At 72.2% G+C, this 57229-nt stretch carries 54 protein-coding genes (1 of these 54 cut by a window edge); 24 read left to right on the top strand and 30 right to left on the bottom strand.

Annotation, left to right across the window (positions count from 1 at the left end; translation table 11 throughout):
- Positions 1-482 (top strand): ABC transporter ATP-binding protein (locus BM339_RS44290; protein ID WP_143118840.1); only part of this gene is annotated, 482 nt, incomplete at its 5' end.
- A 4-nt stretch (positions 483-486) separates the two neighbouring features.
- Entirely contained in the window at positions 487-3081 is a 2595-nt protein-coding gene (locus tag BM339_RS44295) for an FtsX-like permease family protein (protein WP_143118841.1), read from the top strand.
- A 65-nt stretch (positions 3082-3146) separates the two neighbouring features.
- Here BM339_RS44295 and BM339_RS44300 read toward each other — a convergent pair whose 3' ends face one another.
- Positions 3147-3422, bottom strand: a complete 276-nt coding sequence (locus BM339_RS44300) for a DUF397 domain-containing protein (RefSeq protein ID WP_337959953.1) — start codon at positions 3420-3422, stop codon at positions 3147-3149.
- 164 nt (positions 3423-3586) lie between these two features.
- Positions 3587-4414, bottom strand: a complete 828-nt coding sequence (locus BM339_RS44305; protein ID WP_075024732.1) for a helix-turn-helix domain-containing protein — start codon at positions 4412-4414, stop codon at positions 3587-3589.
- Between the two features lie 567 nt (positions 4415-4981).
- Between BM339_RS44305 and BM339_RS44310 the strand changes: the two genes are divergently transcribed.
- The 3 genes from BM339_RS44310 (at position 4982) to BM339_RS44320 (ending at position 6434) form a co-directional block, all read left to right on the top strand.
- Entirely contained in the window at positions 4982-5389 is a 408-nt protein-coding gene (locus BM339_RS44310; protein WP_075024733.1) for a hypothetical protein, read from the top strand.
- A gap of 205 nt (positions 5390-5594) precedes the next feature.
- Positions 5595-5828 (top strand): hypothetical protein, encoded by a 234-nt coding sequence (locus BM339_RS44315; RefSeq protein WP_075024734.1) that lies wholly within the window; start codon positions 5595-5597, stop codon positions 5826-5828.
- Between the two features lie 243 nt (positions 5829-6071).
- Positions 6072-6434, top strand: coding sequence for a VOC family protein (locus BM339_RS44320; protein ID WP_177287923.1), 363 nt, complete (start codon positions 6072-6074; stop codon positions 6432-6434).
- A gap of 292 nt (positions 6435-6726) precedes the next feature.
- On the opposite strand, the gene BM339_RS44325 is transcribed toward BM339_RS44320, so the two are convergent.
- The 11 genes from BM339_RS44325 to BM339_RS44380 all read right to left on the bottom strand — a co-directional run bounded on the left by BM339_RS44325 (position 6727) and on the right by BM339_RS44380 (position 18723).
- Positions 6727-6936: a hypothetical protein gene (locus BM339_RS44325; protein WP_075024735.1), complete on the bottom strand. Its 210-nt coding sequence runs from the start codon at positions 6934-6936 to the stop codon at positions 6727-6729.
- A 354-nt stretch (positions 6937-7290) separates the two neighbouring features.
- A complete protein-coding gene (locus BM339_RS44335) occupies positions 7291-8526 on the bottom strand; it encodes an outer membrane protein assembly factor BamB family protein (protein ID WP_075024737.1) in 1236 nt (411 codons plus the stop codon).
- A 73-nt stretch (positions 8527-8599) separates the two neighbouring features.
- Positions 8600-9679, bottom strand: a complete 1080-nt coding sequence (gene bioB / locus BM339_RS44340; RefSeq protein ID WP_075024738.1) for a biotin synthase BioB — start codon at positions 9677-9679, stop codon at positions 8600-8602.
- Positions 9680-9789: 110 nt separating this feature from the next.
- Complete coding sequence (locus tag BM339_RS44345) at positions 9790-10311, bottom strand: Uma2 family endonuclease (RefSeq protein ID WP_143118842.1); 522 nt, start codon at positions 10309-10311, stop codon at positions 9790-9792.
- A gap of 31 nt (positions 10312-10342) precedes the next feature.
- On the bottom strand, positions 10343-11044 hold the full coding sequence (locus BM339_RS44350; protein WP_075024740.1) for an SDR family oxidoreductase: 702 nt from the start codon (positions 11042-11044) through the stop codon (positions 10343-10345).
- Positions 11045-11076: 32 nt separating this feature from the next.
- Positions 11077-11913, bottom strand: a complete 837-nt coding sequence (locus BM339_RS44355) for an SAM-dependent methyltransferase (protein ID WP_021597268.1) — start codon at positions 11911-11913, stop codon at positions 11077-11079.
- Between the two features lie 90 nt (positions 11914-12003).
- The gene (locus tag BM339_RS44360) at positions 12004-13521 is read right to left on the bottom strand and encodes a class I adenylate-forming enzyme family protein (protein ID WP_075024741.1); all 1518 of its coding nucleotides are present in this window, start codon (positions 13519-13521) and stop codon (positions 12004-12006) included.
- A 53-nt stretch (positions 13522-13574) separates the two neighbouring features.
- Positions 13575-14378, bottom strand: a complete 804-nt coding sequence (locus BM339_RS44365; RefSeq protein WP_021597270.1) for an SAM-dependent methyltransferase — start codon at positions 14376-14378, stop codon at positions 13575-13577.
- 138 nt (positions 14379-14516) lie between these two features.
- Positions 14517-15599: a TIGR03857 family LLM class F420-dependent oxidoreductase gene (locus tag BM339_RS44370; protein ID WP_021597271.1), complete on the bottom strand. Its 1083-nt coding sequence runs from the start codon at positions 15597-15599 to the stop codon at positions 14517-14519.
- Between the two features lie 9 nt (positions 15600-15608).
- Complete coding sequence (locus BM339_RS50460; RefSeq protein WP_177287924.1) at positions 15609-17753, bottom strand: hypothetical protein; 2145 nt, start codon at positions 17751-17753, stop codon at positions 15609-15611.
- A 64-nt stretch (positions 17754-17817) separates the two neighbouring features.
- Entirely contained in the window at positions 17818-18723 is a 906-nt protein-coding gene (locus tag BM339_RS44380; protein WP_075024743.1) for a LysR family transcriptional regulator, read from the bottom strand.
- A 99-nt stretch (positions 18724-18822) separates the two neighbouring features.
- On the opposite strand from BM339_RS44380, the gene BM339_RS44385 reads away from it, so the two are divergent.
- Genes BM339_RS44385 through BM339_RS44410 form a run of 6 tightly spaced genes read left to right on the top strand, consistent with a single transcriptional unit; the run spans position 18823 to position 24733 of the window.
- Entirely contained in the window at positions 18823-19764 is a 942-nt protein-coding gene (locus BM339_RS44385) for a fumarylacetoacetate hydrolase family protein (protein WP_244938669.1), read from the top strand.
- On the top strand, positions 19761-20723 hold the full coding sequence (locus BM339_RS44390; protein ID WP_021598725.1) for a cyclase family protein: 963 nt from the start codon (positions 19761-19763) through the stop codon (positions 20721-20723). The genes BM339_RS44385 and BM339_RS44390 overlap by 4 nt, the downstream gene beginning before the upstream one ends.
- A gap of 6 nt (positions 20724-20729) precedes the next feature.
- The gene (locus tag BM339_RS44395; protein ID WP_075024745.1) at positions 20730-21845 is read left to right on the top strand and encodes an FAD-dependent oxidoreductase; all 1116 of its coding nucleotides are present in this window, start codon (positions 20730-20732) and stop codon (positions 21843-21845) included.
- Complete coding sequence (locus BM339_RS44400; RefSeq protein WP_075024746.1) at positions 21842-22834, top strand: amidohydrolase family protein; 993 nt, start codon at positions 21842-21844, stop codon at positions 22832-22834. The genes BM339_RS44395 and BM339_RS44400 overlap by 4 nt, the downstream gene beginning before the upstream one ends.
- A gap of 2 nt (positions 22835-22836) precedes the next feature.
- On the top strand, positions 22837-23775 hold the full coding sequence (locus BM339_RS44405; protein ID WP_075024747.1) for a VOC family protein: 939 nt from the start codon (positions 22837-22839) through the stop codon (positions 23773-23775).
- A gap of 7 nt (positions 23776-23782) precedes the next feature.
- Positions 23783-24733, top strand: coding sequence for a fumarylacetoacetate hydrolase family protein (locus tag BM339_RS44410; RefSeq protein WP_075024748.1), 951 nt, complete (start codon positions 23783-23785; stop codon positions 24731-24733).
- Here BM339_RS44410 and BM339_RS44415 read toward each other — a convergent pair.
- From BM339_RS44415 to BM339_RS44425, 3 genes are all read right to left on the bottom strand, one after another.
- Positions 24718-25152, bottom strand: coding sequence for a YbgA family protein (locus BM339_RS44415; RefSeq protein WP_075024749.1), 435 nt, complete (start codon positions 25150-25152; stop codon positions 24718-24720). The genes BM339_RS44410 and BM339_RS44415 overlap by 16 nt on opposite strands.
- On the bottom strand, positions 25149-25643 hold the full coding sequence (locus tag BM339_RS44420; protein ID WP_021598719.1) for an RNA polymerase sigma factor: 495 nt from the start codon (positions 25641-25643) through the stop codon (positions 25149-25151). Before BM339_RS44420 ends, BM339_RS44415 begins: the two co-directional genes overlap by 4 nt.
- A gap of 106 nt (positions 25644-25749) precedes the next feature.
- Positions 25750-26670: a MerR family transcriptional regulator gene (locus BM339_RS44425; RefSeq protein ID WP_075024750.1), complete on the bottom strand. Its 921-nt coding sequence runs from the start codon at positions 26668-26670 to the stop codon at positions 25750-25752.
- A 144-nt stretch (positions 26671-26814) separates the two neighbouring features.
- Between BM339_RS44425 and BM339_RS44430 the strand changes: the two genes are divergently transcribed.
- Positions 26815-28107, top strand: a complete 1293-nt coding sequence (locus BM339_RS44430; RefSeq protein ID WP_075024751.1) for a cryptochrome/photolyase family protein — start codon at positions 26815-26817, stop codon at positions 28105-28107.
- A gap of 21 nt (positions 28108-28128) precedes the next feature.
- Positions 28129-29649, top strand: a complete 1521-nt coding sequence (locus tag BM339_RS44435) for an SDR family oxidoreductase (RefSeq protein WP_075024752.1) — start codon at positions 28129-28131, stop codon at positions 29647-29649.
- Here BM339_RS44435 and BM339_RS44440 read toward each other — a convergent pair.
- Positions 29646-30467 (bottom strand): SAM-dependent methyltransferase, encoded by an 822-nt coding sequence (locus BM339_RS44440; RefSeq protein WP_075024753.1) that lies wholly within the window; start codon positions 30465-30467, stop codon positions 29646-29648. The genes BM339_RS44435 and BM339_RS44440 overlap by 4 nt on opposite strands.
- Before the next feature lie 48 nt (positions 30468-30515).
- Positions 30516-31700: a cytochrome P450 family protein gene (locus tag BM339_RS44445; protein ID WP_075024754.1), complete on the bottom strand. Its 1185-nt coding sequence runs from the start codon at positions 31698-31700 to the stop codon at positions 30516-30518.
- A gap of 38 nt (positions 31701-31738) precedes the next feature.
- On the opposite strand from BM339_RS44445, the gene BM339_RS44450 reads away from it, so the two are divergent.
- Positions 31739-32179, top strand: a complete 441-nt coding sequence (locus BM339_RS44450; protein WP_024936455.1) for an SRPBCC family protein — start codon at positions 31739-31741, stop codon at positions 32177-32179.
- 16 nt (positions 32180-32195) lie between these two features.
- On the opposite strand, the gene BM339_RS44455 is transcribed toward BM339_RS44450, so the two are convergent.
- A complete protein-coding gene (locus BM339_RS44455) occupies positions 32196-35738 on the bottom strand; it encodes an alpha-N-acetylglucosaminidase TIM-barrel domain-containing protein (protein WP_143118843.1) in 3543 nt (1180 codons plus the stop codon).
- Positions 35739-36133: 395 nt separating this feature from the next.
- Here BM339_RS44455 and BM339_RS44460 point away from each other — a divergent pair, with 395 nt between their 5' ends.
- Positions 36134-36928: a GAF domain-containing protein gene (locus tag BM339_RS44460; RefSeq protein WP_143118844.1), complete on the top strand. Its 795-nt coding sequence runs from the start codon at positions 36134-36136 to the stop codon at positions 36926-36928.
- Between the two features lie 73 nt (positions 36929-37001).
- The gene (locus BM339_RS50465) at positions 37002-37160 is read left to right on the top strand and encodes a hypothetical protein (RefSeq protein ID WP_161791059.1); all 159 of its coding nucleotides are present in this window, start codon (positions 37002-37004) and stop codon (positions 37158-37160) included.
- Positions 37161-37200: 40 nt separating this feature from the next.
- Here BM339_RS50465 and BM339_RS44465 read toward each other — a convergent pair whose 3' ends face one another.
- From BM339_RS44465 to BM339_RS44500, 8 genes are all read right to left on the bottom strand, one after another.
- On the bottom strand, positions 37201-38412 hold the full coding sequence (locus BM339_RS44465; RefSeq protein WP_075024756.1) for an acetyl-CoA C-acetyltransferase: 1212 nt from the start codon (positions 38410-38412) through the stop codon (positions 37201-37203).
- The gene (locus BM339_RS44470) at positions 38405-39079 is read right to left on the bottom strand and encodes a 3-oxoacid CoA-transferase subunit B (RefSeq protein ID WP_075024757.1); all 675 of its coding nucleotides are present in this window, start codon (positions 39077-39079) and stop codon (positions 38405-38407) included. Before BM339_RS44470 ends, BM339_RS44465 begins: the two co-directional genes overlap by 8 nt.
- The gene (locus BM339_RS44475) at positions 39076-39765 is read right to left on the bottom strand and encodes a 3-oxoacid CoA-transferase subunit A (protein WP_075024758.1); all 690 of its coding nucleotides are present in this window, start codon (positions 39763-39765) and stop codon (positions 39076-39078) included. Before BM339_RS44475 ends, BM339_RS44470 begins: the two co-directional genes overlap by 4 nt.
- A gap of 26 nt (positions 39766-39791) precedes the next feature.
- Positions 39792-40799 carry a cyclase family protein gene (locus BM339_RS44480; RefSeq protein WP_083598531.1) on the bottom strand — a complete coding sequence of 336 codons (1008 nt, stop codon included), beginning with the start codon at positions 40797-40799 and terminating at the stop codon, positions 39792-39794.
- Positions 40796-41782, bottom strand: coding sequence for an LLM class flavin-dependent oxidoreductase (locus BM339_RS44485; protein WP_083598532.1), 987 nt, complete (start codon positions 41780-41782; stop codon positions 40796-40798). Before BM339_RS44485 ends, BM339_RS44480 begins: the two co-directional genes overlap by 4 nt.
- A 12-nt stretch (positions 41783-41794) precedes the next feature.
- Complete coding sequence (locus BM339_RS44490) at positions 41795-42892, bottom strand: ABC transporter substrate-binding protein (protein WP_218163925.1); 1098 nt, start codon at positions 42890-42892, stop codon at positions 41795-41797.
- An 84-nt stretch (positions 42893-42976) separates the two neighbouring features.
- Entirely contained in the window at positions 42977-44062 is a 1086-nt protein-coding gene (locus BM339_RS44495) for an ABC transporter substrate-binding protein (RefSeq protein ID WP_111831718.1), read from the bottom strand.
- Positions 44063-44105: 43 nt separating this feature from the next.
- Positions 44106-44996, bottom strand: a complete 891-nt coding sequence (locus BM339_RS44500; protein WP_021595097.1) for a DUF6282 family protein — start codon at positions 44994-44996, stop codon at positions 44106-44108.
- 302 nt (positions 44997-45298) lie between these two features.
- Between BM339_RS44500 and BM339_RS44505 the strand changes: the two genes are divergently transcribed.
- The 5 genes from BM339_RS44505 to BM339_RS44525 all read left to right on the top strand — a co-directional run bounded on the left by BM339_RS44505 (position 45299) and on the right by BM339_RS44525 (position 49996).
- The gene (locus BM339_RS44505) at positions 45299-46072 is read left to right on the top strand and encodes an IclR family transcriptional regulator (RefSeq protein ID WP_075024761.1); all 774 of its coding nucleotides are present in this window, start codon (positions 45299-45301) and stop codon (positions 46070-46072) included.
- Positions 46073-46094: 22 nt separating this feature from the next.
- Positions 46095-46895 carry an ABC transporter ATP-binding protein gene (locus BM339_RS44510; protein WP_021595095.1) on the top strand — a complete coding sequence of 267 codons (801 nt, stop codon included), beginning with the start codon at positions 46095-46097 and terminating at the stop codon, positions 46893-46895.
- A gap of 8 nt (positions 46896-46903) precedes the next feature.
- Entirely contained in the window at positions 46904-47791 is an 888-nt protein-coding gene (locus BM339_RS44515) for an ABC transporter permease (RefSeq protein WP_083598541.1), read from the top strand.
- A 92-nt stretch (positions 47792-47883) separates the two neighbouring features.
- A complete protein-coding gene (locus BM339_RS44520) occupies positions 47884-49116 on the top strand; it encodes an acetyl-CoA hydrolase/transferase family protein (protein WP_021595093.1) in 1233 nt (410 codons plus the stop codon).
- Positions 49117-49123: 7 nt separating this feature from the next.
- The gene (locus BM339_RS44525) at positions 49124-49996 is read left to right on the top strand and encodes a DMT family transporter (protein ID WP_075024762.1); all 873 of its coding nucleotides are present in this window, start codon (positions 49124-49126) and stop codon (positions 49994-49996) included.
- A gap of 32 nt (positions 49997-50028) precedes the next feature.
- On the opposite strand, the gene BM339_RS44530 is transcribed toward BM339_RS44525, so the two are convergent.
- The 3 genes from BM339_RS44530 to BM339_RS44540 form a co-directional block, all read right to left on the bottom strand.
- Positions 50029-51564: an APC family permease gene (locus BM339_RS44530; RefSeq protein WP_075024763.1), complete on the bottom strand. Its 1536-nt coding sequence runs from the start codon at positions 51562-51564 to the stop codon at positions 50029-50031.
- A gap of 128 nt (positions 51565-51692) precedes the next feature.
- The gene (locus BM339_RS44535; protein ID WP_256255838.1) at positions 51693-52946 is read right to left on the bottom strand and encodes a cytochrome P450; all 1254 of its coding nucleotides are present in this window, start codon (positions 52944-52946) and stop codon (positions 51693-51695) included.
- A gap of 10 nt (positions 52947-52956) precedes the next feature.
- Complete coding sequence (locus BM339_RS44540; RefSeq protein ID WP_021595089.1) at positions 52957-54315, bottom strand: glutamine synthetase family protein; 1359 nt, start codon at positions 54313-54315, stop codon at positions 52957-52959.
- A 167-nt stretch (positions 54316-54482) separates the two neighbouring features.
- Between BM339_RS44540 and BM339_RS44545 the strand changes: the two genes are divergently transcribed.
- The 3 genes from BM339_RS44545 to BM339_RS44555 form a co-directional block, all read left to right on the top strand.
- Positions 54483-55289 (top strand): acetoacetate decarboxylase family protein, encoded by an 807-nt coding sequence (locus BM339_RS44545; RefSeq protein WP_075024765.1) that lies wholly within the window; start codon positions 54483-54485, stop codon positions 55287-55289.
- Positions 55290-55406: 117 nt separating this feature from the next.
- Complete coding sequence (locus BM339_RS44550) at positions 55407-55979, top strand: MarR family winged helix-turn-helix transcriptional regulator (protein ID WP_021595087.1); 573 nt, start codon at positions 55407-55409, stop codon at positions 55977-55979.
- A 164-nt stretch (positions 55980-56143) separates the two neighbouring features.
- Positions 56144-57229, top strand: partial view of an amidohydrolase gene (locus BM339_RS44555; protein WP_075024766.1) — the 5' portion only. 783 nt of this gene lie beyond the right edge of the window; the window shows 1086 of its 1869 coding nt (coding positions 1-1086); its start codon is at positions 56144-56146; its stop codon lies beyond the right edge, outside the window.

Consider the following 57229-nt stretch of genomic DNA (forward strand, 5'->3'; position numbering starts at 1 on the left):
AGCTGCGCCGCGACCGGCTCGGGTTCGTGTTCCAGTCGTTCAACCTGCTGCCGATGCTGACGGCGGAGGAGAACATCCGGCTGACCGGCCGGCTCGGGAACCGCCGCGCCGACCGGGCCTGGTTCGACACCATCGTGGACGCCCTCGGCCTGCGCGAGCGGCTGTCGCACCGCCCCAGCGAGCTGTCGGGCGGCCAGCAGCAGCGGGTCGCGGTGGCACGCGCGCTGCTGACCCGGCCCGAGGTGCTGTTCGCCGACGAGCCGACCGGCAACCTCGACTCCCGCTCCGGCGCCGAGGTACTGGGATTCCTGCGCCGCGCCGTCGACGCCTACCGGCAGACCGTGATCATGGTGACGCACGACCCCGGCGCCGCCGCGCACGCCGACCGGGTGCTGTTCCTCGCCGACGGGACGATCGTCGACGAGCTGGCGGCGCCCACCATCGACGCCGTTCATGCCCGCATGCGCCGGATGGAGGGCTGACACCGTGGGGAACCCCTTGTGGCTCATCGCGCGCCGCTCCTTCGCCGAGGGCTGGCCCCGGCTCACCGCCACCCTTCTCGCGGCGCTGGGCTCCATCGCGCTCATCGCGGGCTCGCTCCAGTTCGCGCTGCGCGCGCAGGACGCGGTGGCGGGCAGCGACGCGAGCGAGTACTTCCGCGCGGACGTGCTCGTCCAGGGCGGGACGGTGGAGCCCGGCGACCCGGCCGCGGTGCCCGACGGCCGGATCCGCCTGGACCGGGTCGCGTCCCGGCCCGGGGTCGCGGCGGCCGCGGGGGACGCCGCGGTGGAGGTCACGGCCGCGCGCGCCGACGGGCGGGCGGTCACGGCGTCGGCCGAGGGCCGGACGCTGCTACGCCCCTGGGTGCACGAGTCCCGGCTGAACCCCTACCGGCTGGTGGCCGGGCGCGCGCCCGCGGCGGACGGTGAGGTGGCGGTCGTCCAGTACATGTCGCGTGCCGGGAAGGTGCGCGTCGGCGACACATTGACGCTGACACTGCCCCGCCAGACGCGCCGGGTGCGGGTCTCCGGGGTGGTCAGCGTGCAGGGCCGCGACGCCGTGGCCGCCGGGAACCTGGTGCTCGCCCCGCCCGAGACCGTCCGCCGTGCCGCCATGCTGCCCGCGGGCACCTGGCAGAGCGTCTGGGTGAAGGCCGCCCCGGGCGTGCCCGCCGACCGGCTGCGCGGCGAGCTGGCCCGGGACCTGGGCGGCGCGGCCACCGTCCGGACCGCGGCGTCGGTGCGGGACGCGCAGACGTCCGCGGCGGCGGGCGAGGGCGCCACGGTCGCCGGCATCATCGGCATGCTCTCCTCAGTGGCGATCTTCGTCGGCCTGTTCGTGGTGGCCAACACGTTCGGCACGCTGGTGCGGCAGCGGACCCGGCGGCTCGCGCTCCTCGGGGCGATCGGCGCCACTCCGCGGCAGATCAAGCGGCTGATCCGCCTGGAGGCGCTGGTGCTGGGCGCGATCGCCGCGGTGGGCGGGACGGCCGCGGGCGGGCCGCTGTCCGGGCTGATCATCCGGCTGTTCGCACGGGACGGCTTCGACGTCTCCGCCGCCGCCCCCCGGGTCGACTGGGTCTCGCTGGGCCTCCCGGCCGCGGCCGGAGTCCTGGTCACGCAGCTGGCCGCCTGGCGGGCGGCGCGCCGCGCCGCGGGCATCTCGCCCGTCCAGGCGCTGCGCAGCACCGTCGCCGAATCCCGGGAGCGCCGCTGGCCGCGAGTCCTGGGCGCCCTCGTGATCTTCGCCGGAGCGGGCTTCTGGTGCGCGGTCGGGGTAGCGGTCCGAGCGAGCGACCCCCCGGGCCAGGACCGCACCTTCGGGGTCTCACTCATGATCGTTTTCGGTGCGATGCTGGCCGTGACGGGGCTGGCCGTCCTCACCCCGTTCTTCGTCGGGCCGCTCGGCGGGTTCGTGGGCCGCGTCGGGACGCTGGTCGGCGGGGAGACCGGCCGGCTGGCGCACGCGACCATCACCCGCAGCCCGCGCCGGGTGTCCTCGGCCGCCTCGTCGCTGATGCTGGGCGTCGCGCTGGTCGCCTCGGTGGCGCTGGTGACACTGTCGGTGAACGACCGGTTCCGGGAGACGGGACGGCAGGTCATGGCCGCCGACCACGCGATCACCGCGACCGCCCGGACCGCCGAGGGCGCGCCCGCGCCGGTGGCCCGGGACGTGGCGGACCTGGTGGCGGGCACGCCCGGGGTGTCGCGGGCGACCGCCCTCACCCGGACCGAGGTCACGCTGGTGTCTCCGGACCGTGCCGATCCGGAGGAGGAACCCGAACCGTTCGAATTCCTCGTCACCGGCGCCGAGCAGATCGGGCTGCGGGACGTCCTGCGGCTGGGCGGTCGGCCGCCCGCCCTGCGCACTGGGCAGATCGCGCTGTCGTCGACCGTCCTGAAGGAGCGGGGCCTGCGGCGCGGGCAGCAGATCGTCGTGCGGGGCGCCCAGGGCCGGGTGACGCTCACCGTGGCGGACGCGTACCACGACCCGTCCCACCTGTTCGCCGAGCAGGCGCTCGTGGCGCCCGCCACGATGGACCGGCTCGACGTCAACGCCGCGACCCAGGCGGTCCTCGTGCGAGGCGGCTCCCAGCGGGACCTGGCCCGGGCCGTGGCCGGGGCGCCCGGCCTGCGGGTCCTCGACCGCGACGCCTACGTGGACGCGGCGTCGGACTCGCTCACCCGGGCGCTGCGGGCCACGTACACCTTCATCGGCATGGCGCTGCTGCTGTCGCTGTTCGGGATGGCGACCACGGTGTCGATGAGCGTCGCCGAACGCACCCGCGAGTTCGGGCTGCTCGGCGCCGTGGGCGCCACCGCGAGGCAGATCCGCTCGATCGTCCGCTGGGAGGCGGCCACCGTGGTCGTCCTCGGCACGCTCCTCGGCCTCGGCATCGCGATGGGAACCCTGGCGCTGCTGCACGTGACGACCGGCAGCTCGTTCCTGCGCCCGAACCCGCCGTGGTGGCTGTTCCCGGCCGTAGCGGCGGGCGCCGCGGTGGCGGCCTTGGCGACCTCGTCACTGCCCGCCCGCCGCGCCGCGGCCGTCCCCGTCCTGGAGGCCGCGAAGGCGGAGTGAACCCCCGACACACGAAACCCCCGGCCCGTGGACGTCGATCGGGCCGGGGGCCTGCCTCGCCGGGATCAGCCCAGGTCGAGGCTACCGCTCTTCACCCGGACCGCGAACGCCTGCCACGCGGACGGCCCGAACACCAGCTTCGGCCCATCCGGGTCCTTAGAGTCCCGCACCGCCACCGCCGCCCTCCAGTCCGCCACCTCCACGCACTGCCCACCGGTGTCGTCGCTCTTGCTGCTCTTCTTCCATGGGGCAGAGGAGATCGGTATCACGGACGCCACCTCGACGCACGCACCGCCGGTATCCGTACTACGGCTGCTCTTCTTCCACTCAGCAGCGGACATCGGCATCATCGGCGCAAGTTCGACACACTGATCTCCGGTGTGAGTGCTGTGACTGCTCCTCTGCCAGCAGCCTGACGGTCCCCAAGCAACCTCAACGCCCTCGGCGCCGACTGAATCGCTGCGGCTACTCATACGCCATTGCACAACCCGTCTGCGCTGCGCGGTCATTGACTCTCCAAGATCGTCCGGAGGAAAGTGAGGGAATCCTCGGCGGTCATCGCCGAAGCCCTGATCAAATCGAAACGTACCCCATACTTCCGGACAACCGCAGGGTGATCGATCAGCTGTGCTCCCGCATGACCCTCGACGTGCACGACATCCGGCTCGTCTTGAAAACTAAGGATCATGAACGCACCAGGCAAGCCCGCGTAGGCGCCCTTGGTACCCGCGACGATCTGGATCGTAACCTGAAAGAGGTCCGTCAAGTCGATAAGGTGCCGAATCTGCCCCTTCATCACCTCTGGGCCTCCGATGGGGCGGCGGATGGCGGCCTCGTCGAAGATTGCGACCACATGAGGCGGGTCCTCCCGCCCCAGAATTTCCTGTCGCTCCATGCGAGTTCTGACAAGTTGGTCTAGGGCGTCTGCCGTCCTCCCCAGCTTGAGCACCTCGTGCGCGTACTCCTGCGTCTGGAACAGCCCGGTGATGACCATGATCTCGAAGATGTAGATCACCTCGGCCTCTTGCTCCCGCGCGATGAAGTCGGGGAAGCCTGGAGGCAGGACGGCGAGGCGTCCGAAGTCTCGGATCCACCCCCAGAGGCGGTAGAAGGTCCCGTTCGTCTCGAAGTAGGTGTCGCACGCCCTGGCGAAGTCGTCGGACGGCGCCGAATTGCCCGATTCGACCTGACCGATCCACTGAGGCGTGAATCCTAGTCTTTCGGCGAACTGCGGTCGGGACATCTTGGATGCTTCGCGATAAGCCCGAAGTTCCGTACCGAAGTACTCGGTGGGCGAGGAGGGGACTCCGGGGTCGCGGGGGCGGCGGGGCATGGGGGGCCTCCATTCGAAAGCGGTGCGGATTTCGAACCGCACGCGGGGGTGTTTCTTTCTCCGGGCTTCTTGCTCTTCCAGAAGATAACGCGATCACAGGAAGATGTGGAGTGGTAACGGAGAGAAATCGCACTGAAAGTTCGAACCGATCATGAACACGCCCCGCAACGCCGCTGACCAGGCGTTGACCCAACTCCGGGAGGACTTCCGGGGTCACCGGATCTGGCGCGCGACACGCCACGACGGGAAGCCTGGCGACTGGGTCGCCACTCTGCACGACCCAAAGGCCGGTGTAGATCCGACCGTTGTACGCAGCACCGCAGAGGAACTCCGCAAGACACTCACCATCGAACGCAGTCGCGCCACCAATCGCACTACGCGCGAACCAAGTAAGTGGGTGCGCTGGTAATGGGATGGGTAGAACCGAAGAAACTGAACGCCGGCGCCCCAATTTCCTGTACTACGGTCTACCTTGACCAACTTGCGCATGAAATCATCCGGCAAGGCTGGAAGGCCGTCCCGCGCTACGACGGTCCGCACCCGCTGCTGCGCGTCTTCGATCCGGCCGTGCCGGATTTCGGGGAGAGCATCACGCTCGTCCCCGGAACAACTCCCGACGTGTGGTGGTACCGATCGAGCACGGGCGAGAACCTGGCCCCGCACACCAAGCCGGCCCGCGCAGCCGAGCGGATCACCCGGATCCTCCTCCCCTTCGTGACGGCCGCACTAGCCGCCCGGACCCACCAGCGGCAAACGAGCGAGACCGGACTCCCCACTCCCCCGTCCGCCCCGGACCCGATCCGCGCCCGGACGATCGCCGAGCTCCACGCACGCTTCGGCGTCATCTCCTGGTGGGGCACCCACACCAAGGAATGGTGGGCACTCCTCCCCTCCGGGACGCAATGGAGACTCCTCAACGCCCCCACCCCGGCAGCCCTCACCGAGGCCATCCTCCACGCCCGCGCGACCCGCTGACGCCCCAAGCCGCCGCGCGGCGGAAGGCCACTCCCGTCCCTCCCGCCGCGCGGCTTCACCCGTTGAGTGCGGAGACGGATACCCATATCGGACGGGCGGTCGCCGGATGTGGACAAATCCAGCTGACTGAACGGCGACCTACTCGACCAGGTTTACGCTGAGGCTCCTTTCCGGCACAGGGCGCCGCCGCATAAGGGGGAACTTCATGGCGTGGTACGAGCGGGTTCGGTGGCCGGATGGCGGCGTGCTCATGGTGATGCCATACGATCCCGAGCTTCACGCCTCGGGCAGCGCGGGGCGCCAGGGAAAGTGCAACTGGGCGGATCACAACATCGAGGCCCGCTGGTCGGTGGTGTGGCGGGGCGATCGCTGGGCGGTCTGCGACGATGACCTCGTCGCTTTCGCACGATACGAGCTCGGCGCGGAGGAGCCGCCCTAGGCGAAGTGTCCGATGGCCGACCTCGAATCACAATTCCGCGACCACGTGGTCAGCAGGTTGATGAAGCTGAAGGCGCGCAATAGGGCGTGTATCGAAGCGCCGGTCACAGTCACCCGTTGCTCTGAGGCAGGGGTAAACCGCTACTACGGCGGGGGATGTGGTGGGTACGGTGTAGCTGGTGGCCGGTGATCACATGCAGCGGCGGCTTACAGAGACAGACGCGCGGACACGAAGGAGCAAATGATGCCGGGCGCTGTACTGCGAGGGGTGACTTTGGACTGTGCCGACCCGCAGGTGCTGGCGGGCTTCTACGGTGCATTGACCGGGATGCGCGAGCTCTTCAGTACCGACGAGTTCGTCGCTCTGACCGACGACTCCGGCTGTGATCTGGGATTCCAGAGGGTCGACGGATACCGGGCTCCGCAGTGGCCGGGTCAGGACGTGCCACAACAGCTCCACCTGGATTTCCGCACTGACGACCTCGATGCGATGGAAGAGGTCGCGCTGCAACTCGGCGCCTCCAAACCTGCCCATCAACCCGGCGACAGACGCTGGCGGGTACTCCTGGATCCGGCTGGCCACCCCTTCTGCCTGACGTCTTCCTGACATCCCCGGCGTTGCCGGGTATCCCCGGTCAGCAACAACGGTTCCAATACCGCCCTTTGCGCGTCCGTCAGTTCTCCACGTGCCGCGAAACAAGATCATCCAACCGTCCAAGTTCCACATTCGACACACGCCCTAGGAGGACCGCGCGGCTGGGCGAGCGTGGCAGGGGGCGGCCGGTCCCGGCGGTGCTCTCGGCGGGATCGAAGGACTCAGGCGGCCGGTGTGCGGCGGTTACCAACGAACCTGGGGAAGGGCGGTCGCCCCGCCCCAGGCTCCTGGCACCGGGCCGGTGCTAGTGGCCGCGGCTGACGAGGACGATCCAGAAGACGCCGGCGGCCTGCCCGGCGGCGACCTTGCGATCCTGAGCCGCCAAGCGGACGGCCACGAACGTGGCGAAGGCCGCGGCAAAGGCGAGCCGAACGTCCAGGACGACACCGCCGGTAGTGCTGGGAGACGGCGCCAGCACGGCCGTCAGCAGGGAGAGAGTGTCGATCGAGGGCATGGTGCCTCCATCTCGTTCATGGACGAGGACCTCCCGTCCGCCCCTTCCGCGGCTCCGGCCGTGCTTTGACAGCAACGAGGTTCAAGAAATCCGCCCGATGGGGACGTCGTCTTCATCGGACGAGGTCTGACGGAGGACTACGCCGCAGACGTCTGCCCTCGGCGTCGACGGGCATTTCACCTCGTACCTGGCCGACGCCGACCTGATGCGCGAGGACGACTTCGACGCCTTCTTCATCGGCCGCCGGCGGGCCCTGCTCGGCAAGATCGTGACAGCGATGGGCAAGGTGATCGACGAGACCGCCGCGTCCCCGGACACGCTGGAAGGCGACAACGACACCGACGACCTGTGGGCTCAGTGTGGTAGGTCGAAGGCGAGGGTGAGGTTGTCTATCTGGGCGAGTAGGAGGCCGTCGCCGATCGCGAGGTTGTTCTCGAACGCCACGCTGTCGGTCTCGATCCTTGGTGGCGGCCAGGCGACGCTTGGCAGGGTCCGGCTCATCGTGCCCCGCTTCGTGTCGAAGACCTTCAACCCTCCGCTGGGGTCGGGCCCGTACAGGCTGGCGCGATGAAGTGGTGCGTATTCGGTGTCCAGGCCGCCTGGGACGTCGACCGACCAGAGTGGCGAGCCGTCGCTGAGGTTCAGGGCCTGGACGTGCGAGTCGGAGAGGAAGGTGTCGCCGACCAGCAGCCGGTCGTCCAGGAGCCGCCATCCCGGCATGCCCAACCCGGTGACTGGCCGCCGCCAGCGACGCTGTCCGGTGCCGAGGTCGTACGCGACGATCCAGGAGGAGTCGTTGGAGCCTTCCTCGACCAGTACCCGGCCGGCCCCGACACCTATGACCCTCTTGATCGGGCCGGTAGCGCGCCACAAGAGCGTCGCGTCGGGCAGCCGGCGCACATGCAGCCCGGCGGGAGCGGTGTTGGTGTCGTAGGCCAGCACGCCGGCTCCGGTCGCGGTGGTGTCGAGCTGCGCCGGGATGTGCCAGCGCGGCTTGCCCGTCCGCGCGTGGAGGCTGGTGATCGACGTGCCGATGTCGAGCACATCGCCGTGCTCGGTCACGACGGTCTCGTTGTCGAGTCCCTCGGGAAAGCGGCCGGACCGTTGGGCGCACCACAGGTTGCGGCCTGTGGTGATGTCGAACGCCGCCACATGGTCACTGCTGCTGAGATTGAGGATGCCGGGCGCGCCGGCGGCGCCCGGCGGTGTCGTCCCCCTCCGCTCCCACACGGTCGCGCCGTCGGAGGCTCGCATCACCCTGACGACCGGCCACTCACGGCCGTCGCCGCGCTCGGGGGGAAGGTTCACCGCGACCAAGCCGCCCTTGACCGGTCCTAATCGGACCTCATCGCCGGCCGGGTGGGCGGTCGCCCAGCGGAGTCGTCCCAGGTGCCGATCGCCTGGGAAGTTCCGGGCCTGGACGAGGGCGCGTTCCGCGACCGGGGTCGGACGGGCTGTGCCCTCGTCCGCCGGGGCGAAGTCTTCCAGGCATCGGTCCGGCTGGGCGGCCGTATCGGCCATGGGCACCACCGCGGCCAGTATGAGCGCCAGCGCGGCCCAGATCCGCGCGGGCCGCGCCATGCTGATCATGCGGCCGAGGCTAGGGACGCTCGCCCCTTCCCGCAAGCCGCCAGAGTCAGCTCATGAGCCGAGGTACGACCTGTCACGCATTGGGCGGCAGGTCGGTTCCGGCGCCGCGGTGGCGCATCGCCACCAGGTCGGCGCGGGCGTGTTCGCCGCTTCGGTGTTCGGGCAGCGTGGTCGTGTCCGTTTGCTCCACCTCGAAGCCGGCGTCCGCGATCATGTCCAGGTCGGCCTTGCCCGCCTGGCCTTCGCTGGTCAGGTAATCGCCCAGGAAGATCGAGTTGACCACGTGCAGCGCGAGCGGCTGGAGCGTCCGCAGGTGGATCTCCCGTCCTCCGGCGAGACGGACCTCCACATCCGGGCAGACGAACCGCACCATCGCCAGGATCCGCAGGCACCGCTGCGGGGTCAGGGCCCAATCCTCGGCCATCGGAGTTCCCTTGAACGGGATCAGGAAGTTCACCGGGACCGAGTCCACGTCCAGCTCACGCAGCGCGAACACCACGTCCACCAGGTCCGAGTCACTTTCGCCCATTCCCGCGATCAGACCGGAGCAGGCCGAGAGACCTTCCGCCTTGCTCTTCTGTACGGACGCGACGCGGTCGGTGAAGTCGTGCGTCGTGCAGATGTCCGCGTACACGGCCTCGGCGGTGTTGAGGTTGTGGTTGTAAGCGTGGGCGCCTGCCTCCCGCAGCCGCGCCGCCTGCCCGTCGGACAGCAGCCCGAGACAGGCGCAGATCTCCACGTCCTCGTTCTGCTTCTTGATCGCCGCGATGGTGTCGGCGACCCGTTCCACGTCCCGGCCGGTCGGGCCGCGCCCGCTGGCCACCAGGCACACGCGTTTGGCGCCGCCGGCCACGCCCGCCTCGGCGGCCGCGGCCGCCTCATCGGGCTTCAGCCAGGTATAGGTCAGAACGTCTGCCTTCGACCCCAACCGCTGCGAGCAGTACGAGCAATCCTCGGGGCACAGCCCCGACTTCAGATTGACCAGATAGTTCAGCTTGACCCGGCGCCCGAACCAGTGCCGGCGTACCTCCCCAGCCGCGGCCACCACTTCGAGCAGGTCGTCATCGCGGGTCCCCAGCACCGCGAGCGCCTCGTCCCGAGTCGGCGGCTCACGCCGCAGCCCCTTGTCAACCAGAGTGTCCAGCAGATCCATGCCGCCGATCCTCGCCTGACGCGCAGGCCCGGCCAAGGCACGAACCCCACAAGACGAACCGATCAAGATCTGTCCACAACGACGGTCCGTCGGCGCGGCGGGGCAGCCGATCAGAAATCGTGGGTGGGAAGCACGCCTTTTAGAGGCTCCGGGATGGAGAGGTCTTCACCGAGGACGACAGAGGCGCTGTGAGTGTAGTCGTCACCGCGCGGCTCGGAGAAGATCGTCGCCTTCCCCTCCAGCCGGTCGATCAGCAGGTAGAGCGGGATGTCGGCGGCGGCGTAACCACGGCGCTTGGGCCCGCGATCACGCTCGGCGCCCTTGCGGTCACGAGCACGGCCGGACGTCACCTCCAGGACCATCGCCACCCCGTCCGGTTTACTGTGCCATTCGCATCCCGCGAAGGCGCCCTTGGGCGCTGCGATGCCGTCGGGGACGTACTCCCCTTCCGGGCTGATCAACGTCAGGTTCCGGTGCAGCCGCAGCCCATGGACCTCTCGAACCCAATCGTCAACGGCTACGACGATGGTCTCGTGCTGTCCGTCCGGGGGCGGCGACACGATGATCTCTGCATCTATGAGTTCGGCGCGGAAACCCGGCATCACGTCGAGCACGGCAAATGCCTCGCGCAAGCCGTCATTTTCGCGTGGTGGCAAGGGAGTGTCAGAGGGGTGAGGGGACGGGGCGGATGGTGAGGGTGTTGACGTCGACGCCGTCCGGCTGCCCGATCGCCCACACGATGGCGTCGGCGATCCGGTCGGCGTCGATCATCGCCCGGTCCGGCGGGCCGCCGTCCGCGTCGAAGAAGTTGGTCTCCGTTGCTCCGGGATTGACCAGGGTCACTCCCACTCCGTCATGGGTCACCATGCGCCGGGTGTTCTCGGCGAGCCCGGTCACCGCCCATTTGGTCGCCCCGTAGATGTTGCCGGGGCTGTAGACCACTCCCGCGACACTTCCGATGAGCACGATCCGTCCGTGCGTCCGCTTCAACTCGGGCAGGGCGGCCCTGATCAGCAGCGCCGGTCCGAGCACATTGGTCAGCACCATGTCGCGCCATACGGCGGGGTCCCCATCGGTCACGTCGTCGAAAGAGGCGAAGCCTGCATTGGCCACGACCGCGTTGAGCCGCCCGAATTCCTTGACCGTGGACTCGACGGCGGCCTGCACGTCCTCGTAGTCGCTCGCGTCGCCGACGAACGTGCGCAGCCCTGCCGGGTGGCCCATCGACTCGGCGAAGCGATGGAGACGATCCGCGCCCCGTCCGGTGATGCTCACCCGGTACCCCCGGCTCAGGAGCAGGCGGGCCGTGGCCGCCCCGATTCCGCTTCCGCCGCCGGTGATCAGGCAGACAGGAGAGTCACTCACGTGCAGCCCCCTCGTGGATCTCGTCGTACGGGTCAGGGTTTGAGGGCTACGCCGCCGTAGGCGCCGGCCTGGGAGGAGGCGAGGGCGGCGTCCTTCGGGTTGCCGTCGGGGCGCCATTCGGTGACGGGGACGACGCCCGGGTCGACCAGGTTCCAGCCGGTGAAGAACTCCTCGACCCGGTCGCGGGAGCGGACGGTCAGGTTCACGCCGGACGCGGTGTAGGTGCTCACCACGGCGCGGGACTCCTCCGGGTTCTCCACCAGGTCGGCGGTCGCGTGCGAGAAGATCATCACACTGCCGGGCGGCAGGACCCCCTTGTAGCGCTCCAGGATCTCGCCCGGTCCGTCCTCGTCGGGGACGAAGTGCAGGAGGGCGACCGTGAGCAGCGCGACGGGCCGCGTGAAGTCGATGAGCTCCGCCGTCTCGGGCGCGGACAGGATGCGCTCGTGGTCGCGGAAGTCGGCGTCCAGGTAGGCGGTGCGGCCCTCGGGGGTGCCGGCGAGCAGCGCGCGGGCGTGCGTCAGGACGATCGGGTCGTTGTCGACGTAGACGACGCGCGAGTCGGGAGCGATGGCCTGGGCGACCTCGTGGGTGTTGTCGGAGGCCGGGATCCCGGTGCCGATGTCCAGGTACTGGCGGATGCCGAGGTCGGCGGCGAACCGCACGGCGCGGCCGAGGAAACGGCGGTTGGCCTGGGCGGCCACGGCGATATCGGGGAAGATTTCGAGCGCCTTCGCGGCCGCTTCCCGGTCGGCCGCGAAATTGTCCTTGCCGCCCAGGTAGTAGTCGTACATGCGCGCCGAATGGGGGACGTCCGTCCGCAGGTCCGAGGACGGTGCGTGATCGCCCTGCCACTCCGACGACACCATTGGCGACTCCCCCGGTCCGGCATTTTCTCGCCCCGGCTTTCCCGCCGGTAACTTTGATCCTATCCGGGCCCGGGGGGCGTCACGGCCGTTTCAGGAATCGCGTTCCTTAAGCAGGGCCTTGTGGATTTTGCCGACGGGGGTGAGGGGCACCTCCGCGGTGATGACGAACTGGCGGGGGACCTTGTAGTCGGCCAGCCGGTCCCGGCAGTAGGCGGCCAGTTCGTCCTCGGTGGGCGGACCGCTCTCGGGGCTCGGGACGATGTAGAAGCGCCCCACCTCGCCGAGGACGTCGTCGGGGACGCCGATGCCCGCGGCCATCGCCACCTTGGGGTGGGCGGTCAGGACGTTCTCGATCTCGACCGGGTACACGTTGAAGCCGCCCTGGATGTACATCTCCTTCTTGCGGCCGCGCAGGACCAGGTGGCCGTCCGGTTCCATCTCGACCATGTCGCCGGTGGCCAGCCAGCCGTCCGGGGAGAAGACCTCGGCGGTCTCGGACGGCATGTCCCAGTAGCCGGCGGCGACGCACCCGCCGCGGATCTGGAGCTCGCCCGCCTCGCCGGGCGGGAGGACGCCGCCGTCCGGGCCGACGACCCGGGCCTCGAAGTCGCCGATGATCGCGCCGAGGGTCCGGGAGACCGTCTCGGGGTCGTCGTCCAGCGGGGACAGCACGCACGCGCCGGAGGACTCCGACAGGCCGTACAGGCCGTAGACCGGGGCTCCCGGGAAGCCCTGGCGGATGGCGTCGGCCAGCGCGGGTTCCACGTTCGAGCCGCCCGCCACGCACATGCGCACGGACGAGACGTCGTGGTCGGCGAAGTCGGGACGGCCGAGCATCAGCACGTACATGGTCGGGACGGCGCCGAGGTACGTCACCCGGTGGCGCTCGATGGCGCGCAGGGCCGCGTCCGGGGAGAACGCCGGGAGGAGGGCGACCGAGCCGCCGCTGACCAGGGCGGTCATGAGGGTGCAGGTGATGCCGCCGACATGGTTGAACGGAAGGTGCCCCAGGAGGACGTCGTCCTCGGTCATCCCGCAGTGGTCCGCCTGCGCGTGGGCGGACGCCAGGATGCCGCGGTGGGTGATGACCGCGCCCTTGGGCCGTCCCGTCGTGCCCGAGGTGTAGAGGATCATGAGCGGGTCGTCGGGACGCACCGCGCCGGCGGCCGACGCGAGCGCCGCCGGGTCGGCGGAGGACGCCGTCAGGTCGTCGAAGCCGGCACCGAAGTGCACGGCCGGGATCTTCGCCGACTCGTAGAACGCCGCGAAGTCGAAGCCGGGCACGGAGTCGAGGCTGATGACCAGCCGGGCGCCGCTCTGCCCCAGCATGTAGGACAGCTCCCGCTCCCGGTAGCGGACGTTGAGCGGGACGACGACCGCGCCGATCCGGGCCGCGCCGAAGAAGGCCGCGAGCCACTGCGGGGTGTTGAGGCCCAGCAGGCCGATCCTGTCCCCGCGGGAGACGCCGCGGGCCAGCAGGCCGGCCGCGACCCGTCCGGCCAGCGCGTCGAACTCGGCGAACGTGATGGTGCCGTCGCCGTCGCGCAGGAACGTCGTGTTCCGTGCCGCGGCGTGCTCAAGCGTCGCTCCGACCGTCTCTGCCCGCATCTCGCCCTCTCTCGTCACGATTCCTGGTCATGGGAGCGGGGTTTGCGCACACCTCAGAGCTTGCGGCCGACGCCGGCGTAGAACCAGATCGGCAGGGCCTCCTCCAGAGCGACCTCGCGGTCGGGACGCCACAGCGGCGCCCACACCAGGCCGGGGTCGACGAGCTCGAAGTCGCCGAACAGGGCCGTCACCTGGTCGCGGTCCCGGGGCGTCCCGGGCGCGTTGGTCTTCTTGTAGACCTCGACCACCTTGGCGACGATGTCCGGGACGCCGTCGGCGGAGGCATGGGTGATCGCCATGTGGCTGCCCGGGGCCAGCGCGGCGCGGAGGGCGGCCATGATGCCGGGCGGGTCGTCCTCGTCGGCGATGAAGTGGAGCGTCGCGATCGTCAGCAGCCCGACCGGCTTGGTGAAGTCCAGCAGCGGCGTGATCTCGGCGTGCTCCAGGATCTCCCGGGGGCGGCGGATGTCGGCCTGGACCATTCGCGTGCCCGGCGAGTCGGCGAGGATCGCGCGGCCGTGCGCGACGACCTGGCCGTCGTAGTCGACGTAGGCGACGCGGGCGGCGGGGTTCACCGACTGGGCGATCTGGTGGACGTTCTGCTGCGTGGGGAGCCCCGTGCCGATGTCGAGGAACTGGTCGATGCCCTGCTCGGCCATGTACCGCACGGCGCGGCCCATGAACGCCCGGTTCTCCTTGATCAGGGTGATCAGGGTGGGGTCGGCGGCCTTCGCCTCCTCGGCACGGAGACGGTCGGCCTCGTAGTGGTCCTTGCCGCCGAGGTAGTAGTCGTACATCCGGGCGATGTTCGGGACGGTCGGGTCGAATCCGCCTGGCCGGAACCCCTCGCCTGCCACCGTGTCTCCTCACCGGCCGCTCATGATCTTCGGTACTACCTTACGGTGCCTTGCCCGTCCCTCGAACCGTTCCAAGCGGGCGCACCGATCACGATTCGGTTCCGCGCCTGGTCAGCTCGTCCTGTTCGAAGATGGTCGTCATCGGGAGGCCCGGCCGGGGTTGGCGGGCAGCCCGCCGAACCGCGCCGGCCGGACGCGCCGGTAGGCGTCCAGCACGGGGGCGAGCTCGGCCGGCGTCGCGCCGTGCAGGATCACGCTGTCGGCGCCCGCGTCGAACTGGGAGAGCACGCGGGCGGCGCACCGCTCGGGCGTGCCCGTGGCGGACGCGGCGAGCCACTCCTCGGGGAGGAGTCCGGCGACACGCCGCAGCTGCTCGGTGGTGCCGATCGCGTCGAAGGCGCCCGGGTAGCCGGAGACGAGGTCGTCGGCGCGGAACCGGGCCAGCACCGCCGGGTCCCAGCCGTTGACCCTGACCAGCAGGTCGCCGTAGCCCTGGAGGTAGGTGGCGAGGCGGCCGACGAGCTTGCGCAGCCGCGGTTCCTCGTCCAGGTGGTCGCCGACCGTGGCGAGCACCGACCAGATCCGGACGGACGCCGGGTCGCGCCCGGCCTCGTCCGCACCGCGCCGGACCGCGGCGACGGCTTTGGCGAGGGTCTCGTCGGTGAAGAAGGTGTGCAGGACGACGCCGTCGGCGACGCGCCCGGCGAACTCCAGCGTCCGCTCCCCCATCGCGGTCAGGATGACCGGGACGTCCTCGTCGAACGCGGGATCCTGGCTGAGGTAGGGGAAGGTCCCGGCGGGCCCGTCGTGCCCGGCGACCGCTTCGCCGTGCCAGAGGCGGCGCAGGATCCCGATGACGTCCTCGAGCTGCGCGGAGGTCACCCGGGGCAGGCCCATGACGTCGAAGAGGGCGTCGAATCCGCGCCCCAGGCCCAGCGCGAACCGCCCACCGGACATCCGGTGCATGGTGGTCGCGAAGGTCGCCGTCAGCAGCGGGTGCCGGGTGTTCGGATTCGTCGCCGCGGTCGCGATCCCGATCCGCTCGCTCACGGCCGCGGCGGCCCCCGACAGCGCGGCCGCCTCCTTGGTCGTGAAGCGCTCGGACAGGAAGACCGCCCCGAGGCCCAGCCGCTCGCCCTCCGCGACCTCGGCGAGCAGGTCCCGGGGGCTGTCCGAATGCCCGGCAAGCCCGTAGAAGCCCAGCTCGGGAAGATCACTCATGAGCGGACCTTAGTCTGGACAGGTGTCCACATCAAGGGAGGGGCGCGGGGACGGCGTTCGCGCCGGCGCCGTGCCGCCCGCGCGGGCGCAGGTCAGGGCGACGACGGGCAGCAGCGTGACGAGCCCGAAGGTGACGAGCCGGATGCCGTAGTCGTTGACGACCGCGCCGATCACGCACGTGGTCAGCACCGCCGCGAGGGTGGGGCGCAGCGCCGGCCACTCGCGCAGGGCGGCGTGCGACCAGGCCGGAGCGAACCGCTCGGGCCGCGCCACCGCCAGGACCAGGAGCGCGAGGACGAGCACGGTCCCCCACGCCACCGGGCCGCCCGCCAGCGAGCCCAGCGCGTAGCCGGCCTTGCGCTCGACGAGCTGCCAGGCCTGCCCGTCGAGCACCTCCTGGACGAAGCGCCCGGCATGCGTCCGCGAGGCCGGCGGGCGCAGCCAGTCGGCCGCGCCCACGGCCGCGACCACGGCGACCGCCGCCGACCCGACCGCCGCCAGCCGCACCGGTGTCAGCGGCACCCCGGCGATCGTGAGCGCCAGCACCGCGACCCCCGGGATCAGGGCCAGGCCCCCTCCCACGTCGGCGCCCCAGCCGGGCCAGGTGTCGACGGCGACCGCGACGGCGCCGATGGCCGCCACCGCCGCGGTCGCCGCCCGGCGCCGCCCGCGGGCGGTCAGCTCGGCCGCGGCCGCTCCGGCCAGCACCAGCGCGGCGACGGAGAAGACGGCGAAGGTGGAGTTGCCGAACCCGTAGTACCGGCCGCCGTACAGTGCGGACGGGCCGAACGGGCTCGCACGGTGCAGCAGGGTGCCGGTCGCCGCGTCCACGACCAGCACGCTGAAGGTCAGCAGGCCGACCGCCAGGGGCACGTGCCAGAGCGGGCGCGCGGGCAGCAGCGCCACCGGCACGACCGCCACCGCGACGGTGACGGCCAGGGCGCCCCACAGCGTCGCGTCCGGGAACGGGCTGTGCCACCACCGCGTCAGCGACACCAGATACATCGAGACCGGGATCACCGAGAAGACGAGGGCCGCGCCGGCGAAGGCCCGCCTCCCCCTGTCCGACGATCGGCGCCGCGCCATCGCTGCGGCGGCGAACAGCACGAGCTGCGAACCCGCCACGATGACCAGGAGCAGCCCCGCCCAGCGCCGCAGCGTCTGGTCGGTCGTGGTCACGGCGCCCAGCTCGTGCACGGTCCTCGTCGCGTCGGTGGGGCGCGCCCGGCCGAGGGAGATCGGCGCGCCGCTGAACTCCGCCGGCTCGGGGGCGCCGGCCGCGTCCACGAGGGTGCTCGGGACGTCCAGCAGCCGCACCACCCCGCCCCAGCGGGTCGAGGTGACCGTCAGCAGCGCGGGATCGGGCCGGGACGCCGTCACCGGGCCGCGGACCATGCTCACCGCGAGGTGGGGCGTCCCGCCCGGCGGCTCGGTGACCCCCTGGATCAGCACGGTGACCTCGCCGCCGAGGCGCCGCAGGACCTCGCCCGCGAACGCGTCGATCCTCGCCAGCGAGGCGAGCCGCCCGGATCCCGACTCCACGACCTGGCCGCCGTCGATCACCGTGACCGGGCAGCGGAGCGCGGCGCCGTCGACGGTGGCGCGGTAGCGCCCGACCGTACCGTCCGGGCGCGCGAGGGCGATCGCGGCGCCGGGGCCGACGGCGGTCTCGCACCCCTCGTGCTCCGCCAGCGCCCTGCCGAGCACCCCGGGGAGCGGTGAGAACTCCGACCGGCGCTGGGCGTCGACGAGCCGGTCCCACCGCGTCACCCGCGCGCCACGGCCGGTGTCCCGCACCGCCGGGAGGGGGACGCAACCACCCGCGCCGGTGCGCGGGCCCACGGCGGCCTGCCCCGCCGACAGCGACAGCCACCCGTCGGACGCGCACGCGGACCCGCCGGTCGTGCGCACGGTCGCCGCGCCGGTCGCCGCACCGCCGGTGAGCAGCCGCCACAGGTGCGGCGTCTGGTTCGCGCGGATGTCCCCCCACGCCAGCCCGGCGACGCCGATGACCACCACCGGCGCGCGGACCGGCCGGGCGTCCGCCCCGGCGCGGCCCATGATCTGCACCGCCGCCGATCCGATGACCAGGCAGACGAGCACGGCCGCCCACCCCACCGCGATCCCGCCGCGCCTGCCCGCCCCATCGATCATGTACGCCAGGGTCCAGCGGGACGCCGCGGCGGGCAACCGGTCGCCCCGGATCGGGACCGGCCGGTCAGGCGTCCAGCCCGGCGGCGACGCAGGCGGCCGTCTCGCGGAGCCAGATGTGGGCCGCGTCCTGCGTGTGGACGGGGTGCCACCACAGCGCCTCCTGGACGGGCACCGCCTCGAACGGGCACGGCAGGACGCGGACCTTCGCGACCGGGCGCAACAGCTCGGCGAGGCGGCGCTGGATCAGGGCGATGCGGCGGGTCCCGGCGACGAGGCTCGGGAGGAGCTGGAAGCTCTGCACCGACACCTCGACGCGCGGTTCCAGGCCGAGCATGCTGAGCTGCCGCGCGGCCGGGGCGTCGTAGGGGCGCTGGAAGACGACCCAGGGCAGGGTGGCGAGGTCGTCCATGGTGAGGCGGTCGCCGACGTCGGGGTGGTCGTCGGCGACGACGCAGACCCACTCGTCGCGGTACAGCTCGACGGTCGGGAAGCCGCTGACGATGCCGTGCGGCATGAGCAGGCCGTCGACGGCGCTGAGGACGGCGCCGGTGTCGTCGACGATGTCGGGGGAGAACTGCTGGAAGACCAGGCGCGTCCCCGGGGCGTCGGTGTGCAGGGCGCGGGCCAGTCCGGCGCCGAACACCGCGACCGCGTAGTCGGACGCGACGATCGTGAACTCGCGGCCGGCGGTGGCGGGGTCGAACTCGGCGCGGCTGGTGAAGAGCCGCTCCAGGAGGGCGCAGGCCGTCTCGGCGGGTGCCCGCAGCGCCGCGCCGAGCGGGGTCAGCTCGTAGGTGTTGCCCGCCCTGACCAGCAGGTCGTCGGCGAAGTGGCGGCGGAGGCGGGCGAGGGCGGCGCTGGTGGCGGGCTGGCTGAGCCCGATGCGCTGCCCGGCCCTCGTGACGTTGCGTTCTGTCAGCAGCGCGTCGAGGGCGACCAGGAGGTTGAGGTCGAGACTCGCCAGGTTCATCGGTCATCCACGGGGTCGATGGGTGGCATACGAGGAATCTATTTCCCAGATCCAGATGGGTGCCTCAAGGTTAGGGGCACAGACCGAGAGGACTCCTCCGTGGACTCACCTTCACCGCCGTTCGCACTCGGCACCTTCTCCGGCCGGGACGGGACACCGTTCCCAGGCCTCGTCCGCGACGGACTGGTCACCGACCTGCGCTCCCTGGCGGCGACGACGCGGGACCTGCTCGAACGCTGGGACGACGTCCTGCCCCTACTGCACTCGGCCGGCGGGGACGCGGTCCCGCTGGACGGGCTGAATGTGCACGCGCCCATCGAGCCGCGCCAGCTCCTCCAGTCGGGCGCCAACTACCGCACGCACGTCATCGACCTCGCGGTGGCGCACGAGCCGGAGGGCGGACGGCCCGCCGAGCAGGTCCGGGCCGAGACGGCGGCGATGACGGACCGCCGCGCGGCCGAGGGCCGTCCGTACCTGTTCACCGGGCTGCCGTCGTCCATCACCGGCCCCTACGACGACGTGGTGCTGCCGTCGTGGTGCGAGAAGCCGGACTGGGAGCTGGAGCTGGCGGCGGTGATCGGCCGCGGCGCGTTCCGCGTCCCGGAGGACCGGGCGCTGGAGCACGTCGCCGCCTACACGATCGCCAACGACCTGACGGCGCGGGAGGCGGTGTTCCGGCGGGACATGCCGGAGATCGGCACCGACTGGCTGCGGGCGAAGAACGCTCCGACGTTCACACCGCTCGGCCCGTATCTCGTGCCGTCGCGGTTCGTGGCCGACCCGGGCGACCTGCGGATCACGCTGCGGCTGAACGGCGAGGTCATGCAGGACGAGACCACGAAGGACATGCTCTTCGGCGTGGCGCGGCTGGTGGCGGAGGCGTCCCGGACCGTCCGGCTGCTGCCCGGCGACCTGGTCCTGACCGGAAGCCCGGCCGGTAACGGCCTGCACCTGGGGCGGCTGCTGCGGCCCGGCGACGTCATGGAGGGCGCCATCACGGGTCTCGGCGTCCAGCGCAACCGGTGCGTGGAGGAGGCATGACGCCCGACCGCACCGATCCCGAGGCCGCCGTCGCCGAGGCGGCCGCCGCGTGCTCCAACTGGGGGCGGTGGGGCGAGGACGACGCCCTCGGCACCGTGAACTTCATCGACGAGGCCAAGCGGCGGGAGGGCGCCGCGCTCGTCCGGCAGGGCGTCTCCTTCTCGCTCTCGCAGCGGTTCGACATGGACGGGCCGCAGAAGGGCTGGCGCCGGCGCACCAACCCCGTCCACACCATGCTCGACACCGGGGCGGACGCGGCGCTCGGCAACCAGGGCTTCCCGCACGGGATCGGCGGCGCCGACGATGTGATCGCGATGCCGTTGCAGTGCTCCACGCAGTGGGACGGCCTGGGCCACATCTTCGACCACGGCCGGGCGTGGAACGGGCGTCCGGCGGAGAAGGTCGTCACCTCCGAAGGCGACCTGGTGACCGGCATCGAGCATCTCGCCCCGCACGTCGCCGGCCGCGGGGTGCTGCTGGACGTGGGCCGCGTGCTCGGCGGCGGCGGCGAGCTGCCGGACGGGTTCGCCATCACCGAGGAGCACCTGCGGACGACGATCGGCGCGCACGGCGTGACGGTCGGGCGCGGCGACATCGTCTGCGTCCGGACGGGGCGGCTGGCGCGCGCCCGGCGGGACGGGTGGGGCGACTACGCGGGCGGGCCCGCGCCGGGGCTGTCGTTCACCACCGCCGGATGGCTGCACCGCACGGAGATCGCCGCCATCGCGACCGACACGTGGGGCTTCGAGGTCCGGCCGAACGAGTTCGACGAGGCGTTCCAGCCGCTGCACCAGGTCGTCATCCCGCACATCGGGCTGCTGGTCGGCGAGATGTGGGACCTGGACGGCCTCGCCGCGCACTGCGCGGGCGACGGCCGGTACGACTTCTGGCTCACCGCCGCGCCGCTGCCGGTCACCGGCGCGGTCGGCTCCCCCGTCAACCCCATCGCGATCAAGTGAGGCGTCATGAAGGTACTGATCGTCGGCGGCGGCACCGCCGGGTCGGCGCTGGCGATCCCGCTGGCGCGCGGCGGCGTCTCGGTCGACGTCGCCGAGATCGCGGCCGGGCCGGTCGGGTCGGGCTCCGGGATCACGCTGCAGGGCAACGCGCTGCGCGTGCTGCGCGACCTCGGCGTGTGGGAGCGGGTGGAGGCCGCCGGGTACGGGTTCGACATGCTCGGGCTCCGGGCGCCGGACGGGTCGCTGATCGCCGAGATCCCCGGCGCCCGCACCGGCGGGCCGGACCTGCCGGCGACGGTCGGGATGAACCGCCCCGAGCTGGCCGCGATCCTCGCGGAGGCGGTGCGGGACGCGGGCGCCCGCGTCCGGTACGGGCTCACCGTGTCGGCCCTTGAGGAGGGCGGCGCGGGCATCACCGCCCACCTGTCGGACGGGTCCTCCGGGGCCTATGACCTCGTCGTAGGCGCCGACGGGATCCGCTCCGCCGTGCGCCGGCTCATCGGCATCCACGTCGAGCCGGAGCCGGCCGGCATGGGGATCTGGCGGATCCACACGAGCCGCCCCAAGGGCGTCGAGCGCACCGACCTGATCTACGGCGGGCCGTGCTTCATCGCCGGGTACTGCCCCACCGGGCCGGACACGATGTACGCGTACCTGGTCGAGAAGGCACGGCCACGAGAATTTAGTAAAGAAGCGGACAAGGCCGCTCATATGCGGGCGCTCGCCGCCGGGTACGGCGGCGTGTGGGACGAGATCCGCACCGGCATCACCGACCCGGACCGGATCAACTACACCTGGTTCGAGTCGCTGCTGGTCCCGCGCCCGTGGAACCGGGGCCGGGTCGTGCTCATCGGGGACGCTGCGCACGCGTGCCCACCGACGCTCGCCCAGGGCGCGGCGCAATGCCTGGAGGACGCCTCCGTCCTCGCCGAGCTGCTCCTCGGCGGCGCGCCGGCCGGCCAGGCTCTCTTCGACGCGTTCATGGACCGGCGGTTCGAGCGGGCCAGGGCGGTCGTCGACGCGTCGGTGCAGCTCGCGCGCTGGCAGCTCGACCCCTCGCCCGACGCCGACGTCCCCGGGCTCATGGGACGCATCGCCGCCCTCGTCACGGAGCGGCCGTGAAGACCATCGACGTCCACGCGCACGTCCTGCTCCCAGAGATCGAGGAGACGGTCGCCGGGGAACCGGGGCACGCCGAGCACCGGGCGCTGGACGCGCGGCGCAACGGGGCCGCGTCCCTCCAGGTCAGCGGCCGGATGGTCGGCGAGCGGATCGGCCGCCTGACCCGGGTGGAGGAGCGGCTGGCCGTCATGGACGCCGCCGGGATCGACGTGCAGATCGTCAGCCCGTCCCCGTCGCACTACCACTACTGGGCCCGCCGCGACCTCGCCCGCACCGTGTACCGGCTGGCGAACGAGGGCGTCGCCGCGCACCGCGGGCGGGCCCCCGACCGGCTGTACGGTCTCGGGCTCGTCCCGCTCCAGCATCCGGATCTGGCGGTCGCCGCACTGGACCACGCGCTCGGTCTCGGGTTGCGCGGGGTCGAGATCTCCTCCTGCGCACCCGGCCTCGAACTGTCGGACGAGGCACTGGAGCCGTTCTGGACGCGTGCCGAGGCGTCCGGCGCCGTGGTGTTCCTGCACCCCTTCGGCTGCACGCTGGACGAGCGGCTCGACCGGTTCTACCTGTCCAACATCGTCGGGCAGCCGGCCGAGAACGCGGTCGCCCTGTCGCACCTGATCTTCTCCGGTGTGCTGGACCGGCATCCCGGCCTGAAGATCGTCGCGGCGCACGGCGGCGGCTACCTGCCCACCGGCCTCGGACGTTCCGACCACGGCTGGCGGGTGCGCCCCGAGGCCCGGTCGTGCGCCGAACCGCCGAGCGCCTACCTGCGCCGGATCTGGTTCGACTCCCTCGTCTACGAACCCGGTGCCCTGCGCTCGCTGGTGGACACGGCCGGGGCGGCACAGGTCGTCCTCGGCTCGGACTACCCCTTCGACATGGGCGTCGAGGACCCGCTGGACCGGCTGCGCGCCGCGCTCCCGCCCGGCCCCGTCCTCGACGCCGTGCGCGGAGGCAACGCCGCCGCGCTCTTCGACATCAAGGAGTGACCATGCCCGACCGTCTCATCACCCATCTGCGGCACGTCGACCTCGCCGTCCCCGACTACGAGAAGCAGCACCGGTTCTACACCGGTGTCTGGGGCCTGACCGAGGTGGCCGGCGACACCGGGATCTCCTTCCTCGCGGCGGAGGGGTCACCCGAGCAGTACGTCGTCCGGCTCCGGAAGGCGGAAGACAAACGCCTCGACCTCGTCTCCTTCGGCGCCGACTCCCCGGCGGACGTGGACGCCCTCGCCGAACGGCTCGCCGGCGCCGGGGTGAGGCAGGTGAGCGAGCCCGGGAAGCTGTCCACGCCGGGCGGCGGCTACGGGTGCAGGTTCTTCGACGTCGACGGCCGGACGGTCGAGGTCTCCGCGGACGTCGCCGCCCGCCCCCATCGCAGGATCGAGCCGCGGGAGGCCGTGCCGGTCCGGCTGTCGCACGTCGTCCTCAACTCGCCCGACCTGGACGCCACGCGCGCCTGGTACGAGCGCCACCTGGACTTCGCGCTGTCGGACACGCTGACCTCCCGGCACATGGGAAAGGTCATGCACTTCATGCGCTGCAACCCGCAGCACCACAGCGTCGCGATCGCCAAGGGCCCGCACACGTCCCTGCACCACGTCTCGTTCGAGATGCGCGGCATCGACGAGTACATGTACGGGACGGGACGGCTGCTGCGCGCCGGAGTCCGCATGATCTGGGGCCCGGGACGCCACAAGGCCGGGGACAACACCTTCTCCTACTTCCTCGACCCGCACGGCAACACCGTCGAGTACACCACCGAACTGGAGAACCTCGACGAAGACGCCTGGCACCCGCACCTGTACGACTTCTCCGACCCCGACGTCACCGACCAGTGGGGCACGGCCAACCCCATGAACGAACTCATCGCCAAGGAATCGTTCAACGACCCCGACCGCGGCGTGTTCGTCGCCCCGCCCGTCTAGGACGAGCATGCGACTCGCCACCTACGCGCATCTCGGCCTGCGGCGCTGCGGAATCGTCGACGGCGACGCCGTGGCACCGTTCCCGCTCGGCACGGAACTGCTCGACATCGTCCGCTCGGGTCCGCTTCCCCAGGCGGCGGAACCGGTGCCCCTGCGGGAGGTGCGGCTGCTGCCGCCGATCGAGCCGCCGTCCGTCCGCGACTTCGTGACCTTCGAGGAGCACGTCGAGGGCGTCCGGCGCAGCGTGTCCGGGGAGGCCGGAGTCCCGGACGCCTGGTACGACGCGCCGACCTTCTACTTCTCCAACCCGCACGCGATGGTCGGCGCCCACGACGCGGTGCCCGTCCCGCCCGGATCGTCCGCGCTGGACTTCGAACTGGAGGTCGCCGCGATCGTCGGCCGTCCGGGCGCCGACCTCACCCCGGAGCAGGCCCGCGACCACGTCTACGGATACACGATCTTCAACGACTGGTCGGCGCGCGACCTCCAGGCCCGCGAGATGCAGGTCGGTCTCGGCCCCTGCAAGGGCAAGGACTCCGCCACCACCCTCGGGCCGTGGCTGGTCACCGCCGACGAGCTGGAGCCCTTCCGCGACGCCGAGGGCCTCCTGCGGCTCGCCCTCACCGCCGACGTCAACGGCGAGATCGTGGGACGCGACCTGCTGTCCAACATGGGCTGGCCCTTCGAGGACCTGCTCGCCTACGCCTCTCGCGGTGCCACCCTGCGCCCCGGTGACGTCCTCGGGTCGGGCACCTGCGGCAACGGCGGCTGCCTCGCCGAACTGTGGGGCCGCGACCGCGGCGGCCGAACCCCGCCCCCGCTCAAGCCGGGCGACACCGTCACCCTCACCGTCGAAGGCATCGGCACGGTCTCCAACAAGATCGTCCCCGGGCGCGACCCCGTCCCGGTCCTCCGCGCCCGCAAGCGTCCCCGCGAACGGCCCTACCCGTCCAAGTAGGTCTGGTGCGCCAGGTAGTCGAGATCTTCGCGTTCGGCATGGTGGCGGAGCAGGGCGATCGGAACGCTGAGGGGAACCCGCCCCTGGCGGTAGCTCTCGATGGCGTTCAGGACGTCATGCCGGCGCGTGTCGTCGAGCCGGTCCCTCAGCAGCCCGAAGGCGTGCTGGAGGGCGTTGGTGTGGCGGCCCCGGTCCGGGCGGACGGCCAGCGCCGCTTCGAACGTCCGGCGGTAGGCGGCCTCCACCTCGCCGCGGGGCCGGGTGCCCGCCCGCGCGACGATCCGGCCCAGCTCCCGGTAGGCGGACGGCTCGTGGGCGAGCACCTGCAGCTTGTGGCGGCTGTGGAACTCGACGAGGTCGCGCGGGCGCCAGCCGGCCTCGAAGAACGAGTGAAGCCGGGCAACGGCCTCCGGGTTCACAGCAGCTCCCTCATCCGGTGGAGCCCGCGGGCCGTGCGGGCCTTGACGGTCCCGAGCGGGACGCACAGCCGGTCGGCGATCTCGCGTTGCGTGAGCTGCCCGAAGTGGGCCAGCACGATCGCCTGCCGCTGCAGGACGGGCAGGGCGGCCAGTGCCTTCCGGACGTCGCACGCGGCGTCCACGGCGGGGGTGGCGTCGGGCTCTCCCACATCCTCCAGCGGCGCCCACCGGCGGTGATGGCGCGCCTCGGTGCGCAGCTGGTCGATGGCGCGCTTGCGGGCGATGGCCAGCACCCACGGCTCCAGCTCGCGGGCGGGGTCGAACCGGCGGCGCGTTCTCCACAGCTCCAGGAAGACCAGCTGGACCACGTCGTCGACGGCATGGCCCGGAACCAGCCGGAGGACGTGCCGCCGGACCAGCGGCGCGAGCGTGGTGTAGCACTCGTCCAGGGCCGTCTCGTCCCCCTGCGCGAGGCGCGTTCCCAGTGTCATGCCTCCGCCCTTGCCCGAGGAAATCGCGTCAAAACTTATTCATAGTTGGGATTCCGGGCAGAAGCCACCTCGGTACCGCAAAGAGGGCGGAAACGTTTCGCGCAGGTCAGGACGGGTCGAACGCGGACCTGATCTCGGCCACCGCGGCGGGAAGGCTCGTCACCGGGCGGACACCGGCCGGGAGGCGGTCACGCGCCCAGCCCGGCCCGCCCGCCAGCAGGCGGGCCGCCGGGCGGGAGCCGGGCAGCCCGTCCAGCCAGCCGGGATCGCCGGTCCCGGCCGTCTGCGACCACACGAACACCGCGCCGGGCCCGGTGCGCCGGATCGCGGCGGCCAGCGCGTGCTCCGGCACCCGCGCCCCCAGCAGGCGCACGCCGACGCCCTCCTCGGCGAGCGCGGCGGCCAGCGCGTGCACCGGCAGGCTGTGCTGCTCCTCCGGCGCGCACGCCAGGAGCACCGGACGGACGTTGAGCGGCTCCGCGGGCGCCGGCACCTCCGCCAGGCAGGCGAGCAGCACGGTCGACAGCAGGTGCTCGACCTCGACGCAGTCGCCGGTGGCCTCGTGCTTGCGCCCGATCCCGGTCAGCACCGGGACGATCAGGCCGTCCCAGGCCCCCGCGACCGCGTCCCGGGCGATGGCCGTCCGGACGAGCCGGGTCATCGCCGGGACGTCCAGCGCCATCGCCGCCCGCGCGAGGCCCCGGGCCTCGGCGGTGTCCGCGCCGGCGGGCACCTCGCCCAGCGGCACCCGGCGGCCCCCGGCGCCGTGCGCGTGCGGGCGGAGCGGCGCGCCGGGCGGGCCGTCCAGCGCGGCCCGCGCCGCCTCCCCCGGCGGCGCGCCCGCGAGGATGAGCCGCTGCATCGCCTCTAGCCGCGCCAGATCGGCGACCGTGTAGCGGCGGTGGCCGCCGGCGCTGCGCCCGCTCGGGCCGATCCCGTACCTGCGGTCCCACGTGCGCAGCGTGGCGGCGGCCACGCCCAGGCGCCGCGCCACCGCGCCCACGCCCAGTCCCGCCGCCGGTTCCATCGAGCCACCCCGCGTTCCGGTCTCCGGTGTCACTCCGATCGCACAGCGTACGATCCACCAGGCCTTCGCCGGAACCGCTCCCGCCGGTTGCACCGCGGCGCCGGGCGCGCAACCGGTCCGGGGCGTCCGTCCGAAGACCCTGTGATGGACACCTCGATCATGCTGTTCACCCGGGACCTGCGAGTCCGAGACAACCCCGCCCTGGCCGCGGCGTGCCGGGCCCGCCGGGTCGTGCCGCTCTTCGTCTTCGACGACCGGATCCTGGGCGGGCGGTTCGCCCCGCCCAACCGCGTCCGGTTCCTCCTTGAGAGCCTTGCCGACCTGCGGGAATCGCTCCGGGAACTGGGCGGCGACCTGGTGCTGCGGCGCGGCGACCCGGTGGCGGAGGTCGCGCGCCTGGCCAGGGACGCCGGAGCGGGCGCGTTGTTCCTGGCCGACGAGCGTTCCGCGCACGCGGACCGCCGCCTCGCCGGCCTCCGCGGGCTCGGCCTGGAGGTCTCCGCGTGCCCCGGCATCACGGTCCTCCCGCCCGGGGACCTCACCCCCGCGAGCGGCGACCACTACCGGGTGTTCACGCCGTACTGGCGGGCCTGGGAGGCCACCCGCCCGCGTCCGCTCGCCGGCACGCCCGAGGCGGTCGGCCTGCCGCCCGGCCTGGATCCCGGCCCGCTGCCCGACCTGGCCGACCTGACCGCCGGCTCGGCGTCGCCCTGCCCGGCGCCCGGCGGCGAGCGGGCCGGGCGCGCCCGCATGGCGGCGTGGCTGCGCGAGGACGCCGGGTCCTACGGGCACGTCCACGACGATCTCGCCGCCGACCGCACGTCCCGGCTCAGCCCGTACATCAAGTTCGGCTGCGTCTCGCCGCGGGAACTGGCGCGGGCCGGCCCGGACGGGTTCCGGCGCCAGCTCGCCTGGCGCGACTTCCACCACCAGGTCGCCGCGGCGTTCCCCGCGCTCGCCAGGGAGGACTACCGGCCGCGCGAAGGGCGCTGGAACCGGGACGAGGACGCCCTGGACGCCTGGCGCGACGGCAGGACCGGCGTCCCGATCGTGGACGCGGGCATGCGGCAGCTCGCCCGCGAAGGCTACATGCACAACCGCGCCCGCCTCATCACGGCGTCGTTCCTGACCCGCGACCTCGGCATCGACTGGCGGCAGGGCCTGCGCCACTTCAACGACCTGCTCATCGACGGCGACATCGCCGACAACGCCGGGAACTGGCAGTGGGTGGCGGGCACCGGCAACAGCACCAGGCCCGACCGCGTCATGAACCCGCTCCGGCAGGCGTCCCGCTTCGACCCGGGCGGCGACTACGTCCGCCGCCACGTGCCGGAGCTCGCCGGCATCGAGGGGCCGCGCGTCCACCGCCCCTGGAGGCTGGCGGACGACCGGAGGCGCGCCCTGGACTACCCGTCCCCCGTCATCGGCCCGAAGTGATCATTCGACCGGAGGAGGCTCATGGACACCGGCGCCACGCAGGGGCGGTCGTGCCTGGTCACCGGAGCCAGCGGCTACATCGGGGGCCGACTGGTGCCCGAACTGCTGGACGCCGGCCACCGGGTGCGGTGCATGGCCCGCTCCGCCCGGCGGCTGCGCGACCAGCCCTGGGCCGGGCGGGTGGAGATCGCGGAGGCCGACGCCACCGATCCCGGCGCGACCCGCCGTGCCCTGGAGGGCGTGGACGTCGCCTACTACCTCATCCACGCGATCGGCGGCCGAGGGGGCTTCGCCGAGAACGACCGCCGCGCGGCCCGCACCTTCGCCGACGCCGCGCAGGAGGCCGGCGTTGGCCGGCTCGTCTACCTCGGCGGCATGGATCCCGAGGAGGAGCTGTCGCCGCATCTGCGGTCCCGCGCCGAGGTCGGCGAGATCATGCTCGCCGGCGGGGTGCCCGCGGCATGGCTGCGCGCGGCCGTGATCATCGGTTCGGGGTCGGCCTCCTTCGAGATGCTGCGCTACCTGACCGAGCGCCTGCCGGTGATGGTCACTCCGCGCTGGGTGCACACGCGCATCCAGCCGATCGCGATCCGGGACGTCCTGCACTACCTGGTGGGGTCCGCGGACCTGCCCGCGGACGTGAACCGCGGCTTCGACATCGGCGGCCCGGACGTCCTCACCTACACCGACATGATGCGCCGCTACGCCGCCGTGGCGGGGCTCAGGCGCCGGATCATCGTGCCCGTCCCCGTGCTGAGCCCGCGGCTGTCGAGCCTGTGGGTGGGGGCGATCACCCCCGTCCCCGGCGCGCTGGCGCGCCCCCTCGTGGAGTCGCTGCGGAACGAGGTGGTCTGCCGCGAGAACGACATCGCCGAGCACGTGCCCCCGCCGCCCGGCGGACCGGTCGGCTTCGACCGGTCGGTGGCGCTGGCCCTGCGCCGCATCCGGGAGGCCGGCGTCGCCACCCGCTGGTCGTCGGCCGCCACCCCGGGCGCCCCCAGCGACCCGCTGCCCACCGACCCGAACTGGGCCGGCGGCAGCCTCTACACCGATGAGCGGACGTGTGTCACGCACGCCCCGCCGGACCGGCTGTGGGAGGTCGTCGAGGGCATCGGCGGGGACCGCGGCTGGTACTCCTTCCCGCTCGCCTGGCGCGTCCGGGGCCTTATCGACCGCCTCATCGGCGGCGTCGGCCTGCGCCGCGGCCGCCGGGACCCGCGGCGGCTGCGCGTCGGCGAGACGGTGGACTTCTGGCGCGTCGAGGAGATCGAGCCGGGCCGGCTGCTGCGCCTGCGCGCCGAGATGCGGCTGCCGGGGCTGGCCTGGCTGGAACTGGCCGTCCACCGGAGCGGCGGGCACACCGTCCTCGGCCAGCGAGCCCTGTTCCACCCGCGCGGGCTGGCCGGGCACGCCTACTGGTGGGCGTCCCGCCCCTTCCACCACCGCGTGTTCAAGGGCATGTGCCAGGGCATCGCCCGTGCCGCCGAGCAAGGGGCCTCGGCGGGCGCGGACCGGTCCGCGCCCGCCGGGCACCACCGCTAGGCGGAGCGGGAGACGATCGCGACGCCGCTGAAGTGCGGCACCTCCGGCACCGGCCACGGGGACGGGTCGGGACGCCAGCGCGAGCACGACACGACACCGGGCTCCAGAAGGCGCGCTCCGTCGAACAGCTCCGCGATCTGCTCGGGCGACCGGGCCCGGATGGGCGTGCCGCCGCGGTCCATCACCTCGCGCACGGCGCGGCGCATCGCCTCGCCGTCCAGCTCGTCGGTGGTGGCGTCGCAGGTGTGGGAGATGACGAGGTAGCTGCCGTCCGCGAGCTCCTTCAGCAGGTCGGCGACCAGGCCCCTGGCCGCGTCGTCGTCCACCACGTGGTTGAGCACGCCCAGCATCATCAGCGCGATCGGGCGGTCGAAGTCCAGCGTGCGAGCGGCCCCCGCGAGGACCTCCGCCGTGTCGCGGATGTCGGCCTCGATGTAGTCGCAGGCCCCCTCCGGGGTGCTGGTCAGCAGGGCGCGGGCGTGGCTGAGCACCAGGGGGTCGTTGTCGACGTACACGATCCGGGATTCCGGCGCGGCGCGCTGCGCGACCTCGTGGGTGTTGTCGACGGTCGGCAGCCCGGTCCCGAGATCCAGGAACTGCCGGATGCCCTGGGAGGACACGAACCGCACCGCGCGACCGAGGAACGCCCGGTCGTTCTGCGCCGACTTCGCGATCACCGGCAGGACCCGCAGCACGGCCTCGCCGGCCTCGCGGTCCACCGGGTAGTTGTCCTTGCCTCCGAGCCAGAAGTCCCAGACGCGCGCCGAATGCGGCACGCTGGTGTCGATCTGTGGCTCCGGTCCAGACTCCCCGGACATGGCCCCACCTCCTTCTCTGATAATCGCAGACGAACCGAAGTGTCGACGTCAAACCCGCACGGGAAGAGAGACCAGGCCGCGGACGATCGAGCCGGTGCGGTGATGGCGGAGGTCGGCGGGCGGCACGGCGAGCGCGAGGCCGGGGAAGCGGTCCAGCAGGCCGCCGATGGCGATCTGGCCCTCCAGGCGGGCCAGCGGGGCGCCGAGGCAGAAGTGGATGCCGTGGCCGAACGCGACATGGCGCTTGGGGGCGCGGGTGACGTCCAGCCGGTCGGGCGCCTCGAACACCGCCGGGTCGCGGTCGGCGGCGCCGAGGGAGACGTGCACCCAGGCGCCCTTGGGGATCGGGGTCCCGGCGATCTCCATGTCCTCCAGGGCGATGCGCTGGCTCGCCCACGCCAGCGGCCCGTCGAACCGGAGCAGTTCCTCGACCGCGGACGGCAGCAGCTCAGGCCGCCTCCGGAGCAGGTCGAGCTGGCCGGGGGCCCGGAGCAGGGCCAGCACACCGTTGCCGATGAGGTTGACCGTGGTCTCGTGGCCGGCGATGAGCAGCAGCCCGATGCTGTTGACCATTTCGGCCTCGGTGAGGGCGGCGTCCCCGTCGCGCGCCGCGATCAAGGCGCTGACCAGGTCTTCCTCCGGACGGGCCCGCCGTTCGGCGATCACCTCGCCCAGATAGCCGGTGAAGGCCCGTGCCACCTCGCGCCGGTGCGCGCGGGCCCCGGCGGTCAGCGCCGGCACCGTCAGCACGGCCGTCCACTCGCGGAACCGTCCTCGGTCCGACGCCGGCACGCCGAGCATCTCGCAGATGACCTGGATCGGCAGCGGGACCGCGAGATCCTCGATCAGGTCGGCCTCGCCGCGCGCCGCGACGCCGTCCAGCAGGGCGCCGGCGATCTCCTCGACGCGCGGGCGCAGCCGCTCGACGCGCCGGGCGGTGAACGCCTTGGCGACCAGCCCGCGCATGCGGGTGTGGTCGGGCGGGTCCATGGCGAGCATCGTCCCGCCGAAGAACATCTCGCCGTTCACGGGCACGGCGCTGTGGGCACTGTCCTTGGAAAGGCGCGGGTCGTTCAGGGCCGCGCGGCCATGCTCGTGGTCGACCACCAGGAAGGCGGTGGCCCCGGGAGGGAAGTCGATCGGGTGGACCGGTCCCGACTCCCTCAACTCGGCGTAGACCGCGTACGGGTCCTCACTGAACGTCCGGCTGAACAGCAGTCGCTGCGGGAGCATCGGTCCACCCTACCGACGGCGATGAAAGGATGAGCCGCATGGGACAAGTCGTGGTCACCACAGAGCGAACGCTGAACGCCGGCCCGGACCGGGTGCTCGCCGCACTCGGCGACTACACCGGTGTCCGATCCCGCATCCTGACCGAGCACTTCAGCGAGTACGACGTGCGCGAGGGCGGCCAGGGCGAGGGCACGGTGGTGCACTGGAAGCTGGCCGCCACGAGCAAGCGGGTGCGCGACTGCCTCTTCACCGCGAGCACGCCCGGCAAGGATCGGCTGGTCGAGCGCGACGCCAACTCCTCCATGGTCACCACATGGACGGTCTCCCCCGCCGGTGACACCTCCCGCGTGCAGGTCACGACCACCTGGGACGGAGCGGGCGGCATCGGAGGGTTCTTCGAGAAGACCTTCGCCCCCAAGGGCCTGCGGCGCATCTACGACGCGCAGTTGGAGAAGCTGGACACCGAGCTGGGCACCTGACCGGCGCGCGGCCGCCTCACCCGGCCGGAGTGCCGTAGACGCTGACCTCGGTGAGGTGGAAGGTGAGGTTGGCGGTGTTGCCCAGGCCGACCACCCGGACGTAGCGGGCCCTGGCCTCGGTGTTCATGGTGTCGCCCGCGTCGGCGGCCGGGCGGGGCCCGTTGCGGCCGCCGATGGTGAACCAGCGGGCGCCGTCGAGGCTGCCCTCCAGCCGGTAGGTGTAGTAGCGGGTGCCGTCGACGTAGTTGCGGACGTTGACGCGCGACACGTCGTTGACGGCGCCGAGATCGACCCGCCACCAGTTCTCGCCGTAGGTCATCCGGCCGCCCCAGTACGGCGAGTTGGCGCGGCTGCCGTCGTTGGCGGCCTCCGGCGGCCGCCCGGGCTCGGAGGAGAGCGCCGTCACCGGCTTGCGGAGGCTCCGCAGCAGGTCGCCGGAGCCGTCGCGGGACGTGTCGGGCGCCGCTACGACGCCGCCGCCGAAGAGGGCGATCGCCTCCTGGCCGGTGTCGCGGTTGACGGCGCTGGCGAACAGGCCGACGTCCTGCGCACCGGCCGCGCCCGGGACCGTCCCCGAACCGACCACGGCCCAGTTCTTACCGTCGGAACTGCACGATCCGGTCATCCGGTCGCCGTCCCTGCGGAGCCGCACGTGGACGGCGCCCGCGGTGAACCCGCCGACCTCGGTGACGTGGTCGAGCCGGCCGTCACCGTCGCCGTCGTAGGAGAAGACGCAGCCGTGCTCCGGCGTGACGGCGATGGCGGCGTACCCGGCCGAGCCGGTCTCGGCCAGGTCGTCGCTCGCGACCAGCCCGGCCCGGGTCCAGGGGGACGAGCCGTCCAGCCTGGTCACCTTCGTGGACACCGCGGTTCCCGGGGCCAGCCCGCCATCCTTGTAGACGGTCGCGAACTCGTTGGTGCCGCCCCACATGTCCCTGCCGCCGGCGGCGATGCCGATCGTGTCTCCCGCCCGCGCGAACTCCGCCTCGGTGGACGCGGCGGTCTTGTAGGGCTCGTCGAACGCGCTTCCACCGACCATGAGGAGGGAGCGCGCGCTCACCTGGCCTGACGCGCCTCCCGCGGTGCGCCAGGAGACCGTGGCGCGCAGGTCCGGCAGCGTGCCCGGCTCAGCGCCGGACGGCGCGGTCACCGTCCAGGTCGCGGTCCCCGTCTTCCCCGGGCCGACGTCGTCCCCTCCGGTCGACTGCGGCACGACCTCGTATCCGCGCGGCGCGTCCAGCCGGAAGCGCACCCCGCGGGCCGCGCTGAGCGCCGACTCGTTGGTGAAGGTCGCGGTCACCCGGACGGTGCCGCCCGGCTCGATGCCCTTCCGGCCGGTGGCGAGGGCCAGCGCCCCCGCAGGCTCCCCGGCCACCCGCTCCGCCAGCCGGTACGCGTCGCCGCGCGGCTCGGCCGCGTAGCGGGTGCCCGCGCGCGCCCACGTCTCGGCGACGGCGCGCCAGTCGATCCGCCGCGGCTCCTCGCCCGTCTTCAGCGACCGTCCCAGCTCGTCGAAGAACATCCGCCAGCGCCCGGCGTAGTAGCCCCCGACCAGGCCGTTGAACTCGCGGCGCGCGTAGTCCTGGAGCCCCGGGCTGTCGCTCTCCCACAGCGTGACCAGCGACTTGAGGTTGTAGTCCAGCGTCGCGGCCTCCTCGCGGCTCGCCGCCTGCCGGGCCGCCTCCCGCTGCCAGGTGCCGAGGAGGAAATGGGGGTCGGTGCCAAGGACCTCGTCCATGAGGCGGAGCTCGCCCATCCACCGGCCGGTGAGCTGGGCGAAGGCGGCGCGGTCGCCGTCCCGGTAGGCGACCCGGATCTTCGGCAGGAGCAGCCTGCTCCGGTTCGCCAGCACCTGGCGGGAGACGTCGACCAGGTCGTAGCGGTACGCGCCGGACCGCCGCAGCCGCCGGTCGACCTTCAGCAGCTCGCCCAGGGCCTTCTCGAACTCGGCGGGCTCGTACTGGAGGGGCGTGCCGGTGTTGGCGAGGTTCGGCTCGTCGTCGAACAGGCCCGTCACGTGCCGGGTGTCCTTGCCCGCCGGCCAGGCGTAGGCCGTCCCGCCGATGATCCGCCAGGCCGCGAGAGCGTGCGGGTCGGCGGCGCCGTAGCGGGCGGTGGCGTACTGATCGAACCAGGCGTCCATGTCGACCGGCCCGTCCCGCCACGGCATGTCGGCGAAGAACGCCACCGCCGCCGGGTTGTTGTCGATGGCCTCGGGCATCAGCGCGATGCCGTCCATCGCGGTGCCGGGCTTGGCGCGCCACGCGTGGAACTTCTCGTTCCAGACGGTGAGGCCGGCGCCGAAGTTCTGGTGGCCGCCGAAGTTCCAGATGGTGCCGAAGGCGTACGGCGTGCCGAGGAAGTCCTTCTCCCGGTCGGTGATGTTCGGCTGCTCGGTGATGCCGTCCACGATGAACATCCGCGACCGGTCCACCGCCTGGAGCGTCTCCTCGCGGGGGTTGTTCTGCCAGCCGAGGATCACCCAGGTCGCGCCCGGATGCGCGGCGTCGAGCGCGTCCTGCACGGCCCTGGACGCCGCGGGCACCGGCACGGACCCGGCCCGGCCGCCCTCGTGCAGCAGGTCCATCTTGTACATCGTGCTCGGCCCGTACAGCTCGGTCTGCGCCTTGTAGAACGCCGCCGCGACCCTGCCGAACTCCGGCCCCGTCGGGTCGAGCCAGTCCGGGCGCTCCAGGCCGTTCCAGGTGCCCTGCGGAACGGTGTTCGCGCCCGGGTTGCGGGTCTCGAAGTCGGTCGGGACGGTGCCGTAGTAGCCGGGCAGCACCGGCGTCATGCCCAGCTCGCGCAGCCGGTCGACCATGCGCCGGGCCAGCGCGGCGCGCCGGTCGATCAGCTGCTGGGAGATCGGCCCGTCGGTGCAGCACATGTTCTGCAGCAGCCACCACGCCTGGTGGCCCGGCTGCGGGATCCACGCGCGCATCTCCGCCGCGCTGTAACCGAACCGCTGGAAGGTCCGCTGGTAGACGGCGTCCTGCCCTTCGTACACCAGCACCTCGTTGATGCCGAGCAGCGCGAGCGCGTCGATGCGGCGCTCCCACTCCTCCCAGTTCAGGTAGGCGCCCGCGTAGCCCTCGTTGGTGTCGTTGAGCGCGAACCGGTGGGCGACCGACGCGTCCGCCTCGATCGGCTTCGCGGGAAGCGGCAGCCGCGCGGGCAGGTCGAGCTGCGTCCCGCCGATCGCGACGTCGGCGTGCGCGACCTCGCGCAGGTACCGGCCGAACCCGGTGAGCTGGACGGCCGGGGAGGTGCCCGCGATCACCAGCCGCCCGCCCTCGGCGGAGACCCGGAAGCGGTCGCCGCCGGCGCCCTTGCCGATCGTGCGAAGCGTGACCTGGGCGGCCTTGCGCTTGCCGAGGATCCGCTGAAGCGCGCGGGCGGCGGGCCCGGACCCCTGCTCCGGAGCGGCCACCGGGGCGGCGGGGTTCCCCTCGGCCGCCGCCGGCACGGCCGCGGCGAGCGGCGCCACCAGCAGCACCGCCATCGCGATGATGACCGGCCAGGAGCGGCCGCCCCGTCCTCGTCGTCCGCCCACCGGCATGCCGGACACCTCCACCGAGGTTCGTTAGGCCCGTTAAGAAGAAGGCGGCCTTCATCATGATCATGCAGAGCCCCCCGGTCAAGGGATGCCCGTGATCTTGTGGAGAGGCAAGGGAGCGGAGCGCGCGGTCGGCACGCCCGGGCCGCGCCTGTACGTCGGACTGGCACCCGCCCCTTCAACCCGGCACGAATTTCGACAAACTGGCCAATTTACGGCACCTCCCAGAGCCATTCCCGTGCAGGTATCCGGGCCACAGGTAGAGGAATTTACTCCATCGAAGGGACGGCCCTGACGAGAGCACGTTGTGTCCGCAGATCTTGTGATACAAGTTTGGAACGGGCTTATTCCCAGAAGTGATCTAGATAAGGGCAAGTGCGACCAGAGGCGGGGGTCGGGTGGGTTTCAAGGCAGCCAAGAAGGTCGCGAAGCGGGCGGCGGAAGTGATCCTGCTCAACCTGCCCATCACCGTGCTGCTCGCGGTGTCGGTCTCGGCCCTCCCGCTGGCCGCGAATTCCACGTCGGGCGCGCCCCGCGCCGCGCTCATGGTCGCGCTCCTGGTCTGCGCGGGACTCGCGGGTGCCTCGATATGGCTGCGCAGTTCGCATTCCGGTACCTACAAGGATATTGCCGAACGACTCGCCCGCACGCTGTCCGGGGGAGGCCTGCCCGTGATCGTGGCCCTCGGCCTCCTGGCCAGCAAGACCGATAGCGGTCAGGCGCAGGTCGCCCAGCGCGATCTGGTGCACCATGTCCTCGTCGCCGCGAAACGGACCAGCAGCCACGCGAAGGAGTCGAGCCAGACCAGAACCGCCTTCTACCAATTGAAGAAGGACGACGGTCTCCTGCATTTGATCAATGCCGAGTGGGGCGGCGCCGCCCCCCGCCGGACGATGGGAGACCAGGGCGAGCACGATGGCGATCTCCTGCAGTTCACGCTGAACCCGTTGCGAGGCAAACGCGTAGATGACCTGAGAAAGCAAGAATCATTTCTGGACGTGCTGGAGATGGGGTCATTGCAGTACCGGAGCTGCATCGCCGTGGCCGTTGGGATTCGCGATGTCAACGAGGTCGCCGGGCTGCTCGTCGCCGTCTCCCCCGAACCCAAGGCGTTCGCGGAAACCGATCTGGAGGCGCTTCGCCTGCTCGCGGGAATTCTGGCGGCGGCTCTGGCGCACGTACACAGTCTGTGAGAGTCTGATAACGGCGGGTGTGCGCCCGAAAGGACGATCGATGACCGGTAGAGATCAGGAAGGGGCGGGATCAGTGACCAGCGACGAAATGGTCGAGCGAGCCGAACGCGTCGCCGAGAACCAGCTCGACGCCGACGAGTACTACGAAGACGTCGAGCGGCGCGCGGTCCTCCTGGTCGAGTCCGAGGCCAAGCGCAGGCGCGCGCCCAAACCCCCCCGGCACGGCAGCTGAGCCCCGTCGGGGCGGGTTCGGGCGGACGGTGCGGCCCGGGTCAGGCCTGGCGTTCGAAGACGGCGGCGAGCCCCTGGCCGCCGCCGATGCACATGGTCTCCAGGCCGTAGCGCGCTTCCCGGCGGTCCATCTCGCGCAGCAGCGTGGCCAGGATCCGCGCCCCGGTGGCGCCGACGGGGTGGCCGAGCGAGATCCCGGAGCCGTTGACGTTGAGCCGGTCGAAGTCGGACTCGGCGAACTTCCACTCGCGGGTGCAGGCGAGCACCTGGGCGGCGAAGGCCTCGTTCAGCTCGACGAGGTCGATGTCCGCCAGGCGCAGGTCGGCGCGGCGCAGGGCGCGTTCGGTCGCGGGCACCGGGCCGATGCCCATCGTGCGGGGCGGCACCCCGGCCACGGCCCACGACACCAGCCGCGCCAGCGGGCGCAGGCCGAGTTCCTCGGCGCGTTCGCGGGTCGTGACCAGGCACGCCGCCGCGCCGTCGTTCTGGCCGCTGGCGTTGCCCGCCGTCACCGTGGCCTCGGCGTCGGCGTTCCGCATCACCGGCCGGAGCGCGGCGAGCCGTTCCAGGGTCGTGTCCGCCCGGGGGTGCTCGTCGCGGTCCACGACGACATCGCCCTTCCTGCCGCGGACGGTGACCGGGACCATCTCGTCGTCGAACCGTCCCGCGTCTGCGGCGGCGACGGCCCGCTGGTGCGACCGGAGGGCCAGCCGGTCCTGCTCCTCGCGCGGGATCGTGTACTCGCGGCGGAGGTTCTCGGCGGTCTCCACCATCCCGCCCGGGACGGGGTGGTTCGCTCCCCCGGCCGTCACGCGCGCGCGGGCGAGCCGGTCGTGGAGCCGCACGTCCGGGCCCTTGGCGCCCCAGCGGACGTCGGTCGAGTAGAACTCGGTCTGGCTCATGCTCTCGACCCCGCCCGCGACCACGACGTCGGCGCCGCCCGTCTGCACCAGCATGGCGGCGCTGATCACCGCCTGCAGCCCGGATCCGCACCGGCGGTCCACCTGGAGGCCCGGCACGCTGACCGGCAGGCCGGCGTCCAGCCCGGCGACACGGCCAATGGCCGGCGCCTCGCCGCTCGGGTTGCAGTGCCCGAGCACCACGTCGTCGACGTCGCCGCCCGGCACGCCGGTGCGGTCGAGCAGCGCGCGGATCACCGTGGCGGCCAGGTCGGCCGCCGGGACCGAGCGGAGCGCTCCCCCGAACCGGCCGACCGGGGTCCGCAGCGGCTCGCAGATCACCGTTTCACGCACAATCTTCTCCTTCAAGGGCGAATGGCACGTCGAGGCGGCGGGCGAGGTCGTCCGCGCCGATGCCGAAGGTCTCCACCAGCCTGACCTCCGGCGGGCCGATGTGGAAGACGGCGTGGCGCGTGTAGACGCGGCTCACGCACGAGCGTCCGGTCAGCGGATAGGTGCAGGCCGGGACGAGCTTCGGGCTGCCGTCCCTGGCGAACAGGTCCATCATCACGTACACGGACTTCGCGCCGATGGCCAGGTCCATCGCGCCGCCCACGGCGGGGATCGCGTCGGGCGCGCCGGTGTGCCAGTTGGCCAGGTCGCCGTTGGCGGCCACCTGGAAGGCGCCCAGGATGCACACGTCGAGGTGCCCGCCGCGCATCATCGCGAAGGAGTCGGCGTGGTGGAAGTACGCGGCGCCGGGCAGCTCGGTGACCGGGATCTTGCCCGCGTTGGTCAGGTCCAGGTCGATGTCGGCGCCGTCGGCCTCGGGACCCATGCCGAGCATGCCGTTCTCGGTGTGCAGGACGATCCCGGCGGCGGGGTCGAGGAACTTCGCGACCGTCGTCGGAAGGCCGATCCCGAGGTTGACGTAGGCGCCGTCCGGGATGTCGCGGGCGACGAGGGCGGCGAGCTCCGTCCGGTCGAGGGGGCCGCGGCCCAGGTGCTCGGCGACCGTCATGCCGGCACCTCGGCGGCCCGCCGCGCGACCACGACGCGGTCCACGTGGATAGAAGGGGTCACGACCGCCTCCGGGTCCAGCGCCCCGACGGGGACGACCTCCTCGACCTCGGCCACGGTGAGCGCGGCGGCCGTGGCCATGACCGGCCCGAAGTTGCGCGCGGTCTTGCGGTAGACGAGGTTGCCCATCCGGTCCGCCCGGTGGGCGCGGATCAGCGCGACATCGCCGCGGATGGGGTGTTCGAGGACGTGCTCGCGGCCGTCGATCATCCGGGTCTCCTTTCCCTCCGCCAGGAGGGTGCCGGCGCCGGTCGGCGTGTAGAACGCGCCGATGCCGGCCCCGGCGGCGCGCATCCGCTCGGCGAGGTTGCCCTGCGGCACCACCTCCAGCTCGATCCGCCCGGCGCGGTACAGCTCATCGAAGACGAACGAGTCGTGCTGCCGGGGGAACGAGCAGATGATCCTGCGGACCTGCCCGGTGGCGAGCAGCCCGGCGAGCCCGGTGGTGCCGTTCCCGGCGTTGTTGCTGACCACCGTCAGGTCGCGGGCGCCGCCGCGCCGGAGCGCGTCGATCAGCGCGACGGGCAGGCCGGCGCGCCCGAACCCGCCGATCAGCACGGTGGAGCCGTCGGCCACCCCGCGGACGGCCGCGTCCGGGTCGGCGGCGATTTCCAGCCGGTCGTTCACCGTCGTCGTTCCTCCTGCCGCGTGCTCTACTTGATCGCCATGGCGTTGGGCGGCGAGCCGACGCCGCCGACGAGGTTCAAGGGCTTGGCGGTGAGCATGAACTCGTAGGTCCGGTCGGCGCGGCAGTCCTCGGCCAGCGCCTCCAGGTTCCACAGCTCGCCGAGAAAGAGGCCGAGCAGCGCGATGAGCGGGCGGTGCATCATCCCGTTGTGGACGACGCCGCGTTCGGGCCGCGGCTCGTCCGGGTCGACCAGGCCCGAGTCCGGGTTGACCGGATGGGCCTCCACGCCCAGGTCGTCCGAGGCGACCATCGCGAAGCGGTGGTCCCAGAGCCACGCGATCATCTCCTTCGACTGGATGAGCCCGGGGTGCCGGATCCTCTTCTTGAAGGCCTGCCGGTCCTCCTCGCCGACCTCGTCCAGCCAGTACGAGGCCCAGCCGACCCGCAGCAGGAGCACGTCGCCCGGCCGGAACTCCACCCCCTGGGCCGCGGCCACCTCGTCCAGGTCCTCCGGGGTGATCATGTAGTTGCCGGCCAGGTCGAGCGGGGTGCCGCGTTCGGCGAAGTGCCGGGCCACGTCGAGCAGGACGCCCCGGGCGACGATCCCGCGCTCCGCGACCGTCTGGATGCCGAGGGCCGGCGTCTCCTCGCCGATCTCCTCGTCGGGCACGCCCCCGTAGAAGCCGTGGCGCGGGTGGCGGATGTGCCGCAGCCCGTCGATCTGGGACGTCGACTGCAGGTAGAACGAGTCCAGCCAGTCGTCCCGGTGGTTCGGGTTGTTGGCGAAGATGTGGTGCACGGTCGCCGGCCTGGTCCCGGCCGGTGCCGGGACGAAGGTGTTCAGCGGGTAGTCGAGGTTGAACACCTCACCGCGGCGGACCAGCCCGACCGCGTCCCTCACCTGCCCCGGGCCGAGGAAGTTGAGCGTGCCGAGCTGGTCGTTCTCGCCGAAGATCCCCCAGGACGAGCCGGGCGGCGCGTCCTGCCGTTCGAGCAGTTCCTTGTAGGTGGGGATGCCGTCCTGTGGACTCATCCGAGCGCTCTCCTCTCCGTCCCCGTTCTCGTTCCGCCGCCCAGTTCGGGCAGCACGGCGGTTCCGACCAGCCGCAGCGTCCGCCCGGCCACCTCGGGCGGCGTCCCGTGCGGCGCGACCCTCAGCTGGACGGACGTGACGCCCGTCGACGCGTACCGCCGGAGCGCCGCCGCGACGTCGGCCGGGGACCCGACCAGCGGGAACTCGGGCGTCGCCGGCCCGTCGGGCCCCATCCACGCGCGCCGGGCGGTGTAGTAGTTCAGGACGGACGCGAAGTACCGGTCCGCCGTCTCCCGCGCCTGCTCCGCGTCCTCGGCCACCAGGCACAGGCGGGTGACCGCCACCTCGCCGCCTGCTCCGCCGCGGGCGTCCCAGTACTCGGCGGCGCGCGCCGCCAGGAGCTCGTCGCCGTAGTTGGTGGCGGCGTAGTAGCCGTCGCCGAGGGTCGCGGCCCGGGTCGCCGCCGCGCGGGTGCGCCCGCCGAGGAACATCGGCGGGCCTCCCGGCCGCGCGGGCGGCGGGGCGACCGGCACAGCGCCGGTCCCGCCGGTCCCGGTCGAGGCCGACCAGGTCTCGCGCAGCGCGGCGACCAGGGAGGCGAACCACTCGCCCGGGCTCCGGCCGTCCGTGCCGCCGCCGAGCCGCTCCGCCAGGTCGGCGTTGCCGAGGGCGAGGCCGAGGGTGAACCGGCCGGCGCAGAGCTGGTCGAGCAGCGCCGCCTCGTAGGCCAGCCGCCGCGGCTCGTACGCGCGGGCCAGCAGCACCGCCGTGCCGAGCGGCAGGTCCGTGCGCCCGGCGAGATGCGCGAGCACGATCAGCGCGGCCGGCAGGTGGAACGGCTCGGGCCGGACGTGGTAGCTCTCGCCCAGCCAGGCCGACGACAGCCCGTTCGCCTCGGCCGTCTCCAGCAGCCGCGCGGCGCGATCGACCTGGGGACGCGTCGCCGCGGCCGAGCCCAGGTCGATCGCCACCCCGAGCCTCATGCGCCCCCCATGTCAGGCCGCCTTCTTCGCGGCGGCGCGGACCTCGTCGTAGGGGAAGGCGTTGATCTTCGCGATCAGGTCGTCGGTGTAGATGTCGGTGGCCGGGAACTCCTTGTCGATCAGCCCGGCGGTGGCCATGAACTTGACGGTGCCGGTGACGGCGGCGGGGTCCATCCGCCCCCAGGGGCCCTTCTCGCCCTCGGCGATGTTCATGCCGTCGAGCCGGACCTTCAGGACCTTGACCTGGCCGGCCAGCAGCTGGTCCTCCGGGACCGAGGACGACCCCTTCGTCTCGGGGTGCAGCTTCCAGAGGTCGCCCACCGCGGCCTCGGGACTGGCCTGCGCGAACACCGCGCCCTTGGCGAACGCCCTGCCAAGCCGGACGAGCAGGTCCTCCTTCTCCTTCAGGTCCTGCTTCTTCACCGCGAAGCCGCCGCCGAACAGGTTCTCGGTGCCGGGCACCGGGAGGGGCTTCAGCTTCACGCCCGCGTTCTCGACGATCTGGTACTGGGTGTCCCAGAGCGCCAGTGCGTCGACCTTGCCGCTCTTGATCGCGTTGAGCTGCTCGGCGCCGGCGCCGATCGGGACGAGTTTGACCGATTCCGGATCGAGGCCCTGCATCTTCATCGCCGTGCGGGCGAACGTCCCGCCGGAGCTGGCCACGGCGGTGACGCCGACGCGCTTGTCCTTGAGGTCGGCGACCGAGGTGATCGGGGAGTCCTGCGGGATCTTGAGGGTGTAGATCCAGCGCGTCCAGTACTGCGCGAAGTACGTCAGATCGGTGTTCCTGGCCTGCCCGATCGCGACGGGTTCCGGCGTCACCAGCCCGACGTCGATCTGGCCGGAGACCACCTGCTGGGCGGCCTGGGTACCGGACGGGAACAGCTGCACGTCGACGTCCAGGTTCTCCTGGGCGAAGAAGCCCCTGGCCTCGGAGACGGCGAGGGTGGCGAACCCGGCGTTCCAGCTCGGCGTGCTGATGCCGAGCCGGATCCGGTCACGGCCGTCGGCCGACTTGCCGCCGGACGAGCCGCCGCATCCGGCGAGCGCGAGCGCGGCCGCGACCAGCGCCGCGATCGGCGCCAGCCGGGCATATCCGTTGGTTTTCACGAGGTCCCCCTAGCTGTGGACTGCTCGGATGGGGTGGGGAGGGAGGCGGGGGGGAACTGCACACCGTTCAGCGGGCGCGACCGTTCACTTCGCGTCCTTCGCCGCCGCGCGGATCTCGGCGAAGGAGAACTTGTTGATCTCGGGGATGAGGTCGTTGGTGAAGATGTCCGTCGCCGGGAAGGTCTTCTTGATCAGCCCGGCCTGCTGCATGAAGGACACCGTGGCGGCGACGTTCTTCTCGTCCATCTCGCCCCAGCGGTCGCGACCGGGCTCGACGCCCTGGCCGTCCATGCGGACCTGGAGTACCTTGACCTGCCCGTCCAGCACGGCGTCCTCGGACGTGGACGCCGGGCCCTTGGCCTCCGGGTGCAGCGTCCACAGGTCGCGGACGGCGGCGCGCGGGTTCGCCTGGGCGAACACCATGGCCTTGGCCATGGCCCGGCCGAAGCGGACCAGGTCGTCCCGCCGCTTCTCGACGACGTCGTCCTTGACCGCGAAGCCGCCGCCGAACAGGCCCTCCGTCGAGGCGACCGGCAGCGGGGTGAGGCCGATGCCGGCGTTGCGCACGATCTGGTACTGGGTGTCCCAGAGGCCGAGCGCGTCGACCTTGCCGGTCTTGATCGCGTTGATCTGCTCCGATCCCCCGCCGATCGGGATGAACTTGACCGTGCCGGCGTCCAGCCCCTCCATCTTCATGGCGGTCCGGACGAACGTGGTGCCCGAGCTCGCCACGGCGGTGACGCCGACGCGCTTGCCGGGCAGATCCCGGATGCCGCGGACGCTCGACCCGGCGGGGACCTGGATATTGGAGATCCACTTGGGGTAGTAGCCGGCGAAGTAGACGAGCCTGGTGCCCTTCTCCCGCCCGATGCCGACCGGTTCCGCGGTCATCAGGCCGATGTCGGTCTGGCCCGCGATGACCTGCTGGGCGACCTGGGTACCGGAGGCGAACGTCGAGATCCGGACGTCCACCTTCTCCGCGGCGAAGTACTTGCGCGCCTCGGCGACGGCCAGCGTCGCGAACCCGGAGTTCCAGGTCGGGGTGGCGATCGCCAGCTTGAGCACGGTCCGGCCGTCGGCCGTGGTCTCCGGCTCGGACGACCCGCACGAGACGGCGGTGGTCGCCGCCAGGATGACCGCGGCCATCCCGGCCAAGGGCTTGAGTCTCATGTCCCGTCCTTCCGTCAGGAGGGGGTGGTGTGGTCGTCGGGGTTCAGTCGTCCAGGCCCAGCAGGTAGGCGGGGTTGACGCAGGTGATCTGCCGCAGGGCCGCCTCGCCGAGCCCGAGGTCGAGCAGCGCCGACCCGACCCGGATGAAGGCGTCGACGGGCAGCGGCCGGTTCGCCTGGCCGAGGTCGGAGGCGAGGACGGTGCGCTCGGGCCCGATCGTCTCGATCCAGGTGAGCAGGGTCTTCGGGTCCCACTTGCGGTAGCCCTCGGGGTCGTACATGCCGACCTCGTGCTCGACGTAGGCCCCGCCGCGCACGAGGTCCAGGCACTGCTCGGGCTCGGCGCCGATGACGAAGTTCGGATGGTTGATGACCATGCGGTTGACCCCGCGGTTCCTGCCCTCCTCGAAGAGCTGGGCGATGGTCTCCGGCGGGAGGTGGCCGCCGCTGAGCATCGTGTCGGTCTCGGCGATGAGGTCGAGGACCTCGTGGACCTCGGGGATGAGGCCGCCGGCGTCGTCGAGGACGTCCACCCGCGCGGACGGGACGTCGACGGTCGCGGTCGGGAACCCGCCGCCCTCCGGATGGCACTCGATGTGCCGTCCGGAGGAGAAGGTCGGGAACCAGACGGCCTTCCCGCCCATGCGCAGGCACATCGCCACGGCGAACGGGTTGATGCCGCCGACCTGGCTGTTGAGCGCGATCCCCCCGAACACCCGCGTCGAGCTCCTGGCGAGCCTGTCGCCCATCGCGAGCAGGTCCATCACCGTGTTGTGGTGGTGCGACTTGACCAGGATCGCCCGCATCTCCAGCCGTTCGCCGTCGGCGGCGGCGTCCGCATGGTCGAAGCGCCGGGGAAACGGGTTCGGCCCCGAATGGCAGTGCAGGTCGATCGCTCCGCGCAACACGGTGGTGATCGCGCTGGGTCCGGGCATCGGCAACCTCCTCGATGTTCGCGATGCACACTAACTGCCCACTTTGTGAACGTCAACGGTCGACCTGCGAATTCGCGTCCGCCCCCGACCGCGCGCCATCTCTTCTCATCCAAGAGGGGCCGAGGCCTCGGTTTCAGCACGCACGCTTGAGCGGAACGCGATCGATCCAGCGACCGGAAGGACGACCTCGCCGCACCCTTGCGTGAGGCAGGTCACTTTGCTACTCTCCGGGCCATACATAATGTGAACATCGAGTGCGGATGTTGACCGAAGCGCCGAGCGCGTGGCCAAGGGGGAAGTGCATGGCGGAGCAGGGCCAGTCCGACATCCAGGCCGTGAGCCGGATGGCCCAGATACTGCGCCTGTTCGGGCCCGACGCGCCGGAGCTGTCGGTGTCGGAGGCGACCGAGCGGCTCCAGCTCAACCGGACCACGGTGCACCGGTATCTGACGTCGATGACCGCGGCCGGCCTGCTCGACCGCGGCAGCCGGCCGGCGAGCTACACCCCGGGCGGGCTGATCGTCCAGCTCGGCGCCTTCGCCATCGGGCAGCGGCGCATCATCCAGCTCGCCCCCGACTACCTGCGGGAGCTGACCGAGCAGACGGGCGTCACGTCCGTGCTGTCGCTGTGGGGGCCGTCCGGCCCGGTGGTGTCGCTCGTCGAGGAGGACGTCGTGCACGGGACGATCGTCACGGTGCGCGTCGGCTCGCAGCTGCCCCTCGTCACCGCGCAGGCCGTCGCGTTCCTCGCCTACCTGCCCGACCAGCTCCAGGTCGACCGGCTGCTGGCGTCCCTGCCGGTGGCCCAGCGCGCCGGGCTGATCGACCGGATCGCCACCACCCGCGAGATCGGGCTGAGCATCTATCCGGCCAACCGCCGCGGCATCAGCGTCATCGCGGCGCCGGTGTTCGCCGACTCGGGGGTCTGCGCCACGATCGCGGCGATCGGCACCGACCGGATGCTGCCCTCGGCCCCCGACGCCCGGGCGCCCCTCGCCGTCCGGGAGACCGCCGTGACCCTGACCAAGGAGATGGGCGGAGCGTGGCCCGTCTCCGACAGCGAACCGAGCGACTAGCCCGAGCGATTAGGACGACAGCATGCCCACCCCATCGCACCCGCCGACCGTCACCGACGTCGCCGTCGAACTCCACAACGTCTCCATGCGCTACCGCGCCAAGCGCGGCCGGACCGTCCTGGCGCTGGACGATGTGAGCCTGTCCGTCCCCGAGGGGCAGTTCGTCTCGATCGTCGGCCCGAGCGGCTGCGGCAAGAGCACCCTGCTCAAGATCGTCATGGGCCTCACCCGGCAGACCGAGGGCGAGGTGTCCTTCGGATCCGCCCGCAGCCACGAGAACCTGCTGGGGATGGTCTTCCAGCAGCCGCTGCTGCTGCCGTGGCGCACCGTCGCGAAGAACATGATGATCTCCCACGACGTCGGGCCCAAGCGGCCCCGCGCCGACCTCGACAAGCGCGTGGCCGACCAGCTGGACATGCTGGGCCTGCGCGACTTCGCCGACCAGTACCCGACCGAGCTGTCCGGCGGCATGCAGCAGCGCGTCGGCATCGGCCGCGCCCTCCTGCACGACCCCCGGATCCTGCTGATGGACGAGCCGTTCGGCGCCCTGGACGCGATGACCCGCGACCAGATGGGCCTCGACCTGCTCGACATCTGGGAGCGGGACCGCAAGACCGTCCTGTTCGTCACCCACAGCATCCCGGAGGCCGTGCTCCTGTCGGACCGGGTCGTCGTCATGACCCCGCGGCCCGGCCGCATCGCCGAGGTCATCGACGTCGGCCTGGCCCGTCCCCGGCGCCTGGAGGACATCAACACACCGGAGTTCGGCGACATCGCCTCCCGCATCCGCATCCTGCTCAACTCCGAGCACAGCGCTCACTAGGGGTGATCATGAAACACGGCAACACGCGGGCGGCCGAACGGGTCCCGTCCGGCACCAAGGCGGACGACGGCGCGATCCGCGCACCCCTGCGCCGCACGGCGGCCGGGCAGGCGCCCCGGCGCCAGGTCCCCGGATTCGTGCTCAGCTGGGGGCTGTTCCTCATCCTCATCGGCCTGTGGCAGTTCGTCGTCCGGGCCTTCGACGTGTCGATCGTGCTCGTGCCGGCCCCGTCCGACGTCGTGCGCTCGCTCATCGACGGCCTGGAGAGCGGCTTCCTGCTGGAGCACATGTGGGTCACGCTGAAGGAGATCCTGATCGGCTTCGGCCTCGCCATCGGCCTGGCGCTGGTGTCGGCGGCGCTGATCACCCAGTTCCGGATCGTCGACAAGGCGTTCCTGCCGATCCTCGTGCTGATCCAGACCATTCCCAAGGTCGCCATGGCGCCGCTGCTGCTGATGTGGTTCGGCATCGGGATGACGTCCAAGGTCCTGACGATCGCGCTGATCGCCTACTTCCCCCTGCTCGTCAACTCCATCCTGGGGCTGCGCTCGGCCGAGCCCGAGCAGATCGAGATGCTGCGGTCGTTCGGCGCCGGCGAGTTCCAGATCCTGCGCCGGCTGCGGCTGCCCTCGGCGCTGCCGCACATCTTCGCGGGGCTCGACGTCGCGGTGATCCTCTCGGTCACCGGCGCCATCGTCGCCGAGTTCGTCGGCGCCACCGCGGGACTCGGCTACACGATCCAGGCCACCAACTTCAACATGGACGTGGCCAGGACGTTCGCCGTGGTGGTGCTGCTGTCGGTCATCGGCATGAGCCTGCACGCGGTCGTCGTCACGGCCAACCGCTGGCTGGTGTTCTGGGCGCCGTCCAGGAAGGAACACGCCCGCGACCTCTGACCTCCCGGACCCCCTCCCCCGCTGGGACTCCCGGCCGGGGTCGATGCGAGCATTGCTCCGTTGGAGCGGCGCGTCGAGCATCGGAGGCATCGATGCGGGTGATCTCGGAGGAGCGCCTCGGCGCCGTCCTGGCGGACCTGCCGGGACGGCCCAGGGTGGTGGCCGGCGGCAACTTCGCCACCCCGCGGCGGATCCTGTCGATCCTGGACGGGGCACTCCCCGAGTACCGGCTCTTCATGCTGAACGCCCAGGGCGACCTGCCGGACCGCGACGGGGTGGTGCTGGAGACCCCGTTCGTCGGAGCCGGGATGCGCGGCCGGAGCAACCTGCGCTACTTCCCGTCGCGGCTGTCCCTGGTCCCGAACCTCCTGCGCGACTCGCTGCCGCCGGAGGTGGTGGTGGTACAGACGTCCGTCCCCTCGGACGGCACGGTCTCGCTCGGCATCGAGGTGAACATCCTGCCCGCCGCCATCGAGGCCGTGCGGGCCCGCGGCGGGCTCGTGGTCGCCCAGCTGAACCCGCGGATGCCCTACACCTACGGGGACGCCGTCCTCACCACCGACGAGATCGACTACGCCGTCGAGAGCGACGAGCCGCTCGCCGTCCCCGCGACGCGCCCGCCCGGCGAGGTCGCGACCGAGATCGGGCGGCGGGTCGCGCGGCTGGTCCCCGAGCACGCGACGCTGCAACTCGGCATCGGCGGCATCCCCGACGCCGTGCTGGCCTCCCTCCTGGACCGGCGCGGCCTCGGGGTGTGGTCGGAGATGTTCAGCGACGGCGTCCTGTCCCTGGAGAAGGCCGGGGCGCTCGACACCGCCACCCCCATCACCGCCTCGTTCGCCTTCGGCACCCGCGAACTCTACGACTGGGCCGACCGCAACGAGCGCGTCCGGATGCTGCGCACGGAGAAGACCAACGACCCCAGCCTGATCGCCCGGCGGCCCCGGCTGATCTCGGTGAACTCCGCCCTCCAGGTCGACCTGTACGCCCAGGCCAACGCCAGCCGGGTCCGCGGCGTCATCTACTCGGGCTTCGGCGGCCAGACCGACTTCGTCGTCGGCGCCCTGCACTCCCCCGGCGGGCACGCGATCATCGCGCTCCCGTCCTGGCATCCCCGCGCCGACGTCTCCACCGTCATCCCGAGGCTGGCCGGGCCGGTCACCTCGTTCCAGCACAGCTACATCGTCAGCGAGCAGGGCACCGCCACCGTCTGGGGACGGGACGCCGCGTCCCAGGCCCAGCAGATCGTGGACGAGGTCGCCCACCCCTCCGCCCGCGACGGCCTCCGCGAGGAAGGCCGCCGGCTGGGCTTCCCCCTCCGGTGACGTCCCGGTGAACGGCCTGGCCCTCTCGCTCGTCCTCGTCGCGGCCGTGGTGCACGCGATCTGGAACTTCTCCGCGAAGCGGGTCGGACGGGGCGGAGCGGAGTTCGTCTTCCTCTACTACACCGTCTCGGCCCTCGTGTTCGCGCCGGCGGCGGCGGTCTTCCTGATGGCCGAGCCGCAGCGTCCTCAATGGACGTGGCTGCTCGCCGCGCTGGTCACCGCGGCCCTGCACGTGGCGTACGGGGTCGTGCTGCAGCGCGGGTACGCCACCGGCGACCTGTCGGTGGTGTACCCGCTGGCCAGGGGCACCGGGCCGCTGCTGTCGGTGCTGGTCGCGGTCCTCTTCCTCGGTGAGCGCCCCGGCCGGCCCGGCCTGGTCGGCGCGCTGCTGGTGATCGCCGGTGTGCTGGTGGTCAGCACCGGCGCGCCCGCGGCGGACGACGCCTCGCCCGCCCGGCGCCGCGCGGGTGTCTTCTACGGCGTGCTGACCGGGTTCACGATCGCGGGCTACACGCTCTGGGACGCGCACTCCGTCACGACCCTGGCGGTCCCGCCGCTGGTCTACTTCGGCTCCGGGGCGCTCGCCCAGAGCCTGCTCCTCGCGCCGTACGCGCTGCGCAACCGGGCGCGGACCACCGGGCTGTGGCGGGACCACCGCCGCCAGGTGCTGACCATCGGCCTGCTGTCGCCGGTGGCCTACCTGCTCGTGCTCTTCGCGCTCCAGATCGCGCCGGTCAGCCTGGTCGCCCCCGCACGGGAGCTGAGCATCGTGCTCGGCGGGCTGGCCGCATGGCGCGTGCTGGGCGAGACCAACGCCGTCCGGCGCCTGGCGGGCTCCCTGGTGGTGCTCGCCGGGATCGCCGCCATCGCGATGGCCTGACCCGCCGCCCGCACGGCGGCGGGCCACCGCCGTCAGGTCACCAGGTCGGCCATCGCCGCGGTGTGCCTGCCGCGCCGCAGCGTCCCGACCGCCACCCCGGCCGCGAAGACGGCGAACGGCAGGGCGACCAGGAACCACCCCAGCGCCGACAGCCCCCACGACTGGGTCGCGGGGTCGACGCCCTCGGCCGCGGTCCCGGCCAGCAGGCCGAAGCGGGACACCAGGAGGTACATCCCGAGGGCTAGGCCGGCGATGGCGGCGACGGGCGCGACCAGGGTGCTCCACAGCCGCCCGGCGCCGTCCCGCCGGAAGTAGGCGATCACGGCGATGGACACGAGGATCTCCACCAGCACGATGGCGAGCACCGCCAAGGCGCTGAACCAGGTGAACAGATGCACCACCGGATCGCGGCCGGTGACCCGGAACAGGACGATGACGACCAGCGACGTCGCCGCGACCGCGGCGGTGCCGACCACCGGCGCGCCGCGCCCGTTGACCCGGCCGAGGGCGGCGGGCAGCACCCCGGCGCGCGCCATCGAGAAGACGTAGCGCGCCGCGCTGTTCTGGAACGCGAGCAGGCCCGCGAAGAGGCTGGACAGGACCAGCCAGCTCATCGTCGTCGCCAGCCAGCCGCCGACGTACTCCTCCGCGACCGAGAACAGGACGGCCGCGGGGTTGGCCAGCGGGGTCCCGTCCACGGACGAGATCTGGGCGGTGCGGTCCCCGACCGCGTCGCTGCCGAGGCCGCTGACCACCGCCCAGGAGGTAACCGCGAACAGCAGCGCGATCAGGGAGACGGCGATGTAGGTGGCGCGGGGCACGCTGCGCTTGGGGTCGCGGGTCTCCTCGCCGTAGATGGCGGTCGCCTCGAAGCCGATGTACGACGCGAAGGCGAAGGTGAGCGCGATGCCCGCCGAGCCCGCGAAGCCGCCGGCGAAGACGTTGCCCGGCGAGAACGACGCTCCCGGCGCCAGGCCGTCCGGCCCTCCGCCCTGGAGGAGGACGGCCACCGCGACGGTCGCGAGCGACAGCACCTCAAGGATCATCAGCAGGCCCAGGACCTTGGCTCCGATATCCACGCTGAGCGCGGACAGGCCGAGCACCAGGGCCCAGGCGATGAGCGCCCACACCCACCAGGCCAGCGTGATGCCGAACTCGGCGTCCATCTGGCCGGCCATGACGGCGCCGAAGAACCCGAAGACCGCGAGCTGGACCGCCACGTAGGCGAGCAGGGAGACGAAGGCCGAGCCCACCCCGGGGACGACGCCGAGCCCTCGTCCGACGTAGGCGAAGAAGGCGCCCGTGTTGGTCACCCGGTGGCTCATCGCCGAGTACCCGACGCTGAAGACCAGCAGGACGATGCCCGCGGCGAGGTAGGCGCCGGGAACTCCCGCGCCGTTGCCGAGGACGATCGCGATGGGGACGGCGCCGGTCATGCCGACCAGCGGGGCGGCCGCGGCGACGACGAAGAAGACGATGCCCGCGACACCGAGCCTGTTGCGTGCGAGGCGGCTCTCGCTCTCGCCCGCCGGGGTGTGCCGCAGCCCCGTCCCGCCCTGATCGGTCATGCCTCTCACTGTCCTTTCCGCCGGCCGCGCACGGCCGTTCGCGCTCCAAAGGCCATATGGGCCCAAATGATTTAGAGGAAGGATCGCCCGTCCGCGGCGGGGACCCGCCCGCCGCCCGCGCCGGGCGGTCAGGCGAGGGTGACGGTGACCGGCATCTCCTTGACGCCGTTGACGAAGTTGGAGCGCACCCGGCGGACCTCCCCCGCCGGCCGGATGTCGGCCAGTCTCGGAAGCAGCTCCTCGAACATGATGCGCATCTCCAGGCGCGCCAGGGCGTTGCCCAGGCAGAAGTGCGGACTGCCCTTGCCGAAGGTGACGTGGTCGTTGGGGCTGCGCGTGACGTCGAAGCGGTAGGGGTCGGCGAAGACGTCCTCGTCGCGGTTGCCGGAGGCGAACCACAGCACGACCTTGTCGCCCTCCCTGATCCGCTTCCCGCGCATCTCCACGTCGCGGGTGGCGGTGCGGCGGAAGTGGTAGACGGGCGAGGCCCAGCGCAGGAACTCCTCGACCGCGGTGGGCATCAGGTCGAGGTCCTCGCGCAGCCGCTCGGCCTCGGCCGGGTTCTCGATGAGCGCCCGCATGGAGTGGGTGATCGCGTGCCGCGTCGTCTCGTTGCCGGCCACCACGAGCAGCAGGAAGTAGTTGTCGAAGTCGCGGTCCGACAGCGGCTCGCCGTCGCCCGGAACCTGGTTGACCAGCCTGCTGACCAGGTCGGTGCCGGTGCCGCCGCGCCGGCGGCCGCCGAGCTCCCGGCCGTACTCGAAGACCTCCAGCGCGGCGGGGCTGCGGAAGGGCAGGTCGCGGTAGCGCTCGCTCTCCTCGCTGTGCAGCAGGACGTCGGCGTAGTCGGGGTCGGTGTTGGCGATGATCCGGTTGCCCCAGTCGATGAGCCGCCGGGTGTCGCCGTCCGGGACGTCCAGCATCCGGGCCAGCACGTTGATCGGGAAGTCGGCGGCGATCTCGCCGACGAAGTCGAAGGTGCCCTTCGGCAGCGCGGCGTCCAGCGTGCGGGCGGTCAGGCCGCGCAGGAACGTGGCGTACCCCGCGACCGCGCGGGGGGTGAACTCGCGCTGGAGCAGGCGCCGCAGCGCCATGTGCCGCGGCCCGTCGGTCTCCAGCATGGAGCGGCGGATGGCCGCCTGGCGCTCGTCGACCTCCTCCAGGTTCACGAACCGGGTGGAGGTGAAGGTGGCCGCGTCGCGGTCCACCGCCACGATGTCGGCGTGGCGGGTGACGGACCAGAAGCCGCTGCCGCCGTCGGTCTCGGGGTTCCAGTGCACGGGCTCGGTGCGGCGCAGCTCGTCGAACATCCGCCAGGGCGTCCGCCCGTCCAGGAAGTTGTCGACGTCGGCGAGGTCCACCGGGAGGGTGTCGGTTGGCAAGGCTGTCTCCTCACAGATGCCGGGCGTACTCGCGCAGCTCCCAGTCGGTGACGTGCCGCTGGAACCGGGCGATCTCGTCCCGCTTGTAGGCCAGATAGGAGCCGACGAACCGGTCGCCGAGCACGCCGGCGAGGTCCGCGTCGCCGGCCAGGGCGTCCAGCGCGGCCGTCAGGTCGCCGGGCAGCCGGGCCGCCTTGGCGGTGTCGTAGCCGTAGCCCTCCAGCGGCGGCGGCGCGGTCAGCTTGTCGCGGATGCCGAGGTAGGCGGCGGCCAGCAGGGCCGCGATGCCGAGGTAGGGGTTGGCGCCGGCGTCGCCGAGCCGCACCTCCAGGCGGGTCGCGCCGCCGCGTTCGGGAGGGACGCGGACCATGGCGCTGCGGTTGTCCAGCCCCCAGTCGATCAGCCAGGGAGCGAGCGTGTCGGGGCCGAAGCGCTTGTAGGAGTTGACCGTCGGGTTGAAGACCGCGGCGAGGGCGGGCGCGTGCGCGATGACGCCGGCGATCGCCTGGTGCGCGAGCGGGGACAGCCCGTCGGGACCGGCGTCCGGCCCGTCGAAGAGGTTGTGGCCGGTCTCGTCCGTGCAGGACAGGTGCACGTGGAATCCCGAGCCGCCGTCGTCGTTGAACGGCTTGGCCATGAACGTGGCCATCCGTCCCTCCGCGCGGGCGATCTCCTTGACGGCCGACTTCAGCCGGAAGGCCCGGTCGGCGGCGTCGAGCGCCTCGGAGTGGTCGAGGTTGATCTCGAACTGGCCGCTGGAGAACTCGTGGTTGCCCATCGTCACGCCGAGCCCGAGATCGCGCAGGTTCCGCAGCGCGCCCAGCAGATGCCCGCCGGGGTCGCTCCCCCGCCCCACGGTGTACACGTTGCCGGGGCCCCCGCCGTAGCGGCGCCACCCGGCGGGCGAGGCGGGGTCGGGCTCGCACAGGTAGTACTCCAGCTCGGGCCCGACGACGGGGACCAGCCCGAGTTCGGCGAGCCGGCCGATGGCGCGCCGCAGGACCTCGCGCGGCCCCTCGGCGCACGGTTCGGCGCCGTCCGGCTCGTAGGCCTCGCCCAGGCACTGCGCCACCCCGGGCTCCCACGGGATCGCGGCCAGCGTGGACAGGTCGGGCCGGACGCAGATGTCGGGTAGGCCCGCGTCGAGGCCCCCGGCGATGTCGACGACGTCGCCCTGGGGGCTGGTGTGGAAGACCGCGCGGCAGAAGGCCAGCCCGTGCTCCATGACGGACGGCAGCCGGTCGACGACGACGTCGCGGCCGCGGTCGACGCCGATCAGGTCCGGGTAGGAGACCCGGACGACGTCGATGCCGTCGGCCGTCAGCCGCTGCACCACGTCGTGGACGTCCGCGGAGTGCTGTCCGGGCACTGGGGCTCCCCTCGGGACGGCGGAACTTCGTTTGGGAGCAAACAATATGGTCGGCGTCCTGGTCTGACAAGGGTTAGCCGCGACTTGGGCAAACATTCGCCCGCGGGATGACAAAGCCGTCCGGACTCACATATCGTACGGACCCAAACGATCTGAGGGAGGGTGCCATGGCACCGGTGCGAGGCTTCCTGCATCCGAGGACGGCGACCGGCCGCTCGTCCCTGATCCCCGACCCGCCCTGGCACTACTCGGGCGACCTGCTCACCGTGGAGTACCGGACCGACCCGGCGCGCGTCGCGGAGCTGCTCCCCGACCCCCTCGAACCCGCCGCCGAGGACCCCGGGGCGGTCGCGATCATCTGGGCCGACTGGCAGTCCTGCTCGGAGTCGGCGGAGGAACTCCTGGACCCGGTGCGCGCCCAGTACAAGGAGTGCTTCGTCGTGGTGCGCTGCTCCTTCCAGGGGCGCACCTACAGCCGGTGCGTCTACATCTGGGTCGACAAGGACTTCGCCATCGCGCGGGGGCTCCACCAGGGTTATCCGAAGAAGCTCGGCTCGATCCACCAGACCCGTCCCCACCCGTACGGGCGGGCGGCGCCGCGCATCGGGGCGGGCGCCCGCTTCGGCGCGACCCTGGCCGCCGCGGACCGGCGGCTGGCCGAGGCCGTGGTCACCCTGCGCGAACCGTCCACCGGCAACGGGTTCGTCAACGGCCACCCGATGGCCCATCACCGGTACCTGCCGTCGGTCGAGCCGGGCGGCCCGCCGGCGCTCGACGAGCTGATCGAGTCGGGCGGCGCCGGATTCGAGGGCGGGCCCGCCTGGTCGGGCGAGGCGGAGCTGCGGCTGTTCGGCTCGCCGGCCGAGGAGCTGGCCAGGCTGGAGGTCGGCGAGGTGATCGGCGCGTACTACCGCCAGGTCGGCGTCGTGTGGAACGGCGGCAGGCGCCTCTGGGGCGGCACCGGCGGTCGATGACGCGCATCACGGCGGCCGTACGGGCGCGAACGATGGTGGCGGCGGTAGATTCGAGTTCGCCCCACCCGCCGGGGCCGGGGCTCCGCGCCCGGCGCCGGGGCCCGCGAGAGGACGCACGTGACCGGTCACCACACACTGCGCGAGACCGAGCAGGCCATCCAGCGGCGGCTCGGCGACGTTCCCCTGCGCCACGACGCGATGATGGCGGTCTCCAACATCTACCGGGCCGCCGCCGCGGTCCGGCAGCACTTCGAGAGCTCCGTGCTGCGCTCGGCCGACCTCACCTGGACGTCGTTCGTCGTGCTCTGGGTGGTGTGGATCTGGGAGGAGATGGAGACCCGGCACGTCGCGGAGGAGGCCGGCATCTCCAAGGGCACCCTCACCGGGGTGGTCAAGACGCTTGAGGGGCGCGGGCTGATGGAGCGCGGCCCGCACGACACCGACGGCCGCCTCGTCGTCCTCCGGCTCACCGACAAGGGCCGCGACCTGATGGACCACCTGTTCCCGCAGTTCAACGCCGAGGAGGCGTTCGTCGTCGAGGGGCTCGACCAGTCCCAGAACGCGTCGCTGGCGCACCTGCTCGGCACGATCGTCGAGCATCTGGAGAGCGAGGGCGAAGCCCGCCGCGCCGGTCTGCGCGATGGCGCCCCCCTGCCGCCCCGGCGCTCCGGCCGCCGTGCACGCACCTGACCCTCCCCGCAGGTCTGGACGACCCCGCCTCCTCGTTCGAGGCGGGGTCTTCGCGTTCCGGGTCGGTGACTCTTCTCCGCCGCCCTTGACAGATTGTTTGAGCCCGAACATTCTACATACCGTTTGGGACCGAACATCTTCGGGGCCGTGGGAGAGGAGCGTTCATGGAGCACAGCCCGCTGAGCCGTCGAGGACTGCTGCGGGGAGGAGCCGGCCTGGCCGTCGGTGCCGCGGCTCAGCCCCTGACCCACGCGAACGCCTGGGCTCAGAACACCGGCCGGCCGACGGCGGCGGCCGATCTGGTGCTGCACAACGGCCAGGTACTGACCATGGATCGCGGGTTCCGCATCGTGTCCGCGCTGGCGATCAGGGCGGGCCGGATCGTCCACACCGGCGACGACCGCTCGGTGCGCCGCCTCGTCGGGCGCCGGACGCAGGTCCTGAACCTGCGCGGACGCACGGTGCTGCCCGGCATCAACGACTCCCACCTGCACGGTCTGCGCACGGGACTGGCCCTGCCGCCGTACACCGTCGATGTCGGCGTCGGCTCCATCGCCGACGCGGCCCAAGCGGTCGCCGAGGCCGTGCGGGAGGCGGACCCGGGCGCCTGGATCCGCGGCAAGGGATGGAACGAGGACGCGTTCGCCGAAGGCCGTCCGCCCACCCGCCGGGACCTGGACCCGGTCTCACCCGACCACCCGGTCGTCCTGCTCGACTGGTCGAACCATGTGCTGTGGGTGAACGGCAAGGCCCTCGAACTGGCCGGGATCGACCGCGACACCCCGGACCCGAGCGGCGGCGTCGTGGTGCGCGACTCCTCGGGCGAACCGACCGGTCTCCTCCGCGAGACGGCCATGGACCTGGTGAACAGGCACGTTCCGCCCTACACCGACGAGGAGCAGGCCGATGCGATCGATACCGCCGTCGCCCTGCTGCTGAGCCATGGAATCACCAGCTTCACCGAGCCGGGCATCGGCACCTCCGCCCAGCGGATCTACGCGGACAAGGCCCGCCGCGGCGCGCTGGGCATCCGGGTCACGGCCCTGCTCAGCAGGCCGGACGACACGTACCCGACCTCTGCCGGGCACGTGCGCGAACTCCTCGCCGCCCACCGTCCTCCGGACGATGTGGACCCCCGGTTCTTCGCCGTCACCGGCGTGAAGCTACGGGCGGACGGCGTCCCCATCGCCAGCCGCACCGCGTGGATGCGCGAGCCCTACACGGGCGGAGGCCGGGGCGGCCTGGTGACC

It is taken from the genome of Actinomadura madurae, assembly GCF_900115095.1.
GTDB classification, from domain to species: domain Bacteria; phylum Actinomycetota; class Actinomycetes; order Streptosporangiales; family Streptosporangiaceae; genus Spirillospora; species Spirillospora madurae.

Bases quoted from the DNA above. Each gene is read 5' to 3' on its own strand.
- BM339_RS44300 (WP_337959953.1), bottom strand. From the start codon at position 3,422: ATGTCCGCTGCTGAGTGGAAGAAGAGCAGCCGTAGTACGGATACCGGC.
- BM339_RS44305 (WP_075024732.1), bottom strand. From the start codon at position 4,414: ATGCCCCGCCGCCCCCGCGACCCCGGAGTCCCCTCCTCGCCCACCGAG.
- BM339_RS44315 (WP_075024734.1), top strand. From the start codon at position 5,595: ATGGCGTGGTACGAGCGGGTTCGGTGGCCGGATGGCGGCGTGCTCATG.
- BM339_RS44320 (WP_177287923.1), top strand. From the start codon at position 6,072: ATGCCGGGCGCTGTACTGCGAGGGGTGACTTTGGACTGTGCCGACCCG.
- BM339_RS44325 (WP_075024735.1), bottom strand. From the start codon at position 6,936: ATGCCCTCGATCGACACTCTCTCCCTGCTGACGGCCGTGCTGGCGCCG.
- BM339_RS44335 (WP_075024737.1), bottom strand. From the start codon at position 8,526: ATGATCAGCATGGCGCGGCCCGCGCGGATCTGGGCCGCGCTGGCGCTC.
- bioB (WP_075024738.1), bottom strand. From the start codon at position 9,679: ATGGATCTGCTGGACACTCTGGTTGACAAGGGGCTGCGGCGTGAGCCG.
- BM339_RS44355 (WP_021597268.1), bottom strand. From the start codon at position 11,913: ATGGTGTCGTCGGAGTGGCAGGGCGATCACGCACCGTCCTCGGACCTG.
- BM339_RS44360 (WP_075024741.1), bottom strand. From the start codon at position 13,521: ATGCGGGCAGAGACGGTCGGAGCGACGCTTGAGCACGCCGCGGCACGG.
- BM339_RS44370 (WP_021597271.1), bottom strand. From the start codon at position 15,599: ATGAGTGATCTTCCCGAGCTGGGCTTCTACGGGCTTGCCGGGCATTCG.
- BM339_RS50460 (WP_177287924.1), bottom strand. From the start codon at position 17,753: ATGATCGATGGGGCGGGCAGGCGCGGCGGGATCGCGGTGGGGTGGGCG.
- BM339_RS44380 (WP_075024743.1), bottom strand. From the start codon at position 18,723: ATGAACCTGGCGAGTCTCGACCTCAACCTCCTGGTCGCCCTCGACGCG.
- BM339_RS44390 (WP_021598725.1), top strand. From the start codon at position 19,761: ATGACGCCCGACCGCACCGATCCCGAGGCCGCCGTCGCCGAGGCGGCC.
- BM339_RS44395 (WP_075024745.1), top strand. From the start codon at position 20,730: ATGAAGGTACTGATCGTCGGCGGCGGCACCGCCGGGTCGGCGCTGGCG.
- BM339_RS44405 (WP_075024747.1), top strand. From the start codon at position 22,837: ATGCCCGACCGTCTCATCACCCATCTGCGGCACGTCGACCTCGCCGTC.
- BM339_RS44410 (WP_075024748.1), top strand. From the start codon at position 23,783: ATGCGACTCGCCACCTACGCGCATCTCGGCCTGCGGCGCTGCGGAATC.
- BM339_RS44420 (WP_021598719.1), bottom strand. From the start codon at position 25,643: ATGACACTGGGAACGCGCCTCGCGCAGGGGGACGAGACGGCCCTGGAC.
- BM339_RS44425 (WP_075024750.1), bottom strand. From the start codon at position 26,670: ATGGAACCGGCGGCGGGACTGGGCGTGGGCGCGGTGGCGCGGCGCCTG.
- BM339_RS44430 (WP_075024751.1), top strand. From the start codon at position 26,815: ATGGACACCTCGATCATGCTGTTCACCCGGGACCTGCGAGTCCGAGAC.
- BM339_RS44435 (WP_075024752.1), top strand. From the start codon at position 28,129: ATGGACACCGGCGCCACGCAGGGGCGGTCGTGCCTGGTCACCGGAGCC.
- BM339_RS44440 (WP_075024753.1), bottom strand. From the start codon at position 30,467: ATGTCCGGGGAGTCTGGACCGGAGCCACAGATCGACACCAGCGTGCCG.
- BM339_RS44445 (WP_075024754.1), bottom strand. From the start codon at position 31,700: ATGCTCCCGCAGCGACTGCTGTTCAGCCGGACGTTCAGTGAGGACCCG.
- BM339_RS44450 (WP_024936455.1), top strand. From the start codon at position 31,739: ATGGGACAAGTCGTGGTCACCACAGAGCGAACGCTGAACGCCGGCCCG.
- BM339_RS44455 (WP_143118843.1), bottom strand. From the start codon at position 35,738: ATGCCGGTGGGCGGACGACGAGGACGGGGCGGCCGCTCCTGGCCGGTC.
- BM339_RS44470 (WP_075024757.1), bottom strand. From the start codon at position 39,079: ATGACGGTCGCCGAGCACCTGGGCCGCGGCCCCCTCGACCGGACGGAG.
- BM339_RS44480 (WP_083598531.1), bottom strand. From the start codon at position 40,799: ATGAGTCCACAGGACGGCATCCCCACCTACAAGGAACTGCTCGAACGG.
- BM339_RS44485 (WP_083598532.1), bottom strand. From the start codon at position 41,782: ATGAGGCTCGGGGTGGCGATCGACCTGGGCTCGGCCGCGGCGACGCGT.
- BM339_RS44495 (WP_111831718.1), bottom strand. From the start codon at position 44,062: ATGAGACTCAAGCCCTTGGCCGGGATGGCCGCGGTCATCCTGGCGGCG.
- BM339_RS44500 (WP_021595097.1), bottom strand. From the start codon at position 44,996: ATGCCCGGACCCAGCGCGATCACCACCGTGTTGCGCGGAGCGATCGAC.
- BM339_RS44505 (WP_075024761.1), top strand. From the start codon at position 45,299: ATGGCGGAGCAGGGCCAGTCCGACATCCAGGCCGTGAGCCGGATGGCC.
- BM339_RS44510 (WP_021595095.1), top strand. From the start codon at position 46,095: ATGCCCACCCCATCGCACCCGCCGACCGTCACCGACGTCGCCGTCGAA.
- BM339_RS44515 (WP_083598541.1), top strand. From the start codon at position 46,904: ATGAAACACGGCAACACGCGGGCGGCCGAACGGGTCCCGTCCGGCACC.
- BM339_RS44520 (WP_021595093.1), top strand. From the start codon at position 47,884: ATGCGGGTGATCTCGGAGGAGCGCCTCGGCGCCGTCCTGGCGGACCTG.
- BM339_RS44530 (WP_075024763.1), bottom strand. From the start codon at position 51,564: ATGACCGATCAGGGCGGGACGGGGCTGCGGCACACCCCGGCGGGCGAG.
- BM339_RS44545 (WP_075024765.1), top strand. From the start codon at position 54,483: ATGGCACCGGTGCGAGGCTTCCTGCATCCGAGGACGGCGACCGGCCGC.